43 protein-coding genes and 4 tRNA genes (1 of these 47 cut by a window edge) are annotated in these 42,905 nt (G+C 62.5%); 20 read left to right on the top strand and 27 right to left on the bottom strand.

The genetic code is table 11. The features are described from left to right. Positions 1-291: 291 nt before the first annotated feature. Positions 292-1,620, top strand: coding sequence for a flagellar filament capping protein FliD (gene fliD / locus LUN51_RS08530; RefSeq protein ID WP_277810922.1), 1,329 nt, complete (start codon positions 292-294; stop codon positions 1,618-1,620). 75 nt (positions 1,621-1,695) lie between these two features. Here the strand turns inward: fliD and hisC are convergent, their stop codons facing one another. Beyond that, positions 1,696-2,751 (bottom strand): histidinol-phosphate transaminase, encoded by a 1,056-nt coding sequence (gene hisC, locus LUN51_RS08525; RefSeq protein ID WP_277810921.1) that lies wholly within the window; start codon positions 2,749-2,751, stop codon positions 1,696-1,698. Between the two features lie 181 nt (positions 2,752-2,932). Between hisC and LUN51_RS08520 the strand changes: the two genes are divergently transcribed. The 5 genes from LUN51_RS08520 (at position 2,933) to mnmH (ending at position 8,276) form a co-directional block, all read left to right on the top strand. After that, entirely contained in the window at positions 2,933-4,030 is a 1,098-nt protein-coding gene (locus LUN51_RS08520) for an alkene reductase (protein WP_277810920.1), read from the top strand. 102 nt (positions 4,031-4,132) lie between these two features. Further along, positions 4,133-4,591: a copper resistance protein NlpE N-terminal domain-containing protein gene (locus LUN51_RS08515; protein ID WP_277810919.1), complete on the top strand. Its 459-nt coding sequence runs from the start codon at positions 4,133-4,135 to the stop codon at positions 4,589-4,591. Positions 4,592-4,725: 134 nt separating this feature from the next. Next, positions 4,726-6,102 (top strand): DNA repair protein RadA, encoded by a 1,377-nt coding sequence (radA, locus tag LUN51_RS08510; protein ID WP_040239481.1) that lies wholly within the window; start codon positions 4,726-4,728, stop codon positions 6,100-6,102. A 54-nt stretch (positions 6,103-6,156) separates the two neighbouring features. Next, positions 6,157-7,194 (top strand): selenide, water dikinase SelD, encoded by a 1,038-nt coding sequence (gene selD, locus LUN51_RS08505; protein WP_040239483.1) that lies wholly within the window; start codon positions 6,157-6,159, stop codon positions 7,192-7,194. Beyond that, on the top strand, positions 7,191-8,276 hold the full coding sequence (gene mnmH, locus LUN51_RS08500) for a tRNA 2-selenouridine(34) synthase MnmH (protein ID WP_277810918.1): 1,086 nt from the start codon (positions 7,191-7,193) through the stop codon (positions 8,274-8,276). The genes selD and mnmH overlap by 4 nt, the downstream gene beginning before the upstream one ends. A gap of 34 nt (positions 8,277-8,310) precedes the next feature. Here the strand turns inward: mnmH and LUN51_RS08495 are convergent, their stop codons facing one another. Further along, positions 8,311-9,018 carry a type 1 glutamine amidotransferase gene (locus tag LUN51_RS08495; RefSeq protein ID WP_277810917.1) on the bottom strand — a complete coding sequence of 236 codons (708 nt, stop codon included), beginning with the start codon at positions 9,016-9,018 and terminating at the stop codon, positions 8,311-8,313. 62 nt (positions 9,019-9,080) lie between these two features. Between LUN51_RS08495 and LUN51_RS08490 the strand changes: the two genes are divergently transcribed. Both LUN51_RS08490 and LUN51_RS08485 read left to right on the top strand, forming a co-directional pair. After that, positions 9,081-9,377, top strand: coding sequence for an MGMT family protein (locus LUN51_RS08490; RefSeq protein WP_040239486.1), 297 nt, complete (start codon positions 9,081-9,083; stop codon positions 9,375-9,377). A 23-nt stretch (positions 9,378-9,400) separates the two neighbouring features. Beyond that, positions 9,401-9,997 carry a YjaG family protein gene (locus LUN51_RS08485; protein WP_277810916.1) on the top strand — a complete coding sequence of 199 codons (597 nt, stop codon included), beginning with the start codon at positions 9,401-9,403 and terminating at the stop codon, positions 9,995-9,997. A gap of 10 nt (positions 9,998-10,007) precedes the next feature. Here LUN51_RS08485 and hisF read toward each other — a convergent pair whose 3' ends face one another. The 4 genes from hisF to hisB all read right to left on the bottom strand — a co-directional run bounded on the left by hisF (position 10,008) and on the right by hisB (position 12,860). Beyond that, positions 10,008-10,781 carry an imidazole glycerol phosphate synthase subunit HisF gene (hisF, locus tag LUN51_RS08480; protein ID WP_277810915.1) on the bottom strand — a complete coding sequence of 258 codons (774 nt, stop codon included), beginning with the start codon at positions 10,779-10,781 and terminating at the stop codon, positions 10,008-10,010. Between the two features lie 2 nt (positions 10,782-10,783). Next, on the bottom strand, positions 10,784-11,533 hold the full coding sequence (gene hisA, locus LUN51_RS08475) for a 1-(5-phosphoribosyl)-5-[(5-phosphoribosylamino)methylideneamino]imidazole-4-carboxamide isomerase (protein ID WP_277810914.1): 750 nt from the start codon (positions 11,531-11,533) through the stop codon (positions 10,784-10,786). Positions 11,534-11,596: 63 nt separating this feature from the next. Then, positions 11,597-12,238 (bottom strand): imidazole glycerol phosphate synthase subunit HisH, encoded by a 642-nt coding sequence (hisH, locus tag LUN51_RS08470; protein WP_277810913.1) that lies wholly within the window; start codon positions 12,236-12,238, stop codon positions 11,597-11,599. A 28-nt stretch (positions 12,239-12,266) separates the two neighbouring features. After that, positions 12,267-12,860: an imidazoleglycerol-phosphate dehydratase HisB gene (hisB, locus tag LUN51_RS08465; protein ID WP_277810912.1), complete on the bottom strand. Its 594-nt coding sequence runs from the start codon at positions 12,858-12,860 to the stop codon at positions 12,267-12,269. A gap of 206 nt (positions 12,861-13,066) precedes the next feature. On the opposite strand from hisB, the gene LUN51_RS08460 reads away from it, so the two are divergent. From LUN51_RS08460 to LUN51_RS08430, 7 genes are all read left to right on the top strand, one after another. Beyond that, positions 13,067-13,522 (top strand): acetyl-CoA sensor PanZ family protein, encoded by a 456-nt coding sequence (locus LUN51_RS08460; RefSeq protein ID WP_277810911.1) that lies wholly within the window; start codon positions 13,067-13,069, stop codon positions 13,520-13,522. Continuing rightward, entirely contained in the window at positions 13,519-15,888 is a 2,370-nt protein-coding gene (locus tag LUN51_RS08455; RefSeq protein WP_277810910.1) for an AsmA family protein, read from the top strand. The genes LUN51_RS08460 and LUN51_RS08455 overlap by 4 nt, the downstream gene beginning before the upstream one ends. A 114-nt stretch (positions 15,889-16,002) precedes the next feature. Further along, complete coding sequence (mutY, locus tag LUN51_RS08450; protein ID WP_277810909.1) at positions 16,003-17,064, top strand: A/G-specific adenine glycosylase; 1,062 nt, start codon at positions 16,003-16,005, stop codon at positions 17,062-17,064. Between the two features lie 42 nt (positions 17,065-17,106). Continuing rightward, entirely contained in the window at positions 17,107-17,379 is a 273-nt protein-coding gene (locus LUN51_RS08445) for an oxidative damage protection protein (protein ID WP_277810908.1), read from the top strand. Positions 17,380-17,463: 84 nt separating this feature from the next. Beyond that, positions 17,464-17,539 (top strand) — tRNA-Phe (locus tag LUN51_RS08440). Positions 17,540-17,545: 6 nt separating this feature from the next. Next, positions 17,546-17,620 (top strand) — tRNA-Gln (locus tag LUN51_RS08435). A 21-nt stretch (positions 17,621-17,641) separates the two neighbouring features. After that, positions 17,642-17,717 (top strand) — tRNA-Thr (locus tag LUN51_RS08430). A gap of 29 nt (positions 17,718-17,746) precedes the next feature. Here the strand turns inward: LUN51_RS08430 and LUN51_RS08425 are convergent. Next, on the bottom strand, positions 17,747-17,968 hold the full coding sequence (locus LUN51_RS08425; protein WP_277810907.1) for a hypothetical protein: 222 nt from the start codon (positions 17,966-17,968) through the stop codon (positions 17,747-17,749). 631 nt (positions 17,969-18,599) lie between these two features. After that, a complete protein-coding gene (locus tag LUN51_RS08420; protein ID WP_246894022.1) occupies positions 18,600-20,834 on the bottom strand; it encodes an NADP-dependent isocitrate dehydrogenase in 2,235 nt (744 codons plus the stop codon). 353 nt (positions 20,835-21,187) lie between these two features. Here LUN51_RS08420 and LUN51_RS08415 point away from each other — a divergent pair, with 353 nt between their 5' ends. Together LUN51_RS08415 and LUN51_RS08410 are read left to right on the top strand one after the other, a co-directional pair. After that, complete coding sequence (locus LUN51_RS08415; protein WP_277810906.1) at positions 21,188-21,388, top strand: hypothetical protein; 201 nt, start codon at positions 21,188-21,190, stop codon at positions 21,386-21,388. Between the two features lie 89 nt (positions 21,389-21,477). After that, positions 21,478-21,553, top strand: a tRNA-Thr gene (locus LUN51_RS08410). Positions 21,554-22,292: 739 nt separating this feature from the next. On the opposite strand, the gene LUN51_RS08405 is transcribed toward LUN51_RS08410, so the two are convergent. From LUN51_RS08405 to LUN51_RS08360, 10 genes are all read right to left on the bottom strand, one after another. Beyond that, entirely contained in the window at positions 22,293-23,363 is a 1,071-nt protein-coding gene (locus LUN51_RS08405; RefSeq protein WP_277810905.1) for a hypothetical protein, read from the bottom strand. A 212-nt stretch (positions 23,364-23,575) separates the two neighbouring features. Then, positions 23,576-24,274, bottom strand: a complete 699-nt coding sequence (locus LUN51_RS08400) for a hypothetical protein (protein ID WP_277810904.1) — start codon at positions 24,272-24,274, stop codon at positions 23,576-23,578. Positions 24,275-24,282: 8 nt separating this feature from the next. After that, on the bottom strand, positions 24,283-25,809 hold the full coding sequence (locus LUN51_RS08395; RefSeq protein WP_277810903.1) for a YfjI family protein: 1,527 nt from the start codon (positions 25,807-25,809) through the stop codon (positions 24,283-24,285). Beyond that, positions 25,806-26,756 (bottom strand): toprim domain-containing protein, encoded by a 951-nt coding sequence (locus tag LUN51_RS08390; protein WP_277810902.1) that lies wholly within the window; start codon positions 26,754-26,756, stop codon positions 25,806-25,808. Before LUN51_RS08390 ends, LUN51_RS08395 begins: the two co-directional genes overlap by 4 nt. Before the next feature lie 177 nt (positions 26,757-26,933). Then, positions 26,934-27,185, bottom strand: a complete 252-nt coding sequence (locus tag LUN51_RS08385) for a hypothetical protein (RefSeq protein ID WP_097023423.1) — start codon at positions 27,183-27,185, stop codon at positions 26,934-26,936. Beyond that, positions 27,182-27,448, bottom strand: a complete 267-nt coding sequence (locus LUN51_RS08380; RefSeq protein WP_277810901.1) for a hypothetical protein — start codon at positions 27,446-27,448, stop codon at positions 27,182-27,184. Before LUN51_RS08380 ends, LUN51_RS08385 begins: the two co-directional genes overlap by 4 nt. Next, positions 27,445-27,615, bottom strand: a complete 171-nt coding sequence (locus tag LUN51_RS08375; protein WP_277810900.1) for a hypothetical protein — start codon at positions 27,613-27,615, stop codon at positions 27,445-27,447. The genes LUN51_RS08380 and LUN51_RS08375 overlap by 4 nt, the downstream gene beginning before the upstream one ends. 272 nt (positions 27,616-27,887) lie before the next feature. After that, on the bottom strand, positions 27,888-28,184 hold the full coding sequence (locus tag LUN51_RS08370; RefSeq protein ID WP_097023425.1) for a hypothetical protein: 297 nt from the start codon (positions 28,182-28,184) through the stop codon (positions 27,888-27,890). Between the two features lie 64 nt (positions 28,185-28,248). Then, a complete protein-coding gene (locus tag LUN51_RS08365; protein WP_097023426.1) occupies positions 28,249-29,010 on the bottom strand; it encodes a hypothetical protein in 762 nt (253 codons plus the stop codon). A 188-nt stretch (positions 29,011-29,198) separates the two neighbouring features. After that, the gene (locus LUN51_RS08360) at positions 29,199-30,608 is read right to left on the bottom strand and encodes a site-specific integrase (protein ID WP_277810899.1); all 1,410 of its coding nucleotides are present in this window, start codon (positions 30,606-30,608) and stop codon (positions 29,199-29,201) included. A 506-nt stretch (positions 30,609-31,114) separates the two neighbouring features. Here LUN51_RS08360 and LUN51_RS08355 point away from each other — a divergent pair. Genes LUN51_RS08355 through LUN51_RS08345 form a run of 3 tightly spaced genes read left to right on the top strand, consistent with a single transcriptional unit; the run spans position 31,115 to position 35,033 of the window. After that, positions 31,115-31,798, top strand: coding sequence for a (2Fe-2S)-binding protein (locus LUN51_RS08355; protein ID WP_277810898.1), 684 nt, complete (start codon positions 31,115-31,117; stop codon positions 31,796-31,798). After that, positions 31,795-32,781, top strand: a complete 987-nt coding sequence (locus tag LUN51_RS08350) for an FAD binding domain-containing protein (protein WP_277810897.1) — start codon at positions 31,795-31,797, stop codon at positions 32,779-32,781. The genes LUN51_RS08355 and LUN51_RS08350 overlap by 4 nt, the downstream gene beginning before the upstream one ends. Before the next feature lie 23 nt (positions 32,782-32,804). Then, positions 32,805-35,033, top strand: a complete 2,229-nt coding sequence (locus tag LUN51_RS08345; protein ID WP_277810896.1) for a xanthine dehydrogenase family protein molybdopterin-binding subunit — start codon at positions 32,805-32,807, stop codon at positions 35,031-35,033. A gap of 16 nt (positions 35,034-35,049) precedes the next feature. Here LUN51_RS08345 and LUN51_RS08340 read toward each other — a convergent pair whose 3' ends face one another. The 9 genes from LUN51_RS08340 to LUN51_RS08300 all read right to left on the bottom strand — a co-directional run. Next, entirely contained in the window at positions 35,050-35,670 is a 621-nt protein-coding gene (locus LUN51_RS08340) for a nucleotidyltransferase family protein (protein ID WP_277810895.1), read from the bottom strand. A 13-nt stretch (positions 35,671-35,683) separates the two neighbouring features. Next, on the bottom strand, positions 35,684-36,643 hold the full coding sequence (locus LUN51_RS08335; RefSeq protein ID WP_277810894.1) for an XdhC family protein: 960 nt from the start codon (positions 36,641-36,643) through the stop codon (positions 35,684-35,686). Between the two features lie 133 nt (positions 36,644-36,776). After that, positions 36,777-37,508, bottom strand: a complete 732-nt coding sequence (locus LUN51_RS08330; RefSeq protein WP_277810893.1) for an ABC transporter permease — start codon at positions 37,506-37,508, stop codon at positions 36,777-36,779. A 38-nt stretch (positions 37,509-37,546) separates the two neighbouring features. Next, positions 37,547-38,251, bottom strand: a complete 705-nt coding sequence (locus LUN51_RS08325; RefSeq protein WP_277810892.1) for an ABC transporter permease — start codon at positions 38,249-38,251, stop codon at positions 37,547-37,549. A 66-nt stretch (positions 38,252-38,317) separates the two neighbouring features. Beyond that, positions 38,318-39,106, bottom strand: a complete 789-nt coding sequence (locus LUN51_RS08320; RefSeq protein ID WP_277810891.1) for a transporter substrate-binding domain-containing protein — start codon at positions 39,104-39,106, stop codon at positions 38,318-38,320. A 76-nt stretch (positions 39,107-39,182) separates the two neighbouring features. Next, on the bottom strand, positions 39,183-39,950 hold the full coding sequence (locus LUN51_RS08315) for an ABC transporter ATP-binding protein (protein ID WP_277810890.1): 768 nt from the start codon (positions 39,948-39,950) through the stop codon (positions 39,183-39,185). Between the two features lie 62 nt (positions 39,951-40,012). Further along, positions 40,013-41,203: a pyridoxal phosphate-dependent aminotransferase gene (locus LUN51_RS08310; RefSeq protein ID WP_277810889.1), complete on the bottom strand. Its 1,191-nt coding sequence runs from the start codon at positions 41,201-41,203 to the stop codon at positions 40,013-40,015. Between the two features lie 30 nt (positions 41,204-41,233). Continuing rightward, positions 41,234-42,175, bottom strand: a complete 942-nt coding sequence (locus LUN51_RS08305; RefSeq protein WP_277810888.1) for an ABC transporter substrate-binding protein — start codon at positions 42,173-42,175, stop codon at positions 41,234-41,236. 26 nt (positions 42,176-42,201) lie between these two features. Beyond that, positions 42,202-42,905: the final stretch of a 5-guanidino-2-oxopentanoate decarboxylase gene (locus LUN51_RS08300; protein WP_277810887.1), read on the bottom strand. It continues 889 nt past the right edge of the window; only the last 704 of its 1,593 coding nucleotides appear in the window; its start codon lies off the right edge, out of view; its stop codon occupies positions 42,202-42,204.

The following is a 42,905-nucleotide window of genomic DNA, read 5'->3' as shown; positions in this document are numbered from 1 at the left end:
TAGCGCCGATGGTAGTGTGGGGCTTCCCCATGCGAGAGTAGGTCATCGTCAGGCATTTCTTCTAAAACCCCAGCTTCATTCGAAGCTGGGGTTTTGTCGTTTATAAAGCCCGAAAAAGCGCTGCAATATCGGCTGCCAGCGTGAAAACTTTAGCCGTTCGAATGCCGGGAGTCGCGGGCGTTTTTATCGCTATTCTCCCTCCCTAATATGCTAGAGGTTTGCTAGGGTGGGACACAGACATCAGCAGACGTAAGCTTGCGATGAAACGCATCTAAAAGGGGAAGAGGCGGTATGGCTTCCATCTCGTCATTGGGCGTTGGCTCCGGCCTTGATCTCAACGGGCTGCTTGATCAACTTCAAGAGGCCGAGCAAGAAAAGCTCGTGCCTATCCAGCAACAGCAGGTCGAGCAAAAAACGCAAATATCGGCTTATGGCCAGTTGCAGAGTTCCTTGTCGGAAGTGCAGTCTTCAGCAAGTGATCTCAATGATCCCGAGCTCTTCAATAGTGTGACCAGCAACGTTGAAGGTGAAAGCGCGGAAGCGGCTGCTACGCCCGATGCGCCGCCGGGGCGTTACGATGTGAACGTCCAGCAATTGGCCACGGCGTCGAGCATTGCCACCCAAGGCGTCGATGAAGAAACGGTGCTCAATGCCGATACCGAGGCGAGCCTCGATGTCACGCTGAACGATGGTACGGCACAGAACATTAAGGTCGAGGCGGATAGCACTCTGAGCGATGTGCGTGACGCCATCAACGCAAGCGATGCAGGGGTTTCGGCCTCGGTCGTGTTCGATGGGTCGCAGAGTCGGCTGGCAATCGCTTCCGAATCCACGGGAGCGGAAGCCGGTATCGATAGCGTCGCCTTCAATGGTCTCGATGGGTTGGCGCTGGATACCGCGACGGAAATCCAGGGCCAGGATGCCCAGCTGGACGTCAATGGCGTCGCTATCACGAGTGACAGCAATCAGGTCGAAGAGGCCATTCAGGGCACGACGCTGAGCCTGACCGATACTGGTGAATCCACGGTGACAGTGGCGCGTGACGACGAGTCGATCCGCGGCGCTATCACAGGGTTCGTCGACAGTTACAACGATATGAAATCGACCACTGCCGATCTCACCAGTTTCAGCTCCGAAGATGGTGAGACGCAAGCCGGCGACTTGCTCGGTGACAGCACGACGCGCATGGCGGAGTCCCGCCTGCGGAGTACGATGACCGAAAGCGTCGGTGAAGGCGGTCTACAAACGCTGGAAGATGTCGGTATTTCGATGAACGTCGATGGCGAGCTGGAAGTCGACGATGAACAACTCGATGAGGCGCTCTCGACACAGCCCGGCGCGGTTCAAACACTGTTCTCGGGGACCGATGAATCGGCGGGTATTGCGGGAAGAGTCGAGGAAGAGCTGGATACCATGCTAGGTGAGAACGGCATGGTGGAGGGAGCCGTGACCGGTGCCGAGAACCAGATGGACCGTCTCGAGGAACGCTATTCTTCGATGGAAGACAGCATCGCAACCACAGTGGATCGCTATCGGACCCAGTTCCAGGAACTCGACAGCATGGTGGCTGAAATGAATCAAACGAGCAGCTATCTCACACAGCAACTGTCGGCGATGTAATGACCGGCCGCCGTGACGCCTGTCATGATCGACGCCCGCCTCGTGCGGGCGTCTTGCTGTGTGGCCCCTGCTTCGTTAGCGACATATGGCCTCGAGTGCTTCCACGAGGCTCGTCATTTCATCATCCGTGCCGATGCTGATGCGCAAAAAGTCGCTCAGCGCTTCCTTGTTGAAGTGGCGCACTAGAATGCCCCGTTCACGCAAGCCTTCGAAGAGCATACTCCCCTGATAAGCATCGTGCCGTACGAACAGGAAATTGGTCTGTGAGGGTAATACCTCGAAGCCAAGCGTTTCGAGTTGGCGCCGCGTCCACTCGCGCGTTGTGATGACGCGTTCGCGGCAGGCATCGAAGTAGGCCTGATCCTGCAGCGCGGCGATGCCCGCTTCGATGGTGATGCTATCGATAGGGAAGGAATTGAAGGAGTCTTTGACGCGCTCCAGCCCCTCGATCAGTTCTCGCGAGCCGATCGCAAAGCCCAGGCGTAGTCCTGCCAGGCTTCGTGATTTGGAGAACGTTCCCGTCACCAGCAAGTTCGAGAAACGCTCGATCAGAGGGATCGCGCTTTCGCCTCCGAAGTCCACATAGGCTTCATCGACCAGTACCACGCTCTCGGTATTACGCTCCAGCAAGGCAGCGATCGCCTCGCGCGGGTGCCCGTGGCCGGTCGGTGCGTTGGGATTGGCGAAGACGATGCCGCCATTGCCGGTATCGAAGGCCGTCAGTGGCACGCGCCACTGGTCGTCCAGTGCCACGCTTCGGTAGGTCACATCGTAGAGCTTGCAGTAGACCGGATAGAAGCTATAGGAAATCGCCGGCATCAGCAGCGGCTGTGTCTGGCGAAAGAACGCCTGGAAAGCCAGTGCCAGAACCTCGTCGGAGCCGTTGCCGACGAATACCTGCTCGGTCGCAACGCCGTATTCCCCGGCCAGTGCCTCGCGAAGCGCTGTGGCGCTAGGGTCCGGGTAAAGGCGCAGGTGAGCGGCCGGAAAATCGCGTAGCGTCTGCTCAACGCCGGGCGCGGGCGGATAGGGATTCTCGTTGGTATTGAGTTTGATAAGACGCTCGCGCGGTTGCTCTCCCGGCACATAAGGAGTGAGCTCACGCACGGCGGGACTCCAGAACTTGCTCATGGAAGCTCGCACAGGCAGTGATGAGGTAGGTGTCCATGGTGACGCGACGCCCGGACGCGCGCAAGTTGTGCCGCGTCTCGTATGTCGACGACAGAGAATGCCAGCATGCCCTTGATTAGTTTACTAACGACCTCATCTTTTGCATATCGTGATGATTACCAAGAGTTCTACAGGAGGCGACATGGCTTACGATTCACTGCTTTCACCGCTCACCATGGGCAAGCTGACGCTCCCTAATCGAGTGCTGATGGCACCGCTGACTCGCGCTCGCACGCCGGATATGGTGCCCAAGGCGCTGCAGCAAACCTATTATGCGCAGCGCGCTGATGCCGGCCTGATCATCAGCGAGGCGACGAACATTTCTCCCACTGCGCGTGGCTATGTCTATACGCCGGGCATTTATACCGATGAGCAGGAAGCCGGTTGGCGTGGCGTCGTGGACAGCGTGCATCGTGCCGGCGGGCGAATCGCCTTGCAGCTATGGCATGTGGGCCGGATCTCGCATCACAAGATCCAGCCGGGTGGCCAGCCGCCGGTGGCGCCGAGCGCACTACAAGCAGAAGGCGCCAACTGCTTTCTCGAGTTCGATGACGGCAGCTCGGGCCAGCACCCGACCAGCACCCCAAGAGCCTTGGAAACCAACGAGATTCCTGCGCTGATCGACGACTATCGCCAGGCCGCCAAGCGTGCCAAACGCGCGGGTTTCGATATGGTCGAGGTGCACGCCGCCAATGCATACCTGCTGCAACAGTTCATGGCGACCGGCTCGAATAAGCGTACCGACCGCTATGGCGGAAACCTGGTCAACCGGGCGCGCCTGGTCCTGGAAGTCGTCGATGCCGTCAGTGAGGTCATGGGCGCCGATCGAGTCGGGATTCGTATCTCGCCGTTCATCGAGATCTTCGGCCTGAGCGACGACGAATCGGAGGCAATGGCCTTCTATCTGGCCGAGCAATTGACGCGTCGCGGCATTGCCTACTTGCATGTCAACGAGCCCGACTGGACTGGCGAAGGGCCGCAGTTGACCGACGACTTCCGTCGCGAGTTGCGCAAGCGCTTCCCGGGAACGCTGATCTACTGCGGGCACTACACCGCCGAGCGCACTGAAGCGTTGATTCGCGATGGTCTGGGTGATGGCGCTGCCTTCGGGCGTCCGTATATCGCCAACCCTGACCTCGTCGAACGCTTCCGTCGCGAGAGCACGCTCAATGAACCTGACCCGGCAACGTTCTATGGCGGTGGTACCGAGGGCTACACGGACTATTCGACATTATCATGAGGTCTAAGCCTGCAAAGGGTGTCCGATAGCGTCACATGACGCTATGCTGTCACCCACGGGGCCGCGGGAGCGGCCCAGGACCCATTGGTTAGGAGGACTATCATGCAGATCAGGACGTTGCTCGCCGGTTCCGCCATGCTCGCCGTACTTGCCGGTTGTGCCACAGGCACTTCGCAGCAAGGCCAGCCTGGTGCGTCGGAGCAAGCCGAACAGCCGACCGTCTATAGCGGTACCTTGCCATGCCGCAGCTGCGACGGTATCGATCTTGAAGTGCAACTGATGGGTGATGAGGATGCGACTGCGGATGAGCGCACCTTCGAGTTGCAAGCCGAATATCGCAATCATCCGGAAAATCCGCCGGCCGAAGAATACGACGGCCAGTGGGAAGTCATTGATGGCGCCGCGGAAGACCCCGAGGCGACTGTCTACGAGCTGACGCCCGAGGGCGAAGGTCAGATCTATTACTTCCAAAAGCTCGACGCCAACACGCTGGAGCTGATCGACCCGCAACTGCGTCGCTTCGAGAACGGCGAGACGCTGCGTCTACAACGCCAGCAATAAGCGCGTTCTCGTATCACCGAAAAGGCGGCCACGGGCCGCCTTTTGCATGTTCGGCCCTTTCGTGGGGTATATACCCGGGCGAGGCGATGCCGGGCGCAATGATAGAATGCCGGTGATCAGCAAGGAGCGACGACATGGCCAAGGCGAAAAGCGCCTTCGTGTGCACCGAATGCGGTGCCGAATACAATAAATGGCAAGGGCAGTGTTCGAGCTGCCGCGAGTGGAATACGCTCAGCGAAGTGCGCCTGGGCAGTGCTCGGCCACATGCGCAGTCACCGTCGACGACGGGGCGGAGCGGCTATGCGGGGTTGGTCTCGCGCGACGTGGTCGACCTGGGCGAGGTCGACCTCACCGAAGTGCCGCGCTTCTCTTCCTCCTTCGGCGAGTTCGATCGCGTACTGGGCGGCGGTCTCGTCCCGGGCTCGGCGGTGCTGTTGGGGGGCAATCCCGGCGCCGGCAAGTCGACGTTGCTGCTGCAGACCGCCTGCAAACTGGCCCAGTCGCACAAGGTGGTATACGTCACCGGAGAGGAGTCGCTCTCCCAGGTAGCGATGCGTGCGCATCGGCTGCAACTGCCAGTCAAGGGGCTCAACATGCTCGCCGAGACCAGCATCGAAACGGTGCTTGCGGTCGCCGAGCGTGAAAAGCCCGCCGTGCTGATCATCGACTCGATCCAGACCATGCACCTGGAGGATATCAGCTCGGCACCCGGCGGCGTGGCACAAGTGCGCGAGTCGTCGGCGGCGTTGACGCGTTTCGCCAAGCAGTCGAACACCGTGCTGATGCTGGTGGGGCACGTCACCAAGGACGGTACGCTGGCCGGTCCCAAGGTGCTGGAGCACATGATCGATGCGTCGTTGCTGCTCGAAGGTGGGGCGGACTCGCGATTCCGCACCCTGCGCGGGCAAAAGAATCGCTTCGGCGCGGTCAACGAGCTGGGCGTGTTTGCGATGCTCGAACACGGCCTCAAGGAGGTCAAGAATCCCAGCGCCATCTTCTTGTCGCGCGCCGAGGAACAAGCGCCCGGCAGCCTGGTGATGGTGGTCTGGGAAGGCACGCGGCCGATTCTCGTCGAGGTTCAGGCATTACTCGACGATTCGGCCTTGGGCAACCCACGGCGCGTCGCCGTGGGTCTCGATCAGAATCGCCTGGCGATGCTGCTGGCCGTGCTGCACAAGCATGGTGGCTTGTTTACCGGCGATCAGGATGTCTTCCTCAATGTGGTCGGCGGCGTCAAGGTGCTCGAAACCAGCGCTGACCTGGCCGTATTGCTGGCCGTCGTCTCCAGTCTGCAGAACCGCAACTTGCCACGTGAACTGGTGGCCTTCGGCGAAGTGGGGCTGTCGGGCGAGATTCGCCCCGTGCCCAGTGGCCAAGAGCGTATCGTCGAGGCTGCCAAACACGGCTTTACACGCGCCATCGTGCCGCGTGCCAACGCCCCCCGGCAGGCGCCCGAGGGCATGGAAGTGATCGCCGTCGATAAACTCGGCGATGCCCTGGAAGCCCTGTAAACGCTGGCGCGCCGGTGATGTAGAATGGAGTGAACGATTGCCAAGGAGTGCCCAATGAGTGCCATTCGCCTGACGCAATACAGCCACGGCGCTGGCTGTGGCTGCAAGATCGCCCCCGACGTGCTGGACAGCATCCTCTCCAAGGCGGGCCCCGGTGCCACCGACAAACGCTTGATCGTGGGCAATCAGGGCCGCGAGGACGCCGCCGTCTACGACCTCGGTGACGGTCGCGGCCTTATCTCGACGACCGACTTCTTCATGCCCATCGTCGACGACCCCTTCGACTTCGGGCGCATCGCCGCCATCAACGCCATCAGCGATGTCTATGCCATGGGTGGCACGCCGATCATGGCACTGGGCATTCTCGGCTGGCCGCTCGACAAGCTGGCCGCCGAAATCGCCGGCGACGTGGTAGGCGGCGCACAGTCGATCTGCCGTGAGCTGGGTCTGGCCTTGGCCGGCGGACACTCCATCGACGCCCCCGAGCCGATCTTCGGCCTGGCAGTGAATGGCCTGGTCGATCTCGAGCACCTCAAGCTCAACAGCAACGCCAAGGCAGGCGACTTGCTGTACCTCACCAAGCCGCTGGGAGTGGGGCTGCTGACCACGGCCGAGAAGCATGGTTGGCTGGAATCCGGTCACCAGGGGCTGGCGCGCCGAACGATGCTGAAGGCCAACCGGATCGGGATCGAGTTGGCCAAGGTCCAGGGCGTGCATGCCATGACCGATGTCACCGGCTTTGGCTTGGCCGGGCACCTAAGCGAGGTCTGCCAGGCGAGCGGACTCAAGGCGCGAATCGACTTCGCCAAGCTGCCCAGACTCGCCGAGGCTGAAGCATACCGGCGGCGCGGGGCGGTGCCTGGTGGCACGCAGCGCAACCGTCAGGCCCTGGGCGAGGCCTTGCCCGATATGGATGCGGCGCATTGGCAGTGGTTGTGCGATCCCCAGACCTCGGGTGGCCTGCTGCTCAGCGTCGACCCCGCCTGGGCGGACGACGTCGAGCGTATCGGCCGTCAACACGGCCTCACGTTGGAAGCCTTCGGTGAGATGCGCCCCGCGAGTGGCGCCAGTGTGATCGAGGTGCGTGGGTGAGCCTACCGCAAATCGCGCCCGGTCTGGCGTTGCTCGAGCGCCCGCTGATCGATGTTCGTGCCCCGGTGGAATTCGCTCAGGGCGCATTGCCGGGTGCCGTCAACCTGCCGTTGATGGACGATGCCGAGCGCCAGGCGGTGGGGATTCGCTATAAAGAAGCCGGTCAGGCCGCCGCCATCGAGTTGGGCACGCAATTGGTGGATGGCGCCCTCAAACGGCGTCGTGTGGCGGCGTGGCAAGCGTTTGCCGAGCGTCATCCCCAGGCACTGATCTATTGCTTCCGGGGCGGGCTGCGTTCGCAAATCGCGCAGCAGTGGCTGCAGGAGGCGGGCATCACCCTGCCGCGTATCCAAGGCGGCTGGAAAGCCATGCGACAGTGCCTGAGCGCCGAGATTGCCTCGGCGGCAACACGGCCGACGCTAGTCGTGGCCGGCCTCACCGGTAGCGCCAAGACCGAGTTGATTCAACGCCTCGACACGGGGGTCGATCTCGAGGGCCATGCCCGGCACAAGGGCTCGGCATTCGGTCGACATCCCTTGCAAGGGCCGTCGCAGATCGATTTCGAACATTCGCTGGGCGTGGCGCTATCACGGATGCCGCTTGGCTGCGTGGTAGAGGATGAGTCACGCATGATCGGGCGGCTGGATATTCCCTTGCCCTTCTGGCGGACCATGGAAGCGGCGCCGCGCATTCGCGTGGAAATGCCGCTGGACTGGCGCCTCGAACAGATCCGCAAGGACTATATCGAGACCCTGTGGCAGACCTATCGTGACCACTATGGCGAGTGGCTGGGCTGGGCACTGATGCGCAAGCAGCTTTCCAGCGCGCTCAAGCGCGTGCGTAAACGTCTAGGCAGTGCGCGTTTCCAGCGTCTGCAACGCTTGCAGGCGCTGGCTTTCCGCGAACACCAGCGGGGCAATGCTCAGGCGCACGAAGCCTGGCTCGCACCGCTGATGCTCGAATACTACGATCCCATGTATCGCTATCAGCTCGAGCAGTCGTCTCACGAGGCGCTGCATATCGGCGATTGGGAGAGTTGCCTGGCGTTCGCGCGCGACTGGTCGGCGTCGCTGGGGCGCTGATCGTTCACCTGTCTCGCGCTTTGTCTCTTGTGGACTAAGGACGGCGGGCGTGACGCAACCAGTCGAGCATGACGCGGTCGAGCAAGGCGGCGAGGCGGTCGAAACGCCGCGGCTCCTCCATGACCGTCTCGCGGGATTGCAGGTAAGCGCCGTCGGTGGCCGCGAGCCGCTCGTCGAATGCCGCAAGTTGATCGTAAAGGACACTGACCGAGGTAGCAGTGGCCTCCAGGTGACATTGCAGTGCCACCACGCGGCCGCCGTCCCAAGCGAAGCCTTGCAACGGGCTGGCGGTACTGCCGCCCAGAGGCAAGGCCTCGTCGGGTAAGCCAAAGACATCGTGGTGCCAAGTGAATGCCTCGAAGCGCTCGGGCAGGTCGAAGGGGCTCTCGTCGGCCAAGGTGATAGTCTGCCAGCCGCGCTCGGCATAGGTACCTCGGGAGACGATGGCGCCCAGCGCCTCGGCGATCAACTGCGCACCGAGACCGACGCCGAGCAGCGGCTTGCCGCTCTTGAGCATACGCGCGATCAATTTGCGCTCGCGCTGGAGCCACGTCGGTGGCGCGTCCTCGTGGAGCCCGAACGGTGCGTCGAGCACGATCAAGGCATCGAAGTTGTCGAAACGCGGCGGTGCCTCGTCCGCATATAAATGGCAGGTATTATGGCTGTGGCCCATGCCCGTCAGCCAATCGGCGAAGCGCGCCGGGCCGAGGTAATCCGCGTGCTGAAGAAAGTAGATATGCATGATGCGCCCATGATGATAAAGCCGCCCCCACGCAGCAAGTGGGGTCGTCGAGGAGAGCTAGCATGCCGCGAGCCGAGGTGCTTGAACAGATTTATACTATCGTCGCCCAGATCCCCGAGGGTCGAGTGACAACGTATGGGCGCATCGCGAATATGACCGATGGCGCCACGGCGCGCATGGTGGGTAGTGCCATGCGTCACCTGCCTAGCGGCCACGGGCTGCCCTGGCACCGCGTCATCAATGCCAGCCGACGCGTGACCGAGCATACTGGTGCCGTGCGCCAGCATGAAAAACTGCGCGCCGAGGGCGTCGTGTTCGATGCCCGTGGGCGTGTTCTCCAAGACATACTCTGGCCCTGACGCATCCCCTGAGGAGTAATGATATGACAGCGTCTGCCGACGGCTTCCATGCTCGTTTGGATCAATTGCCCGCGCGCGCTCGGCTGGCCTTCATGGCGGCCTTGATAGAGCGTATGAGCCCCAACTACGCGCTATATGCTCAGATGAGCGGCGCCGGTGACGCGAAGGTGCTGCGCAACGTGCTTGATCTAGCGTGGGAAGCGCTGGCCGTTAAAGATGCGGCGATAGACTTCGACAAGCAGGCTGAAAAACTCGCCGAGCAGGAGCCGCCGGAAACCGACGATAGCTTCGGCGCGCGTCGGGCAATTGAAGTGGTCATGGCCTTGGCGGCATTGCTTGACGCCTTGCGCAGCGAAGCACCCGAATCGCCGCGTGATGTGAGCCGCCTGTCTCGTGATGGTGTGCATGCCTACATTGAGATGACCGACGGCGCGGACGATGACGCTGAGCGGCTGGCGGCACGTGTGCGTGAGCATCCGTTGATGGACGACGAGCACGGCTTCCAGGAAGCGGTGCTCGAGCACGTCGAGGCGCCGCTGACGCGTGACGCACTCAAGTCGCTGCGGCGCCTGGGGCGTAACGAGGGCGTGAGTAATCTGGGACTCAGCGCCGAGGGATAAGAGACGCGCGCTATAAGCGCATCTCGATGCCGTGTTCGGCCATGTAGCGTTTGGCGTCGGGGATGGTGTACTCACCGAAGTGGAAGATACTGGCGGCGAGTACGGCATCCGCCCCGCCTTCCTTGACGCCCGCGACCAGATGATCGAGATGGCCGACACCGCCGGAGGCGATGATCGGGACGCTGACGGCATCGGCGATGGCGCGGGTCACGCCCAGGTCGAAACCGGCCTTGGTGCCGTCGCGGTCCATGCTGGTCAGCAGCAATTCTCCCGCACCGAGTTCGACCATCTTGCATGCCCATTCCACAGCATCGAGCCCGGTGGGCTTGCGTCCGCCGTGGGTGAAGATCTCCCAGCGCGGCGGCTCGCCCTCTTCGGAGACCCGCTTGGCATCAATGGCGACAACGATGCATTGGCTCCCGAAACGCTCGGCCGCTTCGTGAACGAAGTCGGGGTTGGTCACTGCGGCAGTGTTGATCGACACCTTGTCGGCGCCGGCATTGAGCATGGTGCGGATGTCGTCGCAGGTGCGAATGCCACCGCCCACCGTCAACGGAATGAAGACCTCCCCGGCGATGCGTTCGACCATTTCCACCGTGGTGCCACGATCCTCGTGGCTGGCGGTGATGTCGAGGAAGGTGATCTCGTCGGCGCCTTGCTGGTTGTAGCGCTTGGCGACCTCGACCGGGTCGCCGGCGTCACGGATGCCGACGAAATTGACGCCCTTGACCACGCGGCCGGCATCGACGTCGAGACAGGGGATGATGCGCTTGGCGAGTGCCATGATCAGCTTCTCCGTGTGGCTGGCGCGGCGTCGCACAGGCGTTGGGCCTCGGCGACGTCGAGCTTGCCTTCGTAGATGGCACGTCCGGTGATGGCGCCGAGGATGCCTTCGTGCTCTACCTCGAGCAGTTCCTCGATGTCGCCCAGATGGGTGACGCCGCCGGAGGCGATCACCGGGAGGCCGCCCTCGCGTGCCAGTTCGGCGGTGGCCGCGATATTGACGCCCTGCATCATGCCGTCGCGGGCGATATCCGTGTACACGATCGAGGTCACGCCATCGTCGGCGAAGCGCTTGGCCAGATCCACGGCCTTGAGCGTCGAGACCTCAGCCCAGCCATCGGTGGCGACATAACCGTCGCGGGCGTCGAGCCCCACGATTACGCGGCCCGGAAAGGCGCGGCACATCTCGGTGACGAAAGCCGGGTCTTTGACGGCTTGGGTGCCGATGATGACGTAAGACACGCCGGCCTCAAGATACGCCTCGATGGTCGCGGCGGTACGAATGCCCCCTCCGATCTGGATTGGCAGCTCGGGGTAGGCGCGGGCGATGGCGGTCACCGCCTCGGCGTTCACTGGCTGGCCTTCGAAGGCACCGTTGAGATCCACCAGATGCAAACGGCGGGCCCCGGTCTCGACCCAGCGCGCGGCCATGGCCACCGGATCGTCACCGTAGGTGGTCGAGTCGTCCATACGCCCCTGCTTGAGGCGGACGCACTGGCCGTCCTTGAGATCGATGGCGGGAATCACCAGCATGACGTGTCCTCTCGGTATACGTGTGGTGCCGCCGTCGAAGGGCGGCATGTCCGGCCTGAACGCTTAGGGTGTCCAGGTGACGAAATTTTCGAGCAAGCGTAACCCATCGCGTGCGCTTTTCTCAGGGTGGAACTGCACGGCGAAGACCGGGCCGCGGCCGGTGGCGACATGCGCGGTATGCCCGCCATATTCGGTGGTGCCGAAGATGTCGCTGTCTTCTTGTGCCTCGACGTAGTAGCTGTGCACGAAATAAAAGCGTGCATCGTCCTCGATGCCCGCCCAGAGCGGGTGCGTGTGGTGCTGCGTAACTCGGTTCCAACCCATGTGGGGCACTTTCAGGCGTTGGTTCTGGGCGTCGCGTAGATCACGCCCGAAGTGACGCACGCGCCCTGGCAGATGGCCCAGGCACGCCACGCCGCCGTTTTCCTCGCTTTCTTCCATCAGCATCTGTTGGCCGACACAGATGCCGAGTAACGGCTTGGCCTGGGCACGCAGTACTTCCTGCACCAGGCCCTGCAGCTCGTTGCGCTGCAATTCGCCCATACAGTCACGAATCGCGCCCTGGCCGGGCAGCACCAGGCGGCTGGCACCACGAATGCTGCGCGAATCGTCAGTGATGACCACGTTTTCATGCGTGACGTGCTCCAGCGCCTTGGCGACGGAGTGAAGGTTACCCATACCGTAATCGATGACCGCAATCGTCATGCTCGCTCCTTAGCGCGTCGTGAGAGCCTCACAGGCTGCCTTTGGTGGAGGGCATCCGCCCGGTCATGCGAGGATCGGGTTCCACCGCCATGCGCAGTGCGCGGCCAAAAGCCTTGAAGATGGTTTCCGCCTGATGGTGGGCGTTGAAGCCTTTGAGATTGTCGATGTGCAGCGTTACTTGGGCGTGATTGACGAAGCCCTGAAAGAACTCCCAGAACAGCTGCGTGTCGAATCGGCCGATGTTCGCGCGTGTGAATTCGACATCCATGCTCAGGCCTGGGCGACCCGAGAAGTCTACCACGACGCGGGAGAGAGCCTCGTCAAGCGGCACGTAGGCATGGCCATAACGCCGGATACCGCGCTTGTCGCCGATGGCCTGGGCGAAGGCCTGCCCTAGGGTGATGCCTAGATCCTCGACGGTATGGTGATCGTCGATGTGCAAATCGCCTTGAGCATTGATCTCCAGGTCGATCAAGCCGTGGCGCGCCACCTGATCGAGCATATGATCGAGGAATGCGACGCCCGTTTCGGATTGGAAATGGCCCTCGCCGTCGAGGTTGATACGCACCTGGATCTGGGTCTCGTGGGTGTCGCGGGACACGGTGGCGACGCGCTCGGCCATAGGGGATCTCCAGCACTTCGGACGTGAACGGGGCGCGCGATGAAGGCGTGGATGCGCAAGGCTCGCGGCGCCATGGAACGGTCATTATAGAGAATCGTCCCGGCCATCCGCTACAATGCCGGGAGTTCAGGGGCGATTCCCGCGTCCCTCCACCCATGCTCAAGAGCCCGTAACAAGGCCAGGGAGATCGTCCAAGGAGAGCAGGCATGCCGGTGACCTTGCAGGAAATCGATCACGCCAAATGGGAAAAGGATGCCCAAGTGGCGCAGGATCTCGCGCGCATCTACCGCGATGCCCCCGTCGAGCGTCTGCCTGCGCCCGTCGAGCGCTTCATCGACGATCACTTCTCCCAGGGTGGTGTGTTCTGCTGCGCGTTATTTAACGCGCGCCGACTGGGAGCGGTCGCCGTGCGTCGCGAAACTCGCGTATGGTGGTTGTCACATTTCTGCGTACGTGCCGAAACCCGTCACCGCGGAGTCGGCTCACGGTTATTGATGCTGATTGCCGAACGCGCGCAAGGCGAAGCCTGTACGCCGCGCGTTCCCACCACAGTGCTGATGATGGGGGATCAACTGTTGTTGGCCCGGCTTGGCTATCATCCCGCCGCCGACGGAACGTACTATGAATTTCATCCATTAGCGTCACAGGGAGGGCGCCAATGAGAGCGCTGCTGAGAGCATTGCTGGCGGTGGTCGGGGTGTTGGCCTTGATCGTGGTCGGCGCCGTGGTTTACATCACCACGTTCTTCGATCCCAACGACCTCAAGCCCCGGCTTGTCGAGGCGGTGCGCGATCAAAGTGGGCTGGAGCTTAACTTGGACGGCCCCTTGTCCTGGTCCTTCTATCCACGTCTGGGCTTCAGCGTCGAGCAGGCCGAGGCTTGGCTGCCCGAGCAGTCACACGATGACTCGGCCTTCGCGGCGTTCGACCGTGCTGAGGTCAGTGTGGCGTTCGCGCCGCTGCTCTCCGGCGAGGTGGCCGTGGAAGGGCTGACGTTGGATGGCATGCGCCTCAATCTCGAGCGCAACGCCGAAGGTCGCGGCAATTGGGAAGTTCTGCTCGATCGCATGGAGCGCGGTGGTGACCAGGCCGAGGAAGCCTTGGCACCGGCATCGGCAGGGCCGGGGCTGAATCAGAACCCCGATAGCTTGCCCGTGGCGCTGGATATCGCGAGTGTCCAAGTGCGCGACAGTCGCGTGCATTATCAGGATGCTCAGCGCGATCTGGATCTGACGCTCTCCAATCTCAGCCTGGATGGCAGCAACGTCAATCCCGACGCGGCCTTTCCACTGCAGATGGCGTTCGATCTCGACAGCAAGGCGCCTGAACTGACCAGTGAGGTGAAGTTCAAGAGCCGTGTACGCCTGGGACTGCGCGATGGACGCTATGAACTCAACAACGTGACGCTGGAAACCAGCACGCAGTGGCCGGCACTTTCCGATCAGGCACAGGGCATCAATCTGCAAGTCGGTCACCTGCTGGCCGAGACCCAAGCGCAGCACTACCGTCTCGATGACGCCAAGCTCGACACACGTCTTCACCATCCCGCCGTGAAGGGCAAGCCACTCGGGTTGAGTCTTGGCTTCGATGGCGAAGCCGATCTCGATGCCCAAACCGCCCAGTTGCGTGACATCGCCTTGAGCGGCGATGACGATCTGAATGTGACGGGGACACTGAGCTTTACCGAACTGCTCGGGACACCCCAGTACACCGGACAGCTCAAACTGGCACCGCTGTCGCTGCGAGATTGGCTCAAGCGTTTCGACGCCCTGCCCGAGACCGGCGACGACAAGGCGCTAAGCGAACTGGCCATGACCAGCCCCGTGCATGGCGATCTCCAGCGCATCAATTTCTCGAACCTCAGCCTGTTGCTCGATGGTGAAACGCTGACCGGGGAATTGGGCGCCGGTTTCGATGGCCAGTGGTTGAGCTTCGATCTCCAGGGCGAACGTCTCGATCTGGATGCCTACCTGCCGCCCGCGGAGAAGAATGGCAAGGAAGCGGGCGATGGCGATGACGAAAGTACGGCGAGTGTCGTCGAAACGCTGGGCGTCTCGTCGGCATATGCCGCCGCCGAGAGTGCTGGCTTGCTACCTACCGAGTGGCTCTCCAACTTGACGTTGGATGGCAAGCTGAATGTGGACACGGTGATCCTCAAGGGCATGACGCTCCAGGACGTAGCGCTGCGCGTAAAGGGGGATGACGGGCGTCAGCGTCTGGAGTCCCTGTCGGCCAAGCTCTACGATGGCACGCTCAACGCCCAGGGTAGCTTGGATCTCCGTCAATCACCTCTGCGCCTGGCCATGACTCAGTCGCTCTCCGGTGTGCAGGTCGCACCGCTGTATAAAGATATCAACGACGCGGAATCGCCCTTGCGTGGCCGGCTCAACCTGGAAAGCGATGTCACCTCGCAGACCAATCAGCTCGAATCGCTCAAGCGTCATCTCAACGGTACGGCCTCGCTACGCATCGACGATGGCGCGATGCTCGACGTCAATGTCTCGCGCCAACTATGTACCGCCGCCGCGATTCTGGATGGCGAGCAGTCGGATCGCGAATGGAGCGATGACACGCCCTTCGACACGCTGTCGGCGAGCTTTGATATCACCGATGGCGTGGCTCGCAACGACGATCTCGAGGTGCGCATTCCAGGCATCGAGATGACCGGTGCGGGCATGTTCAATATTCCTACTGAGCGTTTCGATTACGATCTCAAGGCGCGCTTCATCGATACTGCCGATCAGAGTGCCTGTCGGGTGACCTCGCGTCTGCAGCAGGTAAGCCTGCCAGTGCATTGTGAAGGGCAACTCGGCGGAGAGCCGGGTGAATGGTGTCGCTTCGATCGCGAGGCCTTCCAGGACACGCTGGGAGAGCTGGCCAAAGACAAGGCCAAGCGCGAAGCCGGCGAAAAGCTAGGGGAAGCGCTGGAAGACGAGCTCGATAGCGACACCGCGCGCAAGATCGACGAAACGTTGGGAGAAGGCTCCGCCAAGGAACTTGGAGACAAGTTGCGTGGTCTATTCAAGTGAGCAAAGCCCAAAGCCAGTCCCTGCGCCGACATCTGTCGGCGCTTTTTTTAGCATGTCCATGACCACTCATCCCCATGATCTGACGGCGTCGCCGCCGGCTGGACGATAACGCGCATGCAAGAAATTCCGCTCACCGCCGACACCTTTCGTCGGCGGGTCTTCGAATGGTTCGACGTTCACGGTCGCAAGACACTGCCCTGGCAATTCAACAAGACGCCCTACCGCATCTGGGTGTCGGAGATCATGCTGCAGCAGACCCAGGTCGCCACGGTGATTCCCTACTATCAGCGTTTCATGGAACGCTTTCCCGATGTCGCTGCCCTGGCGCGAGCGCCACAAGACGAGGTGCTGCACCTCTGGACGGGGCTGGGGTATTACGCGCGTGCCCGTAACCTGCACAAGGCGGCCCAGGTGGTGGTCGAGGAACATGGCGGCGAGTTTCCGATGGACAGCGTCGAGGCGCTTGCCGCGCTGCCTGGCATCGGACGTTCCACGGCTGGCGCGATCATCAGCATCAGCACCGGCCGGCGCGCGCCGATCCTAGATGGCAACGTCAAGCGTGTGCTGACCCGTCTGCACGCCGTGGAAGGCTGGCCCGGCCGTCCTGCCGTGGAGCGTGAGCTATGGGCGTTGGCGGAGCGTTACACGCCGGAAGAACGCCTGGCCGACTATACCCAGGCGATGATGGATCTGGGGGCGACGCTTTGTACGCGAAGCAAGCCAGCGTGCCTACTATGCCCCTTCGAGGATGTCTGCGTGGCGCATGTGCGTAGCGAAGAAACGCGCTTCCCTGAATCCAAACCGCGCAAAGCACTGCCTGAGCGCGCCACACGGATGCTGGTGTTGCGTGACCCCCTGGGACGCGTCTTCCTCCAGCAGCGCCCGGCCAGCGGCCTGTGGGGCGGCCTGTGGAGCCTGCCTCAGTTCGATGACGAGCAAGCGCTACGCATCTGGCTCGATCAGCGCTTCCCCCACGCAAAGCGCGAGACGGATGGCGAGGCGTTCACACATACCTTCAGCCATTTTCGTTTGAAGATCACACCCTCGCCAGTGCGCCTGGACGAGCTGCCTTCCGAGGTCGGCGAGGCAGGGACGCTATGGTACGACGCCAAGGCGCCCGCTAGTGTAGGATTGGCGGCGCCGGTCAAGACACTACTCAATCGAGATGTTTCGTGATGTTGTGTCATGACGAACCGCAATACGTTAGGAGTAAGCGCCATGAGTCAGACTGTCTTTTGCCGTAAATACCAACAGGAGCTCGAGGCCCTGCCGTTTCCGCCGCTACCCGGTGCAAAGGGGCAGGAGATCCAGCAGACGGTTTCCAAGCAAGCCTGGGACGAGTGGCAGGCGCTACAGACCCGTTTGATCAACGAAAAGCACCTCAGCCTGCTGGACCCCGAAGCGCGTACCTATCTGATGGAACAGATGGAGCGCTTCCTCGACAACCGGGATACCGACCAGGCCGAAGGCTACGTGCCCCCGAGCGAATAGAGCGGGTTCGGTGGTCAGCATCTTTTTGAATTAAAAGGCTTGACCCGCACCGAAGAATTCGGTTTAATGCGTCCCCGTTGGAAGGGCCAGATAGCTCAGTCGGTAGAGCAGTGGATTGAAAATCCTCGTGTCGGCGGTTCGATTCCGTCTCTGGCCACCAATTTGCTGGGGTATAGCCAAGTGGTAAGGCACCGGTTTTTGGTATCGGCATTCGCAGGTTCGAGTCCTGCTACCCCAGCCATCGCTAACGGCTTTGTGTTATGCCGACATAGCTCAGTTGGTAGAGCAACTGACTTGTAATCAGTAGGTCCCGGGTTCGACTCCTGGTGTCGGCACCATAGCTTAGCGACTGATTCTAAAGGCTTTTTTAGCCTTGAAAAAAACCGCCTCTCAGGGCGGTTTTTTTGTATGTGTCCACATTTCGCCCATAGCGCTCGAATGTTCCGGTGTGAAGCCGAGCATCCATGTGCCAGCCCATTACCATCAGGCTGTGTTCTGCCTGCCATTGCGAACCCACCAGTACGATGGGGCCGGTTTCCAGATGACAGCGGCATTGATCGAGGGGGAAGTCGGTCTTGCGTGGTGTCATACCTTCTCCTTGCACGATGGCACTCCGACTAAAATAGACCATTGCGGCAGAGAAAGGCGTTGGCAGGGCCCAGACACAAGTAAGCCCGGCCGAAGCCGGGCGTGGACGTTGCGTCACTGCATTGTCCTGTCGAGCTCCTTGCGACTTCCCACACATCCTTGTGCGCGATACTTAAGCATCGAAGTCGTATCCCTGCTCGACGGAACCTACGGTGTCATAGAGAGCAGGCGGCTGGATTGATTTGGGTTAAATACCCGACAATTTTACTCGGGCTTTATCCACCAAGTTTTCACGAAATGACGCAAATGCTGACTCATTGTGTCGGCATTGGCTTACTCAAAAGACATCGAATATAGGTAAGCAATGCGTATCTAATGTGTTATGTTTTGTAATCGTGAGCCATGGACGGTGAGGAAGCTTCAAGGACGTCGCGATTCCATCACGTAGTGGCTCACACTGCGTACGACGTTTTAGCCCTTCCATGGCGGAGGGCTTTTTTCTGTCTGGAAGGTGGTGAACCGGGGTTGCCTGCTCTTTTCCTGCCTCTGAAAGAAACAGACCCATGCACGGGGCATGGGTCTGTTTTGACGCCTTTACTGTGCGGGGCCGATTTTGCCCCGGCGGAAAGCATTTAACGCTTCATGAGGGCATCCAGAGCGGCGTTCAGCGTAGCGCTGGGACGCATGACCTGGCTGGTCAGGTCATAATCGGGATGGTAGTAGCCGTTGATTTCTACCGGCTTGCCTTGCACCTCGGTGAGTTCTTTGACGACCTTGTCTTCGTCGGCTTCGAGCGATTTAGCCAACTCGCTGAACTGCTCCTTCAACTCGGCGTCTTCGTCCTGAGAGGCGAGTGCCTGGGCCCAGTAGAGCGAGAGGTAGAAGTGGCTGCCGCGGTTGTCGATTTCGCCGATCTTGCGTGACGGCGACTTGTTGCTGTTGAGGAATTCACCGGTGGCTTGATCCAGCGTCTTGGCGAGAACCTTGGCCTTGGCGTTGTCGTACGCCTTGGCGAGATGCTCGAGCGACGCGGCCAGAGCAAGGAATTCACCCAGCGAGTCCCAGCGCAGGTGGTTCTGCTCCAGAAGCTGTTCGACGTGCTTGGGCGCGCTGCCGCCAGCGCCGGTCTCGAACAGGCCGCCACCCTGCATCAGCGGGACGATGGAGAGCATCTTGGCGCTGGTACCGAGCTCCATGATCGGGAATAGGTCGGTCAGGTAGTCGCGCAGCACGTTGCCGGTGACGGAGATGGTGTCTTCGCCCTTGCGGGTGCGTTCCAGCGAGAAGCGCATGGCGTCTTCCGGCGCCATGATCCGGATATCCAGACCGCTGGTATCGTGATCCTTGAGGTAGGTTTCGACCTTCTCGATCAGCTTCGCATCATGCGCGCGATTGGCGTCCAGCCAGAAGATGGCGGGGGTGGCGCTATCGCGGGCACGCGTGACGGCAAGCTTGACCCAATCCTGAATCGGCGCGTCCTTGGTCTGGCACATGCGCCAGATGTCGCCAGCTTCCACGTCGTGGCTGAACAGCTGATGACCGTTCTCGTCGGTGACGACCACGGTGCCGTCGGCTGAAATCTGGAACGTCTTGTCGTGAGAGCCGTACTCTTCGGCCTTCTGCGCCATCAGGCCGACGTTGGGCACGCTGCCCATGGTCGTCGGATCGAAGGCGCCGTTCTTTTTGCAGTCGTCGATGGTGACCTGATAGATGCCGGCGTAGCAGCGATCCGGGATCACGGCCTTGGCATCATGCAGCGCATCGTCGGCGCCCCACATCTTGCCGGAGTCGCGAATCATCGCCGGCATGGAAGCGTCGATGATCACATCAGAGGGCACGTGCAGGTTGGTGATGCCTTTGTGCGAGTTGACCATCGCCATCGGCGGACGCTCTTTATAGAGGGCGTCGATGTCGCTCGTGATCGCTTCCTGCTGCTCGCTGGGTAGCGACTGGATGGCGCTGTAGAGATCGCCGATGCCGCTGTTGGGGCTGAAACCGGCCAGCTTGAGGGCGTCGGCATGTTTCTCGAGCACATCCTTGTAAAATTCCTCGACCACAATGCCGAACATGATCGGGTCGGAGACCTTCATCATGGTGGCCTTCAGGTGCAACGAGAACAGCACGCCGCGCTTCTTGGCATCCTTGATCTCGCTGTCGATGAAGTTGCGCAGGCGGCGGCTGCTCATGCACGCGGCGTCGACGACTTCGCCTTCCTGAACCGCCAGGCCTTCCTTGAGGACGCTGGTGGTGCCGTCTTTCTGCTTGAGTTCGATCTTGAGCTTGCCGGCCTTTTCGATGGTGGCGGATTGCTCGCTGCCATAGAAATCGCCTTCGCTCATATGCGCGACATGCGACTGAGAGTCGGCGCTCCATTCGCCCATACGGTGCGGATACTTGCGAACGTAGTTCTTGACCGACTGCGGTGCGCGGCGGTCGGAGTTACCTTCACGCAGAACCGGGTTGACCGCGCTGCCCTTGGCCTTGTCGAAAGCGGCCTTGATAGCCTTCTCTTCGTCGTTTTTCGGCTCGTCCGGATAATCCGGCAGCGGGTAGCCTTGGCTCTGCAATTCCTTGATCGCGGCCTTGAGCTGCGGGCCGGAAGCGCTGATGTTGGGCAGCTTGATGATGTTGGCTTCTGGCGTCTTGGCCAGTTCGCCGAGCTCGGCCAGGTCGTCGCTGATGCGCTGCTCGTCGCTCAGCAGATCCGGGAACTGCGCGAGGATGCGGCCGGCCAGCGAGATATCGCGGGTCTCGACGCTGACGCCGGCCGTGCTCGTGTAAGCGGCGATGATCGGAAGCAGGGAATGGGTCGCCAGCGCGGGGGCTTCATCAGTGAGCGTATAGATGATCTTCGGCGTGTTGGACATTTGGATATTGACCTCTCTTGTCACAGCGGTTGCACGAATCTTCAGCAGTGCGGGTTGGCTGGGGGCGATACAAGTGCTTGCCGGCGATCTTGGGCAGCCCCGCTCGTGCGGCGATGATGCCGTCCCCGCGAAAGCGCTTGGATCATCATGCAGATGGTGAATTCGGTTGGCCCGTCATGGTGCCGGCGACCCAGCGGTCGTGCCAGATTATACCAGTGCAGTGTTTGTTGCGCATATACACTGTCGACAATCTTGTGATCAGAAGGCAAGCGCTTGTCGAGCCTGGCGACCGCTGCGAGACTCGCGGGCGTTGCGTCATGATAGTCGGGCATGGCCGGAAAGAGGGAGGCGATATGACATTTCTGATCGGCGTGGGCATACCATTGCTGGTGCTGGTAGGCGTCTGGTGGGGCGCACGGATAGCGCTCAAGCATCTTGTCGCGCGGGACCAGGCGACACGAGAGCGCATGGCCTGGGCCATCGCGGCGGTCGTTGCGGCCCTGATTGCGATGTACCTCTGGCTGCTGCTGACCATGCCGGTCCTGCCTGACTAGCACCGGCCCTCGTGGATTGAGTGGGGGGCGTGGAGTGAGTGGCAGGGCCTTGTCGAGCGATGCCATCCTGACTATCATCATGCGCCATCGCCGGTGTAGCTCAGTCGGAAGAGCAACGCACTCGTAATGCGTAGGTCGGTGGTTCGAGTCCACTCACCGGCACCAAAAAAATCATATAAAACGGCAACTTAGCGAGTCATCGCGGTGGCCGTTTCTCGTTGTCGCTCGTTTAGGTTCCATACAGGTTCCAAGCGTCAGAAAGTCGCCAATGGCGCCAGCCTTGCTGGTCACTAACCTGGATTCGCCGACTGTGCATGAAGGCTTGCGGATTCTGCGGATTTGCGGATAACCCCCGCCTGCACTGGCTGGACTCACTGCGGCGTGGGGATGGGACGCTCCATCCCACCCGTGCAGACATGGCGGGTGCCGGTCCATGTGCCTTGGTCCATCAAAAACAGAAGCGGACGAGGTGTGATTTTCTCAATATGATGCGCGGGGCTCGGGTCCTATCAGGAAGGCAAGGGCTGATTTTTCAATTTCGCGGGTATAAAAATCTGATTGAAGCGGCGGTGTCCCTGCTCTTATCCGCAGAGAGATGCGGCATCCCCTTATCCCACGGTCTTCAGGATGTACGCGCTGCGGATTCTGCGGATGTGCGGATAACTCCGCCAGCAGAAGGGGGGTGATTCACCCCATCCTTTGCAGTGCTGCCGGATTACTGAAGGTGCGGAGCCCCCACTTTGGGGGTGCCTGACATCGTAGGCTCGTTGCGGATAGCTTGCGGATGACTGCGGATATGAGGCGGGATACGAAAAGGCGGGGCCGTCCTGCGGCCCCGCGGTGGTTGCGTTGTCCGATTTTTGGATGTCGGATAGTGGAATCCTGCTAGCTTCCAGCGCGTGGCTTAGACCCCGAGACCTTCACTCGTTACCTCGAGGGAGCGCTCTACGCGGAAGTCATTGAGTACGTCACGTCGCGCGTGGCGATGCAGGAAGGGCAGTTGCACAGTCAGCACAGCCTTGCCGTAGTGGGCTTTCGGGTCTGCTTCCTCAAGATCCTGATAGATCCGATCCAGGTCAGCCAGGTCTTCGCTCAGGCTCGTGAGCTTCTCGACCAGGGCGGTCTCTCTCGCTGCCAGGTCGGCCTGACGAACACGATTCAAGGCAGTGCGATAGACGGCCTTCACGGTAGTCAGGTGGCTCTCGGCGTCTTCCAACTTGCGTTGCAATCCACGGCGAGCCGCCTCGAGCTTGCGATGCTCCTCCCGCTCCTTTTCCAGTGTTGTGGCTGCCTTACTGGCGCCCGCTTTCGCGGCTTTTACTTCACTGCCGTCCGCCTCTCCGATTGCGGCCAGGGCTTCGGCTTCGTCCAGGCGCTCGGAGGCCGTGCGCTCGGCGTCCTGGGCCAGCCTCAACGGCCCGTCGTCCCGCTCCACGTTCCGCAAGGCAACGGCGATACGATCGCGCTCCTCTTCTGCGGCGTCAGCCTCACGGCGTAGATCGTCCAGTGTGGAGGCGCTTGCCTTCGGTGCCTGCTCTTCCAGATCCTCGACCTCCGCTTGGATCGCCTTACGTGCGCTATTTAGGCGTTCCAGAGTTACGGTGGCGTCGTCGAACATGGCGCCAAGCTCCTGGATGCGCTCCATACGACTAGCGGCATATTCATACCGGGCATTCATCTTGCGGTCGGTGGTGGCCATGATCCGTTTCAGTAAGGGAACGAGCCGCCCCGCCTCTTCCCTGATCGTTTCCGGGGTCTCGTCACCCTGGAACGTGTAATGGTAGGTATTGGCCGATAGGTGCTGGCTGCCGTTGGCTTCCCGGACAACATGGTCGAGTCCGTTCCGCGCTCGGTCTCGGGCCTCACGGGCCTCCCCGATGCCTTCGATCTTGGTCAGCTCATCCCGCTTGGTGTTCATGGCCTCGTGCCATTCTTGCCAGGTTGCAAATGTCTTGCGCTTCGTCGTGTTGCTCATGAGAAGGGTTCCTCTATGGTTTGCCGGGGCGTCCGGCGTGTCGGCATTATGCCGTTGCGATTTCGGCACCATCGGCAGGTCTAAGCCGCTCAACCATGCGGTCTGTAGCCCGGTGCTGCTGACGACCTACCATTGCCGAAAATTTGGCGAATTCCGCGGTCTGCAGTCCCCGTGGCGGGTTGGGACATTCCACGGAAGGACCCGCGATTTACCTACCGAATCAGTGCCAGCAGGGTGCGATTGGCAGCGGCACGGCCTGCGTTCTCCTGCTTCACGGGGTTGGGCTCTGCATCGGCTGCCTTGCGCCAGGTGTCCACGTATCGCTTGGCCGTGCGCTCTGCTGCCTTTGGCGGAAGGGTGCGCATCCGGCGACAGATGAACGTCCTATCCTCCGCCAGCAGCGGGCAGCGTTCGGCTATCCAGGCGATCCATGGCACGCGGTCGCCGATAGCCCCACGCAAGGGCGCCCTGGCGGTTGCGTCTCCGAGCAAGGCCATCGCCCGCCTATTGGCTTCATCCAGGTCATTGGTGGAGGCGAGCGCATCATCCACCGCGGTGATCAGGTCCGCACGGGTCGCCCGATCCATCGGTGCCAACACGTCGCGCAAGCGATGAGCCAGCCTTGCATCGACGGCTCGGCCCGCATCCGCCAGGCCGGTGATGGTCGCCTCGATCTCACTAATAGGCGCTGGGGGCTGCGGATATTGCGGTTTTGCGGATGGGCCGCTATCACTGGACTGGGCCGGCGCGGATGAGTGGCGAACGGCGGTGGGCGGGCTGTCTGCGTCGGCCGCGCCTTCTTCCCATATCTGGCGTCCCAGCTCCATCAGATCCATTGCCGGTCGCGGCTGGTCGGGGTTACCACCTCGTTGGGTATCCCCGCTCTCCCATAGGCGACGGCCGGTTTCCATCAGGTCGATCATGATTGAGCCTCCCTAACTCTCCAGCCTGTCGGCTTGCCGTTTTGGTTGCTGCTGGCAATCTGCACGTGCCCCGTGTCGACCAGGAAGGACAGCAGGGCTCGAGCCTTGGACGCGCTCCGGTACTCGCTACTAAGGCGTTTGAAGTCGCGGGCATGCAGCTCCCCACCGTGTCCTTTGATCCACTCCAGTAGGTCACGTGCCTGTAGCTCCTGTGTATCCTGGCGTGCCTCTGCGGTACGGATGGCCATCGACTCGAGGTAATACGCCATCAGGCGCCCAGCACGTTCGATGTGCTGCGGTGTGGGATTCGTCTCACCCTCCACAACTGCCAGTACTGTGGCGATGCGAGCCGCGTTGTCGGCGGCTTTGCTGGCGAATGCCTGTACGTCACGAAAGCGCCCCTCGGGACTGAGCTGCCACTCGATGCTGTCGTGAAGGCGTGCCCAGCTCTCGAAGGCTGCACCATCGATACTGGCGAGCCGGGGGGATAGGGCGCCGTTCTCGTCGGTATGCAAAGGCTCACGAATCAGGCTGGCCAGCGTTTCCCAATAGCGGAGGATCGCTGGATCATGATGGGGGCCGCTCTTGGGATCTCGCCCCTTGAGGAGCCGGCTTCCCACTAGGCTGGTTTCCTGCACAATAAGGAATCGTGCCAGGAAGCCTTGGCCCTGCAGCATTGGGTCGCCCAGCACCTTGGCGGCGACCACAGGCTGCACCATCAGGTGAGCCGATAGCCGGCGTCCGGACAGAAAACCGGACTCCCCTGCAGTGCCTCGGGTCCGAGTGATTGGCGAGCCATCCCACAGCTTGGAGACCATCGCCACCGTGCGGCCTCGACTTTCCTCGCTCATGCCGTGCCCGCCGAAGAATCCCACGCCTTCATCACTGAACAGGCCGGCGCTCGGGTAGCTGTGTTGCAAGTGGCGATAGATACCCTCGGCCGTGGGTTCGGCAAAGGTCATGCTCGGCGTTGCTGGCGGCTGTGGCTCTTGCCCGTCGATCTCCGCCAGCTGTTCTTGGAGAAAGGTTTGCTCTGCCTCCTTCATGGGCTGGCGACCCTTGGGCTTGCTGGCGTTGACAACAGACTCGCGGCGCATCTCCCACGCCTCACGGGCGGCCTTATAGCTCGCTATCGCCTCGGGGTGGTCCTTGCGCTTCTCCGCCTCCAGGTCACGAATGGGGGCCAGTGCCAGGCCATCCAGACTCGACTTGCGTTCACCACTTCCGGCGACAGTCATGCAGAATAGCGAGACGGGGCCGCGACCTATTGAGCCGCGAGCGACATCGACTTGCCCTTGTACTGCCAGTGCTGCGGCCGCCAGCACGGACTGGCCAGCCATACCTGGCGGAGTCTGGACGTGATAAGCCAAGCGCTCGGCCGCCTCGCCCAATACCGGCCCCAGCGCTTCGATGGGGAATTCGGGCGGCTGCTCCCGCTGCGCCAGAGGAATCGGGTTAAGCTCGAGTACACTCCCGCGCTCGACGGGCTGCCCCAGCTGTTGCTTTACGGCGGCGTTACTCATGCGACGCCCTCCCGGGGAGCCTGGCAGCGTGCCAGGTCGTTGAAGTCGGTGCAGGCACAATCGGCGCATGGGAAGCGCGGCCATGTCAGGTCGGCACGGAGGGCGGTCGCTATCTCCCTGGCAGCGGTGATGCCTGGGTTACCTTCGGTACCGCGATCGTTATCGGCGGCGACGGTGATGGCCACCTCGGACGGTAGGCGCTGGCGCAAGGCGTGTCCCACGGCCGCCAGGTTGTTGGCGGTCATCGCAGCGACTGCGGGGCATCCGGTGGCCACGTGCAATGCTGCGGCCGTGGCCCAGCCTTCGCAGAGGTAGAGGCGTGAAGTGGCCGCCAGCCGGCCGATGATGGTCGCGCTGCCTTTGAGGCGGGCCCGGAATATGAAGCGTTTTCCGCCGTCCGGGCCGATTCGCTGCAGGTTGACCAGCTGGCCCTCGGCATACAGCGGTACCAGCAAGTTGCTACCGTGTTGGCGTAGGCCATAGGGTGCCACTTGCTTGGTCACCAGGTAGGCGTGGCCACGATCGGCAGGGCTCGCACTTGCCCACAATCGGCGGGCACGCTTGGCGGCGTGAGCCTGTTCGCGCTGTCGCTGGGCTGCGCGAGCTTGGCGGGCCCTCCGCGCTGCCTGGCGGGCCTGCTCGGCGGCGATGGGGTCATGCTCGCCCGCCAGCGTTACGGTGTGCTGTTCGCCGGTATGCCAGAAGCCATAGATCGCAATCTCATGGGTAGGACAGACATACCATCCCGACAGATTGCCCCGGCGCTTATCAGGCGCATCGAAGCGGTGAATGTCGCCATCGGCGATGACGGATAATCCGGCAACACCTTGGGTCGCCAGGACATCGACCAATGCGGTTTCGATGCTATGATGACCATGTGTGGGGAGCACACAGCGTGGTACTGGCGCCCGGCCCTTGTGGTCGGGCGTTCTCGATTCAATGCTCATGGCGTTGCCCTCCCGCAGGCAGGGAGTCGCGTTCCACGACATCCCGGAAGGGTTACCAAAATGTGGTAACCCCTGGGGGTGAGCACTCCGCGCACTCCCGGATATCATTGAGGCGTCGGCTGGCAGTGCAGGCACTCAAGGGCGCGATTTCAAATCCGACCCTGTGTGGTGAGTTCCTCATTGTTTCGCCTCCCGATTACGTTCGGCCTCGATCCTCTCGAGCGATGCATGGCGGTCGGTGGCGAAGTTCTCCATGTGCTCACCCAGCAGGCAGGCGGCTTCCATTAGCCCATCGCGGACCCCTTGGTTAATCTCTTCGCTCTCGCAGGCGTGGGCCTCGCTCAGTGCGCGTAGGGCAACGCTCAGGCGACTGGCCTCGTAAACGAATTCACCGGTCAGCTGCTTGGCAATTGTCAGGTCATCGCTCATGACTGGCCCTCCTGCTCGGCGTGGCCCAGCTGGTCAATGAAATTCGCCAGATCCGTGGATTGATCGCTGAGGGCTAGTAGAGCCTCGAACAGATTTCCTCGGGTAACGGGATCCAGCGGACCGCGTTCGTCTTCGCGGCCTTCCTGACGCTGGGTGTCGTCCTGAATCAGCACGGTAGTAACGCCCGCCAGCGCGGATCCGATCCGCTCGGCTTTGTCGGCGCGGTGCTTGATAGCGGTAGGGGTGACATTGACCTTTTTCATGACGCCACCTCCTGGCCTTCCAGGCGGCGGGCCTTGTCCATGTGGGAGTTGTAACGTTTCAGGCGGGTGCTGGCGCTGGAATCAGCGAACAGCGCAGCGCGGGCCATCGCTCGATGTGCGGCGGCGCGTGCAGATGCAGTACGGGTAGGGGATAGGCATGGTGCCATGGGTGACGCTCCTAGAGTTGTGGAGTCGTCCCCGGCTGCGGCCAAGCAGCTGATGGGGGCGACTGTACGCGGGTTGGCCGACCGGCACTCTAGGAAACCGGCACACCGTGAGGTGTCCCACGCACAGCCGCCATAACGCATGGCAGGCACAAAAAAAGCGCCCGTCATGGTGGTGGCGCTCGTGCGCCTAGAGAGATTCGACCGGCCAAGGTCGGTCACGGAATTTGCCGCAACGCCTGCAGCATATCGAGCCGGAGTGAGGTAGGCAAGCATTAGGCGACCCTCCCTGCCTCGGCGGTGCTCCTGTAGGTATCACCATCGGCCAGCCAGTCGAGCACGTCCTTGAGGCGGTAACGAACGCTGCGGCCACGCTTCACGAAACGCGGGGCCGGGCGGCCGAGTAGACTACCGGTGGTGCGTGCCTTGCGGGCGGTGGCTGGCTGGGCGGGGATCAGGCCAGGGAATACAGCAGCCTCGGGCAGTTCGATCAAGGTTGGATCGAAACCGCCGTGGTAGCGGGTCAGGGCATTGGCGAGAATGTCGCCGGGATCTTGCGTCTTGATGGGCATCGAAGCGTCTCCATGTTGATGGTTGACGCTTCAAGGGTTACGGATCAGGCAGGCGGCGTAATGGTCAGTTTTCGCCGGTTTCTGACCAATAGCGTGGCCAAACCTCCTCCCTCAATTGTCTGATACGGTCTGAGTAGTAGGCACGCTTTACAACTGACGCTGACATGCTAAAGCGCTCGCCTGCTTGTTCAAATAAGTTTTCATCTACAGGGTTGGCTTTTGGGTCGTCCATATGCATTGAGTAAGCGGACCATGCGGCTCGCTCACGCAGCCATCTGCGACGGTCAATCTGTCGCTTTGGTGTTAGGGGTAGCCCCTCGGCCTCTCCGATATATACTCCCTCCCTATTAGCCCATGATTCCACTGCGCATATAAGTGACTCCATGTGCTCATCTTCTAACGGCCATCCGGTTATTCGCCAGTTGACCAACGCCCGCATGGCTGTCAACAGGTCAGCTAGCTCTGCGTTTTCATGCTCTGCATCGGTTCGCTCGCTTAACTTCGAATCCTCGTTTTGGTCGAGCACAGCCTTATCGTCGCGAAAATGGTAAGGGGTTCCCTTCTCCTCAAAGTGGAAACGAGACAATATGCCTTCTTTTGCTAGACGAGAAATATGAATTGCGCGTTCAATATTGAATTTCGGGTAAACGGGGCCACGCGCTTCATCAAGTGTCACGCTGCACATAACAACGCGGGCAGCATCTACGCGGTTTGAGCACTGGGGTTCAACATCCTGGGTCTTCAGCTTGTCGCTGCTCATGTGATTGGCCAGTCGGTAAAGAACACTATCTAGGTCGGCTGTTATGGCCCACAGCTCGTCATCCATGGGGCGTCTCCTATTGCTGGCGCTGGGTATGAGCCGGCCTCTTGGGCCGGATGGTGAGCGGTTGCCACGGAGTGGCCGGTCGCTTATCCGCAGTTGTCCGCACGTTATCCGCAACGAGCTTGGCCGGTGCTGGCGGGTTTATCCGCAAACCCGCAAAATCCGCAGGCGAGTGGCCACGATGTCTCGCATCAAGCATCGGCTACCACCTTGAAGGGGCCACCAGCATCCTCATCGCTTCTATCCGCCGCCTCGGCCGGCGCCCTGGGCACTGCCTTGGCGAATGCTTCAACCACGTCGCGAGTGTGATCGGGGCGCAGGTGAGCGTAGTGGGTGATCGTCGTCTGAATATCTGAATGTGCCATCAGCTTGGAAACGGTCAGTAGATCGGCGCCAGCCATCACCAATTGGCTGGCGAAGTTGTGCCGCAGGCTGTACAGGTGCAGATCTTGAGGCAGGCCGGCGAGCTGACGAACAGCGGCCCAAGGCTTTTGCATCGCGGTCGCGCTCATACGCTCGCCATGCTTGCCAGACGGAAAGACCAGGCCGGTCTTCGGCTCACCCTGCTGCTGGTGCCAGGTCTTGAGCACGTCCACGGCCTCAGTGGACAGCGGGAAAGTCTGGGGCTCGGACCGGTGGTGAGCGGTCTTCTCTATCGTTTTGCGCACGGTGCGGAAGGCCAGGTTCACGTGGTCCCAGCGCAGGCCGAACAGGTCGCCCGGTCGGAAGCCGGTGTAGTACATGGTCAGAATCCAGGGCGCGACGTGATCCACGTAGGCGACGCCATCCAGGTCGGGAAGATACGTCTTCCCATGGGCGCGGCTATTTCGGCGCTGGGCGCGCTTGGCCTCTTGGTACGCCTCTAGGCCCGCAAATAGTGCCTTCACTTCCTCGGCTTCTAGATGACGGCGCTGTGCCCCCTGCTCTGCCAGATCCTCTTCGCTCATGGCCGGCCGTTGCAGCTTGACGCCTTTCAGCGGGTGGACCGGTATAACCTTGCGCTCGGCCGCATGCGCCAGCAGGCCGCACAGAGCGTCATAGGAGCGCTTCAGCGTGCCAAAGGCGCGGGGCTTGACTGGTGGCTCTCCCTTAGTCTTTGGTGCTTTGGGAATCTCTTGCTCGGCCTGCCATCGCTCGACATCGGCGCGGCTCAGGCTGCCCATGGGCTTGTCGAGCCAGTCGGCAAAGTCTTTCTCGATGCGCCGAAGATTGGCGACACCGTCCTTCTTCCGATTCTGGTAGGCGGTATAGGGGCCAGCCAGGTAGGCACCAAGCGTCTGCTGCTGCTGGCGCTTCTCTTCGGCCTTGGTTTCTTCCAGAACGGCACGCGGGTCGCCGCCTTGTGCCACGATATCCAGCACTTCGCCAACATCCTTGCGGGCTTTGGCGGCCGTCATGTTGCCGACTCCATAGCGGCCAAGGGTCAGCACGCGGCGCTTGCCGGATAGGTTGTAGTAGGACACTCGCAGCGATAGGCCGCGCTTTCCGGCTCGGACGTGGTAGCCGGCTGCATCGCTATCCCACACCTCGTCACCTTCGGGCAGCTCCTTGGCGAGACGTTCCAGCGACCGTGTCGTAAGCCGTTCTGTCTTTGTGGTCATACCCTTGGCCTCAGTTTCTAGGTTCCAAATAGGTTCCATGGGCAGGATAAAACGGGCTAACACTGGCAACAAGCAGAAAACGTTAATTCAATATTAAGTATTTGTTTTTATTGATACTAATGGTGATTATTGTTTTTTGCGTTTTCTTCTGAAAGATGGAGTTAATGCACTCGTAATGCGTAGGTCGGTGGTTCGAGTCCACTCACCGGCACCAACCAGCTACCTGCAGACCGCCGCCACGATGTGTACGGGCGGCGGTCTTGCGTTCCCGCCCCATGTGCTCGGTATTTCATGCCTGATCCTCTGGCATCATGCTCCGTTTCTCTGAAGTTAGCGCCCTAGCTTTGCGGCTATCCGACGCTTCTCCTAACGTTAAGGTTGGCCGAACCGCCTGACACGGTTTTCGGCCCGCAGCTATTTTACGTCGGTGGGCGTGCACCGATGCCCGGTAATCGCTCGCCGAAGACGGCCCCCAGCCCCTGGCTGGCGAATGGTGAGGATACGACATGGATGACCGCGAACGTCTCGAGGCCGAGGTCTCGTATTATGATCCCACGCGACAACCGGCATCGCCGTCGCGGCGCCACTTCCTGAAGACTGCGGGCGCTTCCGGGTTGGCGGTGGCTGCGGCGCCGGCGTTGTCGTCGGTGAGCTACGCCGGCTCGCCGGACGATCCCGATACGCAGACTGACGCGCCCCCCGCCGAGGGCAAGCAACGTATCACGTTGGTCGTCAACGGCCAGCGCCAGCAGCTGGACGTGGCACCCAACGTCATCCTGCTCGATGCGCTGCGTCACGGTCTGCAATTGACCGGCACCAAGAAGGGCTGCGACCACGGCCAGTGCGGCGCCTGCACGATCCTGGTCAACGGCACGTCCATCAATTCCTGCTTGAGCCTCGCCGTGACCCACGACGGCGACGAAATCACGACCGTCGAAGGTCTCGAAAAGGACGGCCAGCAGCATCCGTTGCAGCAGGCGTTTCTCAAGCATGACGCCTATCAGTGCGGTTACTGTACGGCGGGTCAGATGATGAGCGCGCTGGCAGTCCTGCAGGATGACGACATCGGTACCCGCGATGCCGACGTGCGCGAGGCGATGAGCGGCAATATCTGCCGTTGCGGCGCCTACAAGAACATCGTCGCGGCGATTCAGTCCGCCCGGAGCGCCGTGAAGGGAGGCAAGGCATGAGACATTTCGATTACGCCCGCGCCGAAAGCCCGCAACAAGCAGTCGCGGCGCATGGCAGCGATCGCGATGCCGCCTTTCTGGCAGGCGGCACCACGCTGCTGGACCTGGTCAAGCTCGACGTGATGCAGCCGCAGAAGGTGATCGACATCAACGGCGTCGATCTCGATACCATCGAGCGCCTCGACGACGGTCGGTTGCGCATCGGCGCGATGGTGACCAATACCGCGCTGGCGCGGGACGAACGCGTGGTCGAGGATTATGCCGTGCTGTCCCAGGCCCTGCTGGCGGGCGCCTCGACACAACTGCGCAACAAGGCCACCACCGGCGGCAATATCATGCAGCGGGTACGCTGCCCCTATTTCCGCGATGGCGTCTCCGCCTGCAACAAGCGCGAACCCGGTAGCGGTTGTGCCGCTATCGAGGGTGTCAATCGCACCGTCCACGCCGTGCTCGGCACCAGCGACAATTGCATCGCGACGCATCCCTCGGACATGTGCGTGGCAATGGCGGCGATCGGCGCCACGGTCGAGGTTCAGGGGCCGGAAGGCACGCGCGAGATCGACTTCGGCGATTTCCACTTGCTACCCGGTGACACGCCGGCCCGCGAGCATGCGCTCGAGCCGGGCGAGTTGATCACCCATGTCGTACTCGACGCACCGATCGACGGCGGCCGGTCTGCCTACCTCAAGCTGCGTGATCGCCAGTCGTATCAGTTCGCCCTCGCGTCCAGCGCGGTGATCGTGCGTATGGACGGCAACACCATTACGGATGCCCGGGTGGCTATGGGCGGTGTCGGCACCAAGCCGTGGCGGGCGCCGGAAGTGGAAGCGGCGCTCAAGGGCAAGACCGCCAGCGAAGCGCTCTTTACGGATGCTGCCAAGCTGGCCTTCGAGAATGCCACGGCCTATTCCCAGAACGGTTACAAGATTCCGCTCGGCCAGCAGGCCATCGTGCGTAATCTCACCGATCTGACCGCTGCCTGAATCGCCCGCGAGGAGAATGGAACATGAGCGACACGGATACGAAAGAACCCATTATCGGCGCGGGCGTGCCGCGCATCGACGGCCCCGACAAGCTCGCCGGCCGCGCCAACTATGCCGCCGACAACCTGCCGCCCAACATGGCATACGGCTATGGCGTGTTCAGTACCATCGCCAAGGGCAAGGTGACACGAATCAAGGTCGATGAGGCGAAGCGGATGCCGGGCGTCATCGATATTTTCCATCATGGGCATTTCCCGTCGCTGTACCGGACGCCGTCGAGCTTCGTGCAGGGCAACAAGGTGGAAGAAACCCGGCTGCCGTTCGAGGACGAGCGTGTGTACTACGAGGGCCAGTTCGTGGCGCTGGTGGTGGCCGACAGCTTCGAGAACGCGCGGGCCGCCGCGCGCCACGTCGAGGTCGAATACGCCCCCGAATCGGCCGTCGCCAACCTTGCCCAGGGCCTCGAGGACAACGGCACGCAGGCGGGTGGCGGTCACGCGCGTGGCGATGCCGCCTCGGCCTTCGACAGCGCCGACACGACCATCGACGTCACTTACCACACGCCGGTGGAAACCCATAATCCGATGGAGATGCATGCCTCGGTGGCGTACTGGGACGCGCAGGGCAACCTGACCATCTATGACGCCTCGCAAGGGGTCGTGGTCGAGCGCAATGCGCTGTCCAAGATCTTCGCCATTGCGCCCGAGCGCATCACGGTACATGCGCCGTATATCGGCTCGGGCTTCGGTAGCAAGTTGTGGACCTGGCCGCATGCGATTGCCACGGCGGCGGTTTCGCGTGAACTGGGCCGCCCGGTGCAGCTCGTCGTGCCACGTCAACAGATGTTCACCACCACCGGGCACCGTCCCGAAACCCGCCAGCGCATGCGCCTGGCGACCGACGGCAACGGCAAGTTGGTGTCGCTGCGTCACGAGGCGATCAACACCACGTCGTTCACCGATCAGTACGTGGAAACCTGCGGCAGCGTGACCAAAAGCCTCTACAGCTGTCCCGATCTGACGGTGAGCCATGCCACGACGCAGGTGAATCGCGGCACGCCGACCTCGATGCGTGCGCCAGGTGCGGCGCCGGGCCTGTTCGCGCTGGAATCCGCCATCGACGAGATGGCGCTGGCGGCGGGCGTTGATCCGGTGCAGTTCCGGCTCGACAACTATGCCGAGCGTGACGAAAGCCAGGATCTGGATTTCTCCAGCAACCACATCGTCGAGGCCACGAAACAAGCCGCCGAGCGCTTCGGGTGGCACGAACGCAATCCGCAGATCGGCAGCATGCGCGAGGGTCGTGAGATCGTCGGCTACGGCATGGCGGCCTGCAATTGGGAAGCGCTGAAGCGACCCTGCGATGCACGCGTGTCGCTGCGTGCCGATGGCACCGCCTTTGCCTCCTGCGCGACACAGGACATCGGTACCGGCACCTACACTATCGTGGCGCAGGCGGTGAGCGATGTGACCGGTATTCCAGTCGACCGCATCACCGTCAAGCTGGGCGACTCTTCCTACCCGGACGGACCGATCTCCGGGGGCTCCTGGGCCACGGCGACGACCCTGCCGGCCATCGCCGGCGCGGCGCGCAATGCCCTCGACGAGCTGAAGCGCTACGCCACCGGCAGCAACGGTATTTTCGCCGAGGCCAGCGCGGACGATCTGAGTGTGGCCGATGGTGCTCTGCGTTATGACGGCAAGCAGGCGAGTTTTGCCGAGGTCCTCGATGCCGCGCGTTACGGCAGCGCCGATGGCGAAGCGCATACCGAGGCCGCTGACTCGAAATACTCCTATCGCTCCTTCGGTGCCCATTTCGTCGAGGTACGTTGGGACCCGGGCATCTCGCACCTGCGTGTATCGCGCGTGGTCAGTGCCATCGATGTAGGCAAGGTGATCAACGAAACCACGGCGCGTAATCAGGTCGAGGGCGCCGTCGTCATGGGCGTGGGCATGGGGCTTTTCGAAGCCACCGAGTACGACGAGCGCAACGGCCGCCCTGTGAACAACGACTACGCCGAGTACGTGGTCCCGGTACACGCCGACCAACCGGAGATCGACGTCATCCTGCTCGATTATCCGGACCTGGCGTTCAACGAGTACGGCGCGCGGGGTATCGGCGAGATCGGCATCACCGGGCTTGCCGCCGCCATCGGCAATGCGGTGCACCATGCCACCGGCAAGCGCATTCGCGAACTGCCGATCACCCTCGACAAGCTGATGGACGACGTGCCCCAGGCGCAAAGCGCCTGAGGCGCGTCGGCTGATCTCAGCGCCTCGCGCCGCCGCCAGTTGGCGTCGCGAGGTGTCGCAGGTCAGCGGGCGTATCGATGTCCAGCAGGATGCCGGGGTCATCGACCTCGATTTCTTGGTAGCGTTCGGGGTGCTGGTGGATGAGTTGCCGCGCCCCGCTATCCCCGTCCAGGCGCGTGAGCGCCGGCCAGAAATCGCGTCCGAACAGCACCGGGTGGCCGGCAAGACCGGCATGCCGGGGGCGAATTATGTGTGCGGTATCGGCCATGTGCTGCAAGCGGTGCAGCGTGTCGGCGCGAATGGCGGGCATGTCGCCGAGCAGTATTGCGGCTGCCTGAACGTCGGCGAGTGACGGGTCCCCTGCGAGCGTCGCGAAGGCCTCGGCCAGGCTGGTGCCCAGCCCGCGCTCGGCGTGTGCGACACCTATCACGGGCGCGTGCTCGGCCAGGCCGAGGTGCGCCGGCGTCTCGGTGTCGCGCAGCACCACGCGACAGTGAGTGAAGGCCTCGATCGCACGCGCGAAGGAGGCGTTCAGTAGCGTCTCGCCCCCTGCCAGCAGGGCGCGGCGCTTGTCCTGCTCTCCGAAACGCCGCGAGCTTCCGGCGGCCATGATCACGGCGACCACGCGCTCACTCACGGTAACCACGCGCTTACAGGGCATCGCGTGCCTTGCCGCGTCGCACGCGTACGATATCGGCCATCACCGCCAGCGCGATTTCGGCCGGTGTCTTGCTCCCGAGAGCCAAGCCGATGGGCATGTGCAGACGTGCGATCTCTTCCTCGCTGAGCCCGCCGGTGCGTGCCAGGCGCTCGGCACGGGCCGTCGAGGTGCGTTGCGAGCCCATGACCCCGATGTAGAACGCCGGCGTGCGCACGGCCTCGATCATGGTCAGGTCATCCAGGCGCGGATCGTGGGTCAGGGCGACGATGGCCGTTGCCGCGTGGCTCGCGCCCGAGGCAATGAAGGCGCTGGGCAGCTCGCGTCGCGTGCGTACCCCGGGAAGCGCCACGTCTTCCCATGCCTCTTCGCGCGGGTCGCAGACGATGACCTCGAAGCCCAGCGAGCGCGCGAACTCGGCGCAAGCGATCGAGACCGGCGAGAGACCGGCCACGATCAAGCGCGCCACCGGTCCCAGGCGCATTTGGGCTTGGCACTCATCAAGCGTTACCCGCGGGCCTTCGTTGTCGTCATTGGCAAGCGTTGCGAACCCAGTGGCGAGATCGACCTCGCGAATGGTCGGGCGCTGTCCACGCAGGACGTCGTACAAGGCCTCGAGATGCGAGACATTTTCACGCGTCGGCGGCAGTCGCTCGATCAGTACATCGAGAATGCCATCGCAGGGCAGCGTCACCGACGGTCCGTCGCCGTAGCGCAGCGTGGTGATCGGCGCCCCGAAGGCGCCCTGGGTCAGGCGCTCGAGGAAATCCTCCTCGATGCAGCCGCCCGACAAGGAACCTGCATGGCGGCCGTCCCCGCGCGCGACGAATAGCGAGCCCGGCTCACGGGGCGACGAGCCGAACGTCGCCAACACCGTGCACAGCCAGACCGTTTCACCGTCGCGGGCCCAATCAAGCGCTCGCTCGATGACCTGCAAATCCAAGTGTTGCATGCTCAGTACGCTCACCCATTATCGTGTTGCCTCGCGCCGGAGCGTCGTCGACGACTGACCGGTGCTTCGAGGCATTCGTGTCATGGGGCCACTATATCGCGCATGAAGTGCCATGTGGGGATTGACCTGCCGGCTAACCGGGCAACAGGCGCCGCCGCTTGGAAGCGACCGGCCGCGCGCCGGGAAAACGGTGCTCGATGACGCGCATCACGCTGGTGAGCACCAGGGTCAGAGCGAGATAGATACCGGCGATGAGCAAGAGCGGCTCATACACCAGGAAGGTTTCGTCGCGCACCATGTTGGCGGCCTTGAGCAGGTCCATCAGCGCGATGGTCGAGACCAGCGGCACCGACTTGAGCAGCAGGATCAACTCGCCGGTCAGCGTGGGCAGGCACATCTGGATGGCGCGCGGCAGCCACAGCCGATAGAGAATCTGCCAGCGACTCAGGCCGAAGGCGCGTCCTGCGGCCAGCTCCCCCTCGGGCACGCTCAATAGCGCGCCGCGCAGCACCTCGCCCGTGTAGGCGCCGACGCTCAGCGTGAAGGTCAGCGCGCCATAGAAGAACGGGTCCCGCAGCAACGGCCATATCAGACTCTCGCGCAGGCCGGGAATTTCCGGCAGCAGGCGCCCGACCCCGTCGTAGAAAAAGAACAGTTGCACGAGCAAGGGCGTGCCACGTACCACCGTGGTCACACCGGTGACCAGCATCGCCAGCGGACGGGGACCGCGCAGGCGGGTCACGGCGAACACCACCGCCAGCGCGAAACCGCAGACGGCCGACACGGCGACCAGCCACAAGGTGTTGACGAAGCCGGTCCACAGGGCCTTTTGATAGAACGGATCGGTCAGCCAGGAAAAGTCCATGGCAGGGATACTCCTCGATACGGGCTAGTCGATGTCGACTAGGTGCTGGGCTGGCCGCGCCGGACGTAGCGCTCCGCGCGGGCGAACAAGGCGTTGGAGCCCAGCGTCATGACCAGATACAGCGCGCCGGCGAACGCGTAGAACAGGGCATAGTCGCGCGTGCTGGCGGCCGCCTGCTGGGCGGTGAAGAACAGCTCCTCGAAACCGATCACGCTGATCAACGCGGTGTCCTTGACCAGGATCAGCCACAGGTTGGACATCCCGGGCAGGGCGTTGGGCAGCATGGCGGGCAGCACGATGCGGTGAAAACGGGTCGGGCGCGAAAAGCCGTAGGCATCGGCGGCTTCCAGCTGCCCGCGCGGTATCGCCTGGATGGCGCCGCGGAAGACTTCGGTCATGTAGGCGCCCTGCACGAAGGCGAGCACGCCCACGGCGGTGACGAAACCGCTGATCTCGATGTGCGTATCGCCGCCGAATTCGGCGAGTAAGGCGTTGAGTGCCTGGCTGCCGGCGTAATACAGCAGGATGATCAACAGTAATTCGGGAATGGCGCGCACCAGAGTGGAGTACGCCGTCCCCAGGGCGCGCAGGGGGCGCCAGGGGCTGAGCCGGGCCGTGGCCCCGATGAGCCCCAGACCGAGCCCGATGGCATAAGCCAGCAAGGCGATTTCCAGGGTTACCAGGGCGCCTTGCAGGATCGGGCCGAGCCATTCCAGCAGGCCATCGGTAGGATCGCTTGGCATGGTCGAATCTCGCAGTGTCGGAACGGGACCGGCCGGGTAGACCCGGCCGGAGGATCACGAGGCGGATCAACCGCCGCAGATATCGGTACCGAAGTACTGCTGGGAGAGCTCGGCGCAGCGGCCGTTGTCGAGCACGCTGGCGATCGCGGCGTTGAGCTTGTCGCGCAGGGCGTCGTCTTCCTGGCGCAGACCGATGCCCACACCGTCGCCGAAGGCATCGTCACGCGGCGCGATGGCGCGGATCTCGAAGTCCTGCGCTGAGTCGCGCTCGACGAATTCCGTCATCGCGATCTCGTCGGCAAGGATGGCATCGACGCGTCCGGCGAGCAGGTCGCGGTTGGCTTGTTCCTGCTGATCGTAGACGTTGAGCTCGACCCCAGTGTCGGCCAGCGAGCGGCGTGCGAAGGTGGCATTGGTGGTCGACCCCTGAACCCCTAGGATCTTGCCGTCCAGATCCTCGGGGATTTGCATGTCGTTGGCCTTGGCGGTGACGTACGCCGAGGGCGTGAAGTAGTACGGATCGCTGAAGGCGATGACCCGCTTGCGCTTCTCGGTGATCGACAGCGAATTCATGATCATGTCGATCTTGCCGCTGTTGAGGGCAGGGAAGATCCCGCTCCAGCCCGTCGGGGTGATTTCACAGGCGGCGTCCATCTGCGCGCAGATTTCCTGGCCCAGTTCGACTTCGAAGCCGGTCCAGCTACCGTCGGCATCCTTGTAGGTGAACGGCGGGTAGGGCTCCGCGGAGATGCCGATCTTGAGCGGTTCGTCCGCCATCGCCGAGGTGGCACCCAGGGCCAGCAAGACAATGCCCGTGGCCTGCATCAAGGTCGCTTTCAGTTGCTTGATCATCATGGTTCCCCATCGTTGTTGTATCGGGCCGGTGCGGCCCGGGGTGATATGGCACCTTGGGTGGCGCCACGTGAAAGGCTCAGGCCACGCTCGAGACGAACTGGCGGCAGCGTTCGCTGGTCGCGTTCTTGAAGACATGATGCGGCGTGCCGATTTCCTCGACGCAGCCTTGGTGCAAGAACGCCACCTGGTGCGAGACGTCGCGCGCGAAGCCCATCTCGTGCGTGACCAACAGCATGGTGCGGCCTTCCTCGGCGAGGCTTTGTATGACCGCGAGCACATCGCCGACGAGCTCCGGGTCGAGTGCCGAGGTGGGTTCGTCGAACAGCAGCACACGTGGCTCCATGGCCAGGGCCCGGGCGATGGCTACACGCTGTTGCTGCCCACCGGAGAGATAGGCGGGATACTGATCGCGCTTGTCGCTCATGCCGACCCGCGCCAGGTAATGCTCACCGAGTGACGTGGCCTCGCGCTTGTTCAAGCCGCGCACGCGCATGGGGGCCTCGATGACGTTGCCGAGCACGCTCAAATGTGGCCATAGATTGAATTGCTGAAAGACCATGCTGACCTGCATGCGCAGGCGCTGCAGTTGGCGCCGGTCGGGCCGGTGGCGGCGAGCGTGCGAGAAGGCCAGCGACTCGCTGGCAATGGTCAGATCGCCGCTGTCGGGGGTTTCGAGAAGGTTCATGCAGCGCAGCAAGGTACTCTTGCCGGAGCCGCTGGAGCCGATGATCGAGGCCACGTGGCCCTCGCGCACGTCGAGCGAGACGTCCTTGATGACCTCTAGCTCGGCGTAGCGCTTGACCAGGTGGCGGGCCTCGATGGCCAGGTTATTGTGATTAGCCATACCCCTCCTGCAGTGAGTGGAAAGATGGCGGCCCGGGTGTCGTCACCGGGCCGCGCGTGCGGTCATGCCTCGGCCGTCGTGCGGCACTCGGCGGCGCAGCGCGCCAGGCGCCGACAGGCCTCGCGCAGGCGTTCGGCGTCCACCGTCAAGCTCAAGCGCACGAAGCCGGATGCCGACGGGCCGAAGGCATCCCCCGCGAGTACCGAGACGCCCTGGGTATCGAGCAAGCGGTCGGCAAAGGCCTGTGCCGACAGCCCGGTGCGGCGAATGTCGACCATCATGAACATGCCGGCCGCGGGGCGCAGCGCCTCGACGGTATCGTCGTCGACGAGGGCCTCAAGCACGCTGTCACGGCGCGTACGGTAGGTGCGACGCATCTCGTCGAGCGCTGCAGGCGGGTGGGCCAGGGCCTCGCAGGCGGCATCCTGGATGAAGTCGGGGCTGCCGTAGAGCATGCACAGCGCCAGGTGGGTCAGGTGCTGGATCAAGGGCGCTGGCCCGATCACCCAGCCCAGACGCCAGCCGGTCATGGCATGCGATTTGGACAGGCTGCTGACGATGGCGGTGCGCTCACGCATGCCGGGGAGGCTATCCGGCGAGAGATGTTCGCCATCGTGGATCAACTCGGCATAGACCTCGTCGGAGAGCAGCCACAGGTCGTGCTCGCGGCATAACGCGGCCAGCGCCGCCCAGTGGTCGCGACTCAGCACCTGGCCGGTGGGGTTGTGCGGGCTGTTGAGCAGCAGCGCTCGGGTGCGCGGCGTGACCGCGGCGGCAAACTCCTCGGGATCGGGCTGAAAGTCGTTCGCTGCACGCAATGGCACGCGCACCAGGGTCGCCCCCGCGGCTTGCAGCGCCGCTTCGTAGGTCACGTACATCGGCTCGGGCACGATCACTTCGTCGCCGGGATCGAGCACGCATTGAGCCACCGCATACAGGCCGCACTGCGCGCCGGCCATGACCGCGACATTATCGGCCTGTGTCTCCGGCGCGCCGCCGGTTTGGCGGTGCTGGTGCGCGATCAACTCACGTAGCCGCGCCTTGCCCTGTACATCGGCATAGTGCGTGGCGCCGGCGCGCAAGCTATCGACCGCGCTATCGACGATCGGCGTCGGCGTGGCGAAATCCGGATCGCCCACCGAGAGGATGATCACGTCATCGCCCTCGGCCTGACGCGCCAGGGCGCGGTAGTGGATGTCCCAAGCGGCGGCACCTTCGCCGGCGATGCGCTGGGTCAGTCGGGAATAGTGCATGCAGCTTCCTCGTTAGCGTCGTCGGTACGGTTATAGGCTAGCCTTGACCGCTTCCAGGCCCGGTTCGCCGGCACGCGTGGTGACGCCTTCGAGGAACTCGGCCAACTCGTCAGGATGGTTTTGCAGCCACTCGTGGGCCACCGTCTTGAGCTCGCGCTCTTCCAGGCCGTATTCGCGAATGAAATCGCTTTGTTGCTCGGCGGTCAGCACGAATTGGTCGAGCAGCCGCATGAGGTTGGGGTTGGCCTCGCTGAAGGGCTTGGCGACGATGGTGCGCACGTCGCTGCGGCCCTGGTTCTCGCCATAGATGCCTGCGGGATCGTCGAGGATATGCATGTCGAATTCCGGCACCATCCAGTGCGGCGTCCAGCCGTAGAAGGCGACCCAGCGCTTCTCGTCGTAGGCGCTGCGCACGGCGCTGAGCATTCCTGGTGTCGAGGACTCCAGCAATTCCCAGTCGCCCAGGCCGTAGGTGTCGTTGCGTTTGGCGTCGTTGATGAAGTCGCTGACCGTCGAGCCCGACTCGATGGAATAGTAGCGGCCCTCGAAACGTTCGCGATTCTCGGGGTCGTCGAGCTGCTCGGCGCTGGTCACGCCGGCCTCATACACGTAGCCGGGGACCGCGAAGCCCATGCGCGCGCCGGTGACGTTGTTGCCCAGGTCGACGATGCTGCCGTCGTCCATCGCGGCGTCGAAGCTTTCCTGCTGGGCGGGGAGCCAGCCGGCGAGAAAAACGTCGCTGTCGCCGGTTTGCAAGGTCTTGTAGCCCACCGTGCTGCTGAGCTCCTGGCGCTCGTTGGTATAGCCTAGCGGGGCTAGGATCTGCGCCATGATTTCGGTCTTGACCGTGACGCCGGGCCACGGCGGAGCGACGAAGGAGACCTGAGTGGCCTCGTCGGTAGCGGCATTGGCGTGAGCTACCAAAGGCAGCAGGGCAAGGGCGGCCATCAGCCGCGTGGTGGTGCGTCGCATGATCTCTCCTGGTAAATACGATGAATTCAAGCGGACCATTGGTGGGCCTCGACGTCGATCAGAGTGGGGCCCGGTGCCTGGCGCGAGGCCTGCAGCGCCTGGTGCAGCGCGGCGGGCGTCGAGACCCGCACGCCGTAACAGTCGAGCGACTTGGCCAGTGTCACGAAGTCCGGTGCGGGCAGGTCGACGCCGAGACGCGGAACGTCCTGGGCGTCCATGTAACGACGAATCTCGCCATAGCCGGCGTTATTCCAGATCACGATCGCCAGGGGAACGCCGCTATCGCGCGCGGTGGCAAGTTCGCCGAGGGTGAACATCAGCCCGCCGTCTCCGACCAGCGCGATCACCGGTCGCTCGGGCACGCCCAGGGCCGCGCCTAGTGCAGCGGGCAGGCCGTAGCCGAGCGTGCCGTAGCCGGTGGCGGAATTGAACCAACGGCGTGGTGCGGGCATCTCGGCGATGAAATTACCGGCATACACCGGGCCGGTGGAATCGCCGACGATGGTGGCGTTGGGCAACGCCTCGCGCAGGGTGTCGAGGAAGGCGGCGTAGGGCGCGACATCCTCGGCGTCACGCAGTGCCAGCGCCGCCCGGGTGTCGGCGACGCGGGCGGCGCCCTCGCGCGTGGCCTGATGGGGCAGGCGTTCGAGCAATCCCAGGGCCACTTCTCCGACGTCGGCCAGCAGGGCGAGGTCGGTGGCGTGGTTGCGCGCCAGCTGCTGGGCATCGA

This window comes from Chromohalobacter canadensis (genome assembly GCF_029544075.1).
Classification (GTDB): domain Bacteria; phylum Pseudomonadota; class Gammaproteobacteria; order Pseudomonadales; family Halomonadaceae; genus Chromohalobacter; species Chromohalobacter canadensis_A.
Note: the sequence above shows the minus strand (reverse complement) of the source record. Positions and strands in the feature narration are given on the sequence as shown.

Bases quoted from the DNA above. Each gene is read 5' to 3' on its own strand.
- LUN51_RS08445 (WP_277810908.1), top strand. From the start codon at position 17,107: ATGAGTCAGACTGTCTTTTGCCGTAAATACCAACAGGAGCTCGAGGCC.
- LUN51_RS08335 (WP_277810894.1), bottom strand. From the start codon at position 36,643: ATGCAACACTTGGATTTGCAGGTCATCGAGCGAGCGCTTGATTGGGCC.
- LUN51_RS08425 (WP_277810907.1), bottom strand. From the start codon at position 17,968: ATGACACCACGCAAGACCGACTTCCCCCTCGATCAATGCCGCTGTCAT.
- LUN51_RS08520 (WP_277810920.1), top strand. From the start codon at position 2,933: ATGGCTTACGATTCACTGCTTTCACCGCTCACCATGGGCAAGCTGACG.
- hisB (WP_277810912.1), bottom strand. From the start codon at position 12,860: ATGGCCGAGCGCGTCGCCACCGTGTCCCGCGACACCCACGAGACCCAG.
- mutY (WP_277810909.1), top strand. From the start codon at position 16,003: ATGCAAGAAATTCCGCTCACCGCCGACACCTTTCGTCGGCGGGTCTTC.
- LUN51_RS08305 (WP_277810888.1), bottom strand. From the start codon at position 42,175: ATGCGACGCACCACCACGCGGCTGATGGCCGCCCTTGCCCTGCTGCCT.
- LUN51_RS08365 (WP_097023426.1), bottom strand. From the start codon at position 29,010: ATGGATGACGAGCTGTGGGCCATAACAGCCGACCTAGATAGTGTTCTT.
- LUN51_RS08380 (WP_277810901.1), bottom strand. From the start codon at position 27,448: ATGAAAAAGGTCAATGTCACCCCTACCGCTATCAAGCACCGCGCCGAC.
- fliD (WP_277810922.1), top strand. From the start codon at position 292: ATGGCTTCCATCTCGTCATTGGGCGTTGGCTCCGGCCTTGATCTCAAC.
- LUN51_RS08385 (WP_097023423.1), bottom strand. From the start codon at position 27,185: ATGAGCGATGACCTGACAATTGCCAAGCAGCTGACCGGTGAATTCGTT.
- LUN51_RS08315 (WP_277810890.1), bottom strand. From the start codon at position 39,950: ATGGCTAATCACAATAACCTGGCCATCGAGGCCCGCCACCTGGTCAAG.
- LUN51_RS08420 (WP_246894022.1), bottom strand. From the start codon at position 20,834: ATGTCCAACACGCCGAAGATCATCTATACGCTCACTGATGAAGCCCCC.
- LUN51_RS08325 (WP_277810892.1), bottom strand. From the start codon at position 38,251: ATGCCAAGCGATCCTACCGATGGCCTGCTGGAATGGCTCGGCCCGATC.
- LUN51_RS08345 (WP_277810896.1), top strand. From the start codon at position 32,805: ATGAGCGACACGGATACGAAAGAACCCATTATCGGCGCGGGCGTGCCG.
- LUN51_RS08460 (WP_277810911.1), top strand. From the start codon at position 13,067: ATGCCGGTGACCTTGCAGGAAATCGATCACGCCAAATGGGAAAAGGAT.
- LUN51_RS08515 (WP_277810919.1), top strand. From the start codon at position 4,133: ATGCAGATCAGGACGTTGCTCGCCGGTTCCGCCATGCTCGCCGTACTT.
- hisC (WP_277810921.1), bottom strand. From the start codon at position 2,751: ATGAGCAAGTTCTGGAGTCCCGCCGTGCGTGAGCTCACTCCTTATGTG.
- selD (WP_040239483.1), top strand. From the start codon at position 6,157: ATGAGTGCCATTCGCCTGACGCAATACAGCCACGGCGCTGGCTGTGGC.
- LUN51_RS08400 (WP_277810904.1), bottom strand. From the start codon at position 24,274: ATGGAAACCGGCCGTCGCCTATGGGAGAGCGGGGATACCCAACGAGGT.
- LUN51_RS08455 (WP_277810910.1), top strand. From the start codon at position 13,519: ATGAGAGCGCTGCTGAGAGCATTGCTGGCGGTGGTCGGGGTGTTGGCC.
- LUN51_RS08330 (WP_277810893.1), bottom strand. From the start codon at position 37,508: ATGGACTTTTCCTGGCTGACCGATCCGTTCTATCAAAAGGCCCTGTGG.
- hisH (WP_277810913.1), bottom strand. From the start codon at position 12,238: ATGACGATTGCGGTCATCGATTACGGTATGGGTAACCTTCACTCCGTC.
- hisF (WP_277810915.1), bottom strand. From the start codon at position 10,781: ATGGCACTCGCCAAGCGCATCATCCCCTGTCTCGACGTCGATGCCGGC.
- LUN51_RS08350 (WP_277810897.1), top strand. From the start codon at position 31,795: ATGAGACATTTCGATTACGCCCGCGCCGAAAGCCCGCAACAAGCAGTC.
- LUN51_RS08490 (WP_040239486.1), top strand. From the start codon at position 9,081: ATGCCGCGAGCCGAGGTGCTTGAACAGATTTATACTATCGTCGCCCAG.
- LUN51_RS08390 (WP_277810902.1), bottom strand. From the start codon at position 26,756: ATGAGCATTGAATCGAGAACGCCCGACCACAAGGGCCGGGCGCCAGTA.
- LUN51_RS08485 (WP_277810916.1), top strand. From the start codon at position 9,401: ATGACAGCGTCTGCCGACGGCTTCCATGCTCGTTTGGATCAATTGCCC.
- radA (WP_040239481.1), top strand. From the start codon at position 4,726: ATGGCCAAGGCGAAAAGCGCCTTCGTGTGCACCGAATGCGGTGCCGAA.
- LUN51_RS08310 (WP_277810889.1), bottom strand. From the start codon at position 41,203: ATGCACTATTCCCGACTGACCCAGCGCATCGCCGGCGAAGGTGCCGCC.
- LUN51_RS08320 (WP_277810891.1), bottom strand. From the start codon at position 39,106: ATGATGATCAAGCAACTGAAAGCGACCTTGATGCAGGCCACGGGCATT.
- LUN51_RS08495 (WP_277810917.1), bottom strand. From the start codon at position 9,018: ATGCATATCTACTTTCTTCAGCACGCGGATTACCTCGGCCCGGCGCGC.
- LUN51_RS08375 (WP_277810900.1), bottom strand. From the start codon at position 27,615: ATGGCACCATGCCTATCCCCTACCCGTACTGCATCTGCACGCGCCGCC.
- hisA (WP_277810914.1), bottom strand. From the start codon at position 11,533: ATGCTGGTGATTCCCGCCATCGATCTCAAGGACGGCCAGTGCGTCCGC.
- LUN51_RS08415 (WP_277810906.1), top strand. From the start codon at position 21,188: ATGACATTTCTGATCGGCGTGGGCATACCATTGCTGGTGCTGGTAGGC.
- LUN51_RS08355 (WP_277810898.1), top strand. From the start codon at position 31,115: ATGGATGACCGCGAACGTCTCGAGGCCGAGGTCTCGTATTATGATCCC.
- LUN51_RS08360 (WP_277810899.1), bottom strand. From the start codon at position 30,608: ATGACCACAAAGACAGAACGGCTTACGACACGGTCGCTGGAACGTCTC.
- LUN51_RS08395 (WP_277810903.1), bottom strand. From the start codon at position 25,809: ATGAGTAACGCCGCCGTAAAGCAACAGCTGGGGCAGCCCGTCGAGCGC.
- LUN51_RS08370 (WP_097023425.1), bottom strand. From the start codon at position 28,184: ATGCCCATCAAGACGCAAGATCCCGGCGACATTCTCGCCAATGCCCTG.
- LUN51_RS08405 (WP_277810905.1), bottom strand. From the start codon at position 23,363: ATGAGCAACACGACGAAGCGCAAGACATTTGCAACCTGGCAAGAATGG.